Origin of the sequence: Ochrobactrum sp. XJ1 (assembly GCF_024701725.1) — a bacterium.
Classification (GTDB): domain Bacteria; phylum Pseudomonadota; class Alphaproteobacteria; order Rhizobiales; family Rhizobiaceae; genus Brucella; species Brucella anthropi.
Window position 1 is genome coordinate 287,659 of the sequence record NZ_VDGD01000008.1, and the last position, 52,343, is coordinate 340,001.

Below are 52,343 nucleotides of genomic sequence, written 5' to 3' on the forward strand. Positions count from 1 at the left end.
GCGCGGGCCAGTGCCACGCGCTGCTGCTGGCCACCGGACATCTGATAGGGATAACGATCCGCCAGATGATCGAGACGGATGAGGCCGAGCATCTCCTGCACGGTGGCGTCGATTTCCGCCTTCGGCTTTCCGGCAACGCGCAGGCCGAACGAAACATTCTGCGCCACCGTCATATTCGGAAAGAGCGCATAGGCCTGAAACACCATGCCGATATTGCGCTGGTTGGGCTTGAGATCGACTACATCCTTGCCGTCGATTTCGATGGCACCGTTATCGGGCGCTTCGAAACCGGCGATCATGCGAAGAACGGTTGTCTTGCCGCAGCCCGATGGACCGAGGAAAGAAACGAATTCGCCCTTTTTCACGGCGAGGTTGAAATCGTGGACGACGGTATTGGCGCCGAAGCTCTTTTTCAGGTTTTTGATGTTGAGAAAAGCCATGAATGTTACCCGGCGGTTGTCTTGAATTTATTGAGGCGCGAGACGAGCTGCAGCATGATGATGCTGAGCCACGTGATGCCGAACGAAATGATCGCCAGCGCTGACGGTTCGTAGGCGCGGTTTGCGCCGACCAGCTGCAGGTAGGGACCGAAGGCCGGACGGTTCAGAAGCGAAGCCAGCGTGAATTCACCGATGACGATGGCGAATGTGATGAAAGCACCGCTCATCACGCCGGAGATGACGTTCGGGAAAATCACCTTGAACATGATGCGGCCCCAGCCCGCGCCGAGGCTTTGGGCTGCTTCGGTCAGCGTGCGAACATCAATCGTGCGCATCGCTGTGTCGACAGCGCGATACATATAGGGCAGCGACAGCGTCATATAGCCGAACATCAGGAGCAGGTCGGTCGCGCGGGTGGATGCAGTGAACGGCAGCCACGACGACGAGTTGTAGATGCGCAAGTAACCGAACACGATGACGATGGCCGGAATGACCAATGGCATCAGCGTGATGAATTCCATCACCGGGCGCAGTTGCGGCAGGCGCAGGCGCACCCAATAGGCCGTAGGCACCACCAGCAGAACACCGAAAACGATGGTGAGCAAGCCAAGCAGAATCGAATAGCCAAAGGTTGCTTGGAAGTTCGGATCGGAGAACACGACCCGATAGGCATCGAAGGAATATTCGCCGCGCCGCATACGCAGCGAGAATTCGAACGTGCCAATCAGTGGGACGAGGAAGTAGATTGCGCCGATCAGGAAGGCGATCCAGGCCCCAATCTTCTGGGCATTAATGCCTTTCTTTTTCATCGCTGCCACCTCTCGGCGCGAATGCGCAGCCAGATATAGATGAGGTTCGAAACACCCGTAATGACGATCATGCCAAGTGCCAGCGCGTAGCCGAGGTTCTGGTTATGCAGAACGTCGCCGCGGATCTGGGCATAGAGCAGGATCGGCACGATGTTGAGCGAGGAGCCCGTCAGAGCGTAGGCCGTCGCAATCGCCCCGAAGGCATTGGCGAACAGCAAAAGCGTCGTGCCGAGCAGGCTCGGCCACAGGATCGGGAAGGCCACCATGCGCCAGTATTGCGCGGTGGTTGCACCCAGAATGGATGAGGCCTCCCGCCATTCCTTTTTCAGGCCGTCGAGCGCGGGTGTCAGGATCAGCACCATCAGCGGTATCTGGAAGAACAGATAGGTCAGCGTCAGGCCGAAGAAGGAGAGCAGGTTGAAACCTGTCGAATAGAGATTGAAACCGAACCACTCCCTGAGCAGGATCGTCACAAAGCCGGTTCGCCCCAGTGTCGCCAGAAAGGCGAAGGCAAGCGGCACGCCTGCAAAGTTCGATGCTACGCCTGAAAAGGTTAGTACCGTCGGACGCAGCCACGAAGGCAGGTTGCCGAGAACGACTGCCCAGGCCAGAAAGAAGCCGATGATCGCGCCGCCAATGGCCGATGCGAGACTGACCTTGATCGATACCCAGTAGGCGCTCATGATTTGCGGCTGGAACAGATCGTGGATGTTCTGGAGCGTGAAGTTTCCGGCCGGGTCCTGAAATGCACCGATGATGAGATACATCGTCGGCCAGATCAGGAACAAAATGGCGAAGATGAAAAACGGTGTCACGCCAAGCCATGACAACGGAAGTCGGCGCTTGCGCACTCCGCTGGGGGCTGATGTTTCGGCTATTGAACTCATACGTTCTTTCTTTAGACCGGTTCCCGCCAGAACGGAACTGACAGAACCGTTCCGACTTTTGTTTTTATTTTTTGCGATCGGCAGGCTGTCATTCGCCCTGCCGGAAATAGCTAGCATTCTTTTTGAACTGCGCATCCTGTTTGCCAAGGAGCGTGACGCTGTTTGGAAAAGAGGACCGGCGGCTCAGATGAAAGCCGCTTTGATATCGCGCCGACCGTTGAGATACGCCGATCTGAATAAACCAGATCAATGTATCTCAACTTTTGTTCTGCACCGCGCATCTTTTCCGAAAACCGTTTCACACTTTTCGGGATGCGCTCTAAGGCCGACGCGATATGTGTTCGATGCGACAAGTGTGTACTTGGCGCTTACAGGTCCTTACTGGACGTTTGCGCCCACGACGCTGTCCCATTCCTTGGTGATCGTGGTCTGTGCGGCCTCAATCTGTTCCAGGGTCGGGAAGATAGCCTTTTCATAGGCTTCTGCCGGTGGCAGCTTGTCGAGCAGTTCCTGCGGGATCTTGCCAGCCTTCGCCATTGCATTGAAGCGGATCGGGTGGCAGTAGCCCTTCAGATAGCCGAGCTGGCCTTCATCCGAATAGATGTGTTCCATCCACAGCTTCGCAGCGTTCGGATGCGGTGCGTAGGCGCTGATTGCCTGAACATACACGCCAGCGATGACGCCCGACTTCGGAATGACGGTTTCGATTTCCGGGTTGCCCTTGAGCGTGTCGCGATCGGCGAGAGCGTTATAGTCCCAACGGACGACGATCGGGGTGGAACCCTGTGCCAGCGAGGCAGCCTTGCCGATGACCGGAACGAAGTTGCCGTTGGCATTCAGTTCCTTGTAGAATTCAAGGCCCTTCTTGCCTGCGGCTTCGCCCGGTTCACCGCCACGGGCGATACCGGCGGCATGAACGCCGAGGATGGCCTGTGCGGAAACGCGCGGATCGCCTGCAAGCGCAACGGAGTTGGCATAGTCGCTCTTGAGAAGGTCTTCCCAATCCTGCGGGATGTCCTTGACGATGTCCTTGTTCACTTCGAAGGCCAGAACGCCGTAATAATCGCCGTACCAGTAGCCTTCAGCATCCTTGGCGCTGTCCGGAATTTCGTCCCATGTTGCAACCTTGTAAGGCTGGATGAGGCCGTCCTTCTTGGCCGATGCGCCGAAGGCGAAGCCGACGTCGATGACGTCAGGAGCCTGCGGGCCCTTGTTGTCCTTGTTGGCCTTGATGGCTTCGATTTCATCGCCCGAACCGGCGTCCGGGTTCAGTTCGTTGACCTTGAGGCCGTACTTGTCCTTGAAGCTCTTGATGATTTCGCCATAGCCGCACCAGTCATGCGGGAGTGCGATGGTGGTCAGTTCGCCTTCTGCCTTGGCAGCGGCGATCAGTTCGGCTGACGGTTCAGCAGCGGCGATGGAAACCCCGGCAACGGCGATTGCCGTCGAAAGCGACAGCAGACGCGCTGTGTAAGCAAGCATTGTTTGACTCCCCTGTTTAAGGTCCGGCGAACGCCCCCGGTCGATTCCGGTGCTCGCGCATTCCCGATACCCGCCCTACATGACGGTTGGATGACAGTTTATGGATTGTCACAAACTGTCAGCGGTGGAAAGTGAAACACGTTTTCAGGGACTTAGCAATTCATCCGTTAGCGGGAGCAGCATTTTTATGACAGGAAATGTGACAGCAAATTCACCGCTGTCACAATTCTGCGAGAGGCTTTTCCCTGCGCGACAAGGGTTTGTCCCAGCGCGGCATCAATGTCGGATATCGGGGATAAACGAAAACTTCCGAAAGTTGAATGAACCTTTGCGGGTTTCGTATGAAGTTGTGAGGTGGAAGGTTTAATGCCCTCCACCACCACCGGCGACCTGCTTCGGTTTGCGCAGCATAACGGCGCAGACAGCAAGCGAGCAGAACATCATCGTGAGAATGAAGAACACATCGATGAAGGAGAGCAGGGTAGCCTGCTGGCGCACAATGCCGGAAAGCTTGGCAATGGCGATTGTTGCGCCGTCCATGCCAGCCGCATTGTATTTGGCTGTCAGACTGGCGATCATTTTCTCCGCTTCGGCATTGCCCCAGCGAACATGCTCCGCCAGACGCTCATAGTGCATGTCACCGCGACGGGTCAGAATCGTGTTGATCACGGCAAGGCCAACAGCGCCACCCAGATTACGGGTCAGGTTGAAAAGACCCGACGCATTTTTCAGCAGGGCAGGCGGGAGCGTGCCCAGCGCCAGATTGTTGATCGGCACCATGCAAAGCATCAGTGAACAACCGCGCAGGATCTGCGGTAGCAGCAGTTCGTAGAAATCCCAGTCTGCAGTGAGGCCGGTCACCATCCATGTGCCTGCCGCAAAGCCGAGGAAGCCGATCATCATCATCAGACGCGGGTCCATGCGGTTTGACAGGAAGCCTGCCAATGGCGCGGTGAAGAACATGGCAAGGCCGCTGACGAACAGCGCTTCCCCAATCATCAGGGCATCGTAGCCGCGTATGCTGCTGAGATAGAGTGGATAAAGATAGGTAAGACCATAGAGGCCGACGCCCATCACGAACGAAAACAGTGAGCCAAAGGCAAAGTTGACGTTCTTGAAGGCGCGCAAGTCCACAATGGGTTCTTCAGCCGTGAAGGCCCGGAAGAAGAAGAGAATACCACCGATGATCATGACGCCGGTCAGAATGAAGATGGCTTCATCCTGCAGCCAGTCGTTACGCGGGCCTTCTTCAAGCACATATTCCATCGAGCCGAGGAAAGCTGCCATGCCGGCTAGGCCCCACCAGTCGAACTTGCTGAGGAGCGAACTGTCGCCTTCGTCGAAGTCGATGAGGTTCCATGCGGCGATGGTGACCAGAATGCCGGGACCGACATTGACCAGAAACAGCCAGTGCCAGGAGAAGGCGTGGCTCAGATAGCCGCCTACCGTCGGGCCGATGGTGGGCGCAAGCGTTGCCACAAGGCCAATCATCGGCGAGACGATCGAGCGCTTGGAAGGCGGGAAGATGGTGAAGGCAGCCGCGAACACGCTGGGGATCATGCCGCCGCCGATGAAGCCCTGAATGGCGCGGTAGACGATCATCTGCTCGATGTTCGTCGCTGTCGCACAGAGCATACTTGCGAGGGTAAAGCCTGCCGCTGAAAGGGTGAAGAGAACGCGCGTCGACATCAGGCGTCCGAGGAAGCCCGACAGCGGAATCATGATGACTTCGGCAATCAGGTAGGATGTCTGAACCCAGGATATTTCGTCGGAACTGGCACTCAGACCCGCCTGAATTTCAGCAAGCGATGCCGAGACGATCTGGATGTCCAGGATCGCCATGAACATGCCGAACACCATGGCCAGAAAGGCGACGGCCTTCTTCGGGTCGATGCGGTCATCCGCCGGGGCTACTGGCCCCATTGTCGTATCTGCGGCCATGACGGCGCACTCCGGAATGGAAGAGAAAGGCGGCGCGAAATCCGTTTCGCCGCGCCGCCATGTGTTACTTCAATAGGATCTGCCGATTTCGATCAGTCGGCTTTTTCGTCGGGTGCCGTGCGCGTATCGATATCAACCACGACACTCAGGCCCGCGCGAATCTTGCCGGATTCCAACGCTTCCTTCGGGATCATGATGCGAACAGGAACGCGCTGCACGATCTTGGTGAAGTTACCGGTCGCATTTTCCGGCGGCAGCAGCGAGAACACTGCACCCGAAGCCGGGGCGATGGACGCGACCTTGCCGTCGAATTTCGTGCCGTCGATTGCATCGACATAGATATGCGCGGTTTCACCGGTCCTGATCTTTGCGAGCTGCGTTTCCTTGAAGTTCGCGTCGATATAAAGCTCATTGACCGGAACAAGTGCTGCAATTTTCTGGCCCGGCGAAACGAGATCACCCTTCTTGCCAGCAAGATTACCGATCACACCGTCGAACGGCGCGCGCAGTGACGTGAAGGAAAGATCACGCGCGGCTTTATCGCGGGCGAGTTCCAGCGATTTCATCGTGCTGTCGGCTTCGCTATATTGAGCGTTGAGCACTTCGATATTGGCCTTGGCGGAAGCGATCTGCGCATCGCCGCCAGCGACCTTGGCGCGTGCCTGGTCCAGCGAGGACTGGGCGGTATCGAGATCAGCCTGCGCGACGAAACGCGTTTCGTGCAGCTTCTGCACGCGCGCAATCGTGTTCTGAGCATTGGTCAGGACTGCTGTTGCGGCCTGCTTGTCGGCATTGGCCTGCAAAAGAACAGCCTGCGCGGCATCGGTCTCCGCCTTGATGCGGATGAGCGTCTGCTTCTGGGTCGCCAGCTTGGCTTCTGCTTCGTCAAGCGCGATCTGGTAATCACCAGCATCAAGCTGGAAGATGACGTCGCCAGCCTTGACCTGCTGGTTCGCGACCACCGGGATATTTTCGATATAACCCGTAACCTTCGGCGCGATGGACGCAATATCGCCCTGCACATAAGCGTCGTCGGTTGAAACCATGAAACGTCCAACTGTCCACCAGTCATAGGCAAACCAGAGGCCTCCGGCGACCGCGACCGTCAGAATGCCGGGAAGAAGGACACGTTTACCGAAGCCCTTTTTCTTTGCAGGTTCTTTGGCAGTTTCCTTAGGGGCGGCTTCCTGCGGGGTCGGTACGGTATGGGGCTGCGATCTCTCGTTCAGAGGCGCCTCACTTGTCGCTGGCTGGGTTGCCGAGGCGAAGTTCTTGGCGTTGGGGAACGGATGAATATCGGCCTTATCAACGGACTTCGGGGCGGACATAGGGGAAACTTTCTGCACATCCTTCGGATTGAACCGCTCGGTTCGATGTTGACATAGATCAATAAGATGCGCATATCAAGAGGATATCGAACCGCTTGGTTCGAAAAAAGTTAAGAGTCTCGAAGAATGAAGCCTGATCGCAACACCAAAGGAACACCGGATACGATGATGCATGACCGGAACCGGCATGATGAAAAAGGTGTCGGCCGACCCGGAAACAGCAAATCGTCCTGCTCCGAAACGGAATGCGGTCGCACACGGCTCGGCGCCGGCCAGGACCCTGCAAAACGCCGCCAAATCCTTGAAGGCGCTCAGGATGTGTTCCTGCGCATGGGGTTCGACGCAGCCAGCATGAACGACATCACGCGCGAGGCTGGTGTGTCGAAGGGAACGATCTACGTTTACTTCAACAGCAAGGAAGATCTGTTCGTCGCACTATGCGAGCATTACCGCGATACAATGTTTCGTGAACTGATCGAAAAACTCGACAAGGGTTTTAATTCGCGCCAGCAGTTGACCGACTTCGGCGTGGCGCTGGTCACGCTGATAACCTCACCGACGGCAGTGCGCGCGCAGCGCATTGTTCTGGGTGTCAGCGAGCGCAAGCCCGAGCTTGCAGCCCGCTTCTACGAGCGCGGACCGAAGCGCAGCCTCGTTCTCATGGCCGAGTATCTCGATGATATGATTAAGAATGGCGAACTGGAGCCTTTCGATCCCGAGAAAATGGCCTATCAGCTCTCTGATTTGTTCCTGTCTGGCCTCTATCGGCCTCGCCTGTTTGGCGTTTTGCCGGAACCGCCATCGGTGGAAACGATTCGTAAAAACGTTGAGCTCGCCATCGACTTTTTCTACCGTGCCTATGGCACGGAGCAGCGAAGTGTTCAAAAAGAGAACAGTTGATTTTTACAAATCGATTTAGAAAATTTTATTTTTGGCTCAATCTATAAATTTTGCTTGAGGGCCATAATTTACGCACTGTTCTTGTGTGTAAAGGATTGCAATCCATTAATTGCGGGTTGCCAGAGACTACATTTTTTATGTCACTTATAAACGATTGAAAAGTTCTAGGGACACGATTCGCTGATATTTCAGAGGCGGTAACAAAGTAACCCTCGGACTTGCGTACCAAGGATATTGTAAAAATGACACTCGATCTCATTCATTTTCCGAATTTCAAGAAGACCTTCTTTGGAACGGCCTTCCAAAGCGACACCCTTGCTCTCCTGACGCGAATTCGCGATGAGATCGGTTGCCGCCACATCATGCATACCTATCGTGGGCGCATGGGTGACTGCACGAAAACTACTTCTTCCGATCTGACAGTCGTGATGACCGTGCCGACCTCCTGGACTGCGCGTTATTCCACCAAGAATTATTTCGTCATCGATCCGATCTTTCAGGAAGACGCGCCCTATTTCCAGAATGATGCCAGCGGTATTGTTCGCGATCTTCAGGAAGATGCCAATGAGTGCCCGTCCATTGCTGAACTGCTGCAGGATGCGGAAAAGCACGGACTGGGCAACATCTTCGTCGCCGTGTCAGCCCGGAGCCAGAAAGGTGCTGTGGGATGCACCTTGTTCATGTTCGAGATGAGCCCCGACGAGGATCGCGAGCAATTTGTGGCCAAGCTTCGCCCGCGCCTGCTGAGCCTGTCCGGGATCATTCATTCAGCCCTGTGCGGCTGCAAGGATGTTGCGACGGTCGCAAGCCTTCTCACCCCGCGTGAAGTCGACTGCCTGCGTTGGGCCGCGAACGGCAAGACGGATGGAGAGATTGCGGAAATCCTGAGTATCGCGCGCTGGACCGTCGTTACCTATCTCCAGAATGCGAAGATCAAACTCAACTGTTCCAACCGCACGTCGGCTGTCGCGACGGCGCTGTCGCTCGGCATCATCGAAATGCCGGAAGTTCACCATCTGGTGTAGTTCAGCCGCAGTATAAAGACCTGATTATAACGACACCGGATGCTGAGACATCCGGTGTTTGTTTATTCTTCTCGCCACATCTGCCTCGCGCAAACCGCTCTGCACTTTTGCTGGAAATGCTTCAGGCTCTTTTTCTGAGCGGCAGACGGGCGGCGTCGAATGCGTTGGCAAGCCTCGCCGTATTTTTGGCCGGGTCTTCATCCGCATCTTCGAAGGCGATATGGTTCAGCTCTACTCCGGCAGTCTTGTCGGTCAGCGTCAGGCGGAAATAGGCATAGACGCCCTGATTGCGGAATTCCATGTCGAGCACGATGGCTGGAGCCGACTGCCAGTCGCAGAGATATTCGCCGCCATGGCCGAGTTCCAGCGTGCCGGGAAAGAAATAAAGCTCGGTAGCGGAACTGACGATATCGGCGATATTGGCAAAAAGCTCGCAGCGTATGAAAGCAATGTAATCCGCCGGATCGACCAGACGAAGATCGGTTGCGACCTCAACCAGGTTCTGGGCAATAATCGCCTCGCGCTCGTTCGAGAATTGCAGGCTCTTCATGGTTTCACCGCCGATCTGGGGGAACAGGCTGTCACTGTTCTGAAATATATAAAAATCATGGCTATTCATCAATGTATCGCGTGCCGTGCATTGATCACCCGGATAAGCTCGGCAACAGCCTTGTAGAATTCGGGCGCGATCATCTGGTCGACATTGACCTGTTTATAGAGCGCGCGCGCCAGCGGAACGTCCTCGAATATCGGGATGGAATGCTGCGCTGCAATCTCTCTTATTTTCAGTGCTATGAGATCCTGTCCCTTTGCTACAACGATCGGGGCTGCATCCTGATCGGGCTTGTAGCGCAGTGCTACGGAAAAATGAGTCGGATTTGCGACGATCAGCGTTGCCGTCGGAACGGTGTTGATCATGCGGCGGCGCGCACGGTCGCGGCCAAGCGAACGCAGGCGCGATTTGACCAGCGGGTCGCCTTCCGACTGCTTCAGTTCGTCTTTGACTTCCTGTCGCGTCATGCGCAGTTCCTGCCGCCAGTGAATGCGTGACCAGGCAAGGTCGAATGCCGCAATTGCGGTAATGGCCAGAACATTGGCGACGAGCAGGCGCACCATGTTCTCACGCAGAAATTCCGGCAAGGCGCTCGGGTCGGAAGCGACTGCGTCTGTGAAAAGACTGTTGCCGTTGAAGAAGACGACAAAGACGATGACACTTGCCGCCAGAAATTTCGCCAGCGATTTGAGGAATTCCACCTGACCGGCGCGCCCGAAAATCCGCTGCCAGCCTTTAAGCGGAGATATGCGGGATGCCTGCGGGCGGATGCGTTCGCCAACGAAGCGCGGCGCATTCTGGAATGCGGAGGCTGCAATACCGGCAAGCGGAATGATGATGAACACCGGCACCAGGGCTGCACCGACTGCCAGCGCCAGCACGCCGAACAGGCGGCTTGCATCTTCGGCGCTGTTGAGGAGCCAGTCCTCGGGGCGGTCGATTAGTTCGCGCAGGAAGACGGCGAGCTTCGTGGTGGCAGGCCCTGCGACAAAGACCGCGATAATCAGAAAGGAAGCGATACCGGCGAGGATCGGCGTTTCGCGGGAGAAGGGCATATTGCCCTTTTCCAAGGCGTCGCGGATCTTCTGCTCGGTGGCTTCTTCTGTTTTGCTTTCCTTGTCAGCATCATCTGCCATGGGTCACACAGGATCAGGACGAAGCTTCGCTTGCGTCGAGGGTGATGATACCGCGCTCGGAAAGATCGATGGCGATACGGGCTATCGTGCGGCGCGCATCGGCAATGTTCTGCGCGGTTATGTTGCCCTGCTCGGCGCCAAGCTCGGTTTCCACCATGCGGCGACCACGGGTCGAGAGCGACGAGAGAACGAGTTCCTGAAGCCTTGTGTCTGCTCCACGAAGTGCGGTTGCGATCTGTTCCGTCTGCACTTCATCGAAGAGCAGCAGGCGTGCGCGCTGCGACAGGCGCTCGATGTCTTCGAAGGTGAAGAGCTTGGCCTTGATGCGGTTGAGATCGTCGCGGTTGAGATCTTCCAGGCTCGCCATCAGTTCTTCCATCTCGCTTCTGTCGAGCTGGTTGAAGATGTTGGCGATCTGGCCGTGATGCGCTTTGACCGGACCGGAATCGCTGCGACCGAGAAGATCGCGCCGCAGCACGTCTTCGAGAAGTTCCGCAGCCGCCGGTGCCACATTGCCAATATGAAGCGAGCGCTGCACGACGGCATTGCGCAGCTGAGGCGGCAGGACGACGAACAGTCGGGCTGCGAGGTCGGATGGCAGCTTCGACACGATATAGGCGATGATCTGCGGATGCTGGTCGGTCAGATAGGCCTGCAGGTTATCAACCGGCAGGCGCCCAAGCTGCACCCAGACCGATTCCTGAACGAGCTGCGGCTGAACGCGGTCTTCCAGAACTGCATCGACTTCTTCCTGCGGCAGAGCTTCCCGCAAGAGACCTTCGAACCGTTGGGCGGCTTCTGAAACTGGCGCGCCTTCGGCAAAGGAATCCTCGAACTGCTTGACCAGCTGTTCGAAGTCGAGCGGAGAAATCGGTTCCAGCGTACGGGCATGACCGGCAAGCTTGCGCAGGTCCTCGGCATTGAAATGCTTCAGAAGACGTGAGGCAGCGGGGCGTCCGATGGCAACGAGGATCGCTGCCGCCTTTTGCGGGCCGGTCAGCGTATCGACGAGGCCGGTAGCGCCGCCTTCAAGGTCTTCCGCGAGGGCTTGCTGTTCATTGTCGGCCATGGTCACGTCCGTTACTTGCCGATGATTTCGGTGAGGCTGACACCGAAGCGCGAGGAATCGTCTTCAAGGACGATCACTTCGCCACGGGCGATGACGCGGCCATTGACCACGATATCGACCGGATCGCCGATCTGCTTGTCGAGGGTGATAACCGCACCGCGCCCAAGCTTCATCAGATTGGCAACTGGCATGGTCGTGCCGCCAAGAACAACCTGAACATCGACAGGGATGCCCATGATGAGTTCGAGATTGGGTTTGGATGCGCCCTTCTGCGTGCCGCGCGGCTTCTCCTCGCGCAGTTCCTCAATGGCTTCGTCCAGTTCCTGCTGCATGTTCTTGTCCTTGTTGTCAGCGCTCATGCCTGCCCCGCAAGTTCGACGGTAGCTTTACGAACCGCGCGACGCACGAAAACCGGCAGCGCGTTCTTTTCCTTCGGGAGCGATTGTTCGGTGGCAGTGGCGATCTTGTCTTCGGTGCGCGGCGAGCTGTCAGCGACGTTGCGCGCATGGTGGATGTCGCGGGTCAGGGCCTTGCGCAGCCTGTTCAGTTCTTCGATGGCTTCTTCCATTTCGCGGCGCACGCGCTGCGTTTCGGCAAGACGGGCTTCGAGCTTGTTGTTTTCGTCCGTCAGGTCGGTGCGTTCGCTCTGGATCGCCTTGACGGCGCGCTCCAAACCGTTGGAGGCGGCTGCAACGCGCAGCGCCAGCAGCTTGCCAAGCTTGATCGTCTCGTTGGCTTTGCGGCCAACCACGATGAGCGCAGCAAGCGAGGCAAGAGCCATCAATGTGGAAAGCACGTTAGCCAGCAACAAGCTCATCGATGAAATCCTCTTCCTGATTGACCGGGTCGCCGACCTTGACTGTGAAATGAATGCCCGATTTGCCGAGCGTGCACTTGAAAAGCTGCTGATCGCCGGCGCGCAGGCGCACTTGCTCCATGGCATCGACAGGCAGTTTGAGAACCTGACCGATTTCGAGCATCGACAAGGCGTCCAGCGTCATCGACCCCTGCTGGATGAAAGCTTCGAGTTCGATGCGGGCACGGCTGACTTCCTGCCGCATCTTCTTCGCCCAGCTCGGATCGGTCTGGTTCATCGGACGGCGCAAAAAGGCTGCCACGGCATCCTGCATCGGCTTGTGCGTGCTGCGCGGCAGCAGCAGATGAACCTGCCCGGTTTTGCCTGCGGCAGTAACATCGATGCGGCAGGCGAAAAGGCGCGAGCGCTCGAAATTCTCACGGTCGAATTCGGCTGTGTCGGTGCATTCACCGGCGGTAAAAAGCGCCTGTCCGTTTGCGGCAAAAACCTGATCGAGAGAACTGGCGAGATGACCGGCAAGAAGAGTGGAAATCTTCTGTTCCAGCATGCCGAAAGGCCGGCCCTCATCGACAGAGCCGACATGGCCCTGTGCGCCATACATGGCTTCGATCACGGAGAAAACGAGCGTCGCATCGGCGGTGAGATAAAGTGTGCTGCCCCAACGCTCGGCCTTCAAAGGTGCGATGATCGCAGCCTTGTCGAGAATATCGGCAAAGGCAGCATCGTCAGTGCTTTCCACCTGGCCTGCTTCAACGTCGAATGCGGCAGCGCAACCATGTTTCAGCCGGTCACAGAAATGGGTCGAGGCATCCTTGAACACATGGGCAAGCGATTTCAGGTCGTCGCCTGAAAGACCTGCGGCACGCAGCAGGTTCTCGGCCAGAACATCGCTTTTGCGGTTTTGCCCCAACGTAGTCATCTTACGCTGCCTGCTGGGTCGGCGCGCTCGCCATGGTTTCCTGCTCGACCACATCGATGGTCGGGCGATCATAGGCGGAGATGGTCTTGCGGCCATACTCCACGGCGATCTGCGGCAGTGAGCCGTTCATATAGGCGAGAAGCGTCTGCTTCACGACGATGTAGAGGCGATTGTTCTTTTCGCGGGTCGATTTGATCTTGGCTGCGATCGGGCCGACCACGCCGTAAGAGAAGAAGATGCCGGCAAAGGTGCCGACAAGGGCGGCACCGATCAGATGGCCCAGCACTTCCGGCGACTGGTCCAGCGCGCCCATGGCCTTGATCACGCCGAGAACAGCGGCAACGATGCCGAGTGCCGGAAGGGCTTCGGAAATGCTGACCATGGCGTGGTAGGGCTTGAGCTTGTCGCGGGCGATGGTGTGGATTTCCTCGTCCATCAGCGCCTCGATTTCATGCGAGCGCACATTGCCCACGATGATGAGGCGGCAATAGTCGCAGATGAAATGGGTGAGGTCTTCCTTCTTCAATACGCTCGGATAGGCCTGAAAAATCGACGATTCCTTCGGGTTGTCGATATGCACTTCCACTTCGTTGCGCGACTTGGCGCGCAGCTCGCGCATCAGGCTGTAGAGCACGCCCAGAACGTCGAGATAGTCGCGCTGCTTTGGAACGGCATTGCTGAATGCTTCCATGCAGGCGCGGCCCGTGTCTTTCACGAGTGAAAAAGGGTTGGCGATGAAGAAGGTCCCGAGCGCGGCACCCAGAATGATGACGAATTCCCAGGGCTGGATGAGCACGCTGACATGTCCGCCCATGGCGATAAAGCCGCCCAGCATACAGCCCAGTGTGATGACAAGACCGACAATAATGCCCAAAGCTCGAGACTCCCGCGTACAAGTTCGTTCATTGCACCTTATGGATCGCGGCTTGCGCGAAGCTTGCCAACTGGCGCGGGCGGAAGCCAGCTTCGGACAAGCTTGGTCTTTCATAAAGGATTGAAATACCGGAAGGGGGTCATGCGCATGGTCGATACGATGACAAGCTATCGCCTGATCGCGGCGGATATGGCGCGGTCGTTGCAGCGTGTTTCGAAGGAACCGATGGTGGAGCGGGAAACCGCCTACTACAAGGAAAATATCGGCAAGGTGAAATCCATCGATGATTTCATGGCCGATAGCCGCCTTTATAATTACGCGATGAAGGCGTTCGGTCTGGAAGACATGGCCTTCGCCAAGGCGTTTGTCCGCAAGATATTGACTGAGGGCGTCACGAGCGATGATGCCATGGCGAACAAGCTGACCGACAAGCGCTACAAGGAATTTGCGACCGTCTTCGATTTTGCAGGCAAGGGCGCGGAGGCCACGCAGAGCACGGCTGCCCAACAAGGTGTCGTGGATAAATATCTTCGCCAGACACTGGAAACGGAAGCCGGAAGCCAGAACGAAGGCGTGCGGCTGGCACTCTATTTCGCACGTAAGGCGCCGACGATCACCAATGCCTATGAAATCCTTGGCGACAGGGCGCTGGTGTCGATGATCCAGACGACCTTCGGCTGGCCATCCAGCATATCCAACGCTGATATCGACAAGCAGGCGAAGATGATCGAGGACAAGATCGACTTCACCAAGATGTCCGATCCCGATTACGTGTCGAAGCTCATTTCGCGCTTCACCGCCATGTATGAGATGAACAATCCAACGGCGAGCAGCCCGGCGTCGATTGCGTCCCTGCTTCTGGGCGGAACGTCTTCCGTCGGCATTTCGATGGATATTCTCAGCACCTTGCAGAACTTCAAGCCGGGCGGGCGTTAGGCGATGCAGAATAATTCGATTTATGTCGGGCTTTCGTCGCTCATCACGCTGGAACGGCGGATGGATGCCATTGCCCACAATGTCGCCAATGTCTCAACGGTCGGTTTCCGGGGCGAGGGCACCAAGTTCGATACCATCGTTTCGAACAAGGCCAGCGACGATGTGAGTTTCGCTACGGCGGGCAAGAGCTTCATCCGTACCGAAGCAGGCCCTATGATCAAGACCGACAATCCGCTGGACGTTGCAGTCAAGGGCGATGTCTGGATGTCGATCTCGACACCGCAGGGGCAGATTTATACGCGTGACGGGCGCATGAACATGCTGCCGACGGGCGATCTCGTTTCCATCACCGGCCATCCGGTTCTCGATGTCGGCGGTGCCCCCATCGTACTCAATCCCGGCGGCGGCGCACCGAAGATTTCAAGCGACGGCGCAATCTACCAGAACGGAGCACAGATCGGTGCTATCGGTCTTTACACCATTCCGGCGGATGCGGACCTGACCTATGCAGGCACATCCGGCGTGATCCCGAACAAGCCTGCCCAGCCGGTGGCCGACGACAACAGTGTGGGCGTCGTGCAGGGCATGATCGAAGGATCGAATGTTGATGCCATGACGGAGATGACGCGCCTCATCAGCGTCAGCCGTGCGTTTGAGCAGGTCAACAATCTGCTGTCGCAGCAGGAAAGTACTGTCTCTGAAGCCATTAAGACCCTGGGTTCCAGAAACGGATGACGCCTGATCTGCCGCTCTCCCGTCTGGCCGCTTTTGCCCGTCAGCAATCGGTGGCGCCAAAACCGCTCACCGGTATCGGCGGAACGGTGAGCGACGTGTCGCGCTCGGCGATTGCCGTGCGCGGGCTTTCGCGTGATGCGCATTTGGGCGATGCGGTGGCGATCCACGCGCAAGGCGGCCAGAGCCTTGCCGAAATCATCCGGGTGGCTGACACGCAGGTGCTGGTGAAGCCCTTCGATGACCGCATCATTCCCTCGCTTGGCGCTGCGGTTTTCGAGGAAGGGCCGATGCGCATCCGCCCGGCACCCGAATGGCGTGGACGTGTCATCAATGCGCTGGGCGAGGCGGTTGACGGGAAGGGTGCGTTGCAGCCCGGCACCCGGCCAATGGCATCAGAGAGCCTTGCACCGGCTGCCTTGCGCCGCGGGCGGGTGGATCGCGGCTTGCGTACAGGCGTCAATGTCATCGACATTTTCACGCCGCTTTGCTTCGGCCAGCGTATCGGCATCTTTGCAGGCTCTGGTGTCGGCAAGTCGACGCTGCTTGCGATGATGACGCGTGCGGCGGATTTCGACACGGTGGTGCTGGCTTTGACCGGCGAGCGCGGACGCGAAGTGCGCGAGATGCTGGAAGAGACCATGGCAGGTCACCTGGACAAAACGATAACCGTGGTTGCAACGGGCGATGAAAGCCCGATGATGCGTCGCCTCGCGCCCAATACGGCGACGGCCATCGCCGAATATTTTCGCGATCTCGGCCAGAATGTCTTGCTGATCGTCGACTCCGTCACGCGCTTTGCCCATGCAGCGCGTGAAGTGGCGATTGCCGCTGAGGAACCGCCGGTTTCGCGTGGCTATCCGCCAAGCGTCTTCAGCCAATTGCCACGTCTTCTGGAGCGCGCAGGGCCCGGTATCACGGAAGCGGGCGGCAGCATCACCGGCATCTATTCGGTACTGGTCGACGGCGACGATCACAATGATCCGGTTTCCGACACGATCCGCGGCACGCTGGACGGCCACATCGTGCTTGACCGGGCGATTGCAGCGCAGGGACGCTTTCCGGCGGTCGATATTCCGGGCTCGGTTTCGCGCCTTGCAAAGCACAATTGGACACCGGAACAACGCAAGCTGGTCAGCCAATTGCGGGGCATGGTTGCCCGTTTTGAGGAAACGCGTGACCTGCGTGCCATCGGGGCGTACCAGAAAGGCCATGACGGCCTTCTGGACCAGGCGGTCGATCTTGTGCCGCGCATTTACGACGCCTTGCAGCAATCGCCGGAAACCGGCCTATCGGACGATCCCTATAACGACCTTGCCGCAGCACTGCGCGGCGACAGACAGGCGCAACACGCATGATGACGGGCTTTCGCAAGACAAAGGAAGAGAAACTCCTTGCAGATCTGACGGCGGAGGTCGAGGCCGCTGCACGACAGGAAGGCATGAAGAAGCCGCAGAGCAAGGTGGATCGCTACCTCAAGATCGCGGCCATCACGCTCGCCGCCGGAAGTGCGATGCTGCCTTTCGTCACCTATCTTCAGCGCGTCGATCTGGGTTCGCCCGAGAAGGCCGAGCGCAAGATCATCGATCCGCTAGACCGTTCGGAACAGAAAACGGTGCGTCGTTTTCCGTCCTTCCGACCATCCGAGCAGGTTGCGCCGAATGCCGATGTGGACAACACGATGACAGGCTCGGTCATGTCGAACGGCAAGGGGCTTCCGGGCACCGGCATGGGCAATGGCGGCGATGGAAGCGGGGATGGGCAGGCGTTCCCGAAGCCGGTTTTTGCACTGCGCGAAGTCGTTGGCGGCATGGCGATGATCGAGGATACGTCAGGCTACTGGTTCGTCGAAAAAGGCTCGTTGCTGCCCGATGGCAGTCACCTCGTTTCAATCGGTCGCGGTGCAGGCACCTGGCAGCTCACAACATCGTCGGGCGATGTGATTGAGATGCGGAGGTGAGGGGGAAGGCAATAAGGCCCTCCTGCCCTATCCTCCCGCAAGCTTGACGCAAGTTCCGGCCTTTAAGTTAATCAACTGTAAAGGCGGGAAACTCCATGAGCTCCATTCATCTTTTCGATCTGGCTGCAAGGCAGGCGCAGTGGTTGTCGGTGAGACAAGCCACTGTTGCGGGCAATGTCGCTAATGCGAACACGCCGGATTTCCGGGCGCGGGACGTGCAGCCTTTCGCGGATGTGCTGGACAAGACTCAGCTTACCATGGCTGCCACCAGCCCTCTGCATCTGGAATCCGGGGCCGACGGGATCGCCGGTGCGCGCCTGCGGCCGGACGACATCACCGAGCAGACCCACTCCGGCAATACGGTCGATGTCGAACAGGAAATGATGAAGGCCGGTGAGATCGCCCGCGAATATTCGCTCAACACAAGCATCGTCAAAGCGTTCCATCGCATGATGCTTTCGGTCGCGAAGGGGTAGTTATGTCTTCCGATGCCTTGCAAAGCACATTGAAGATCGCAGCGTCGGGCCTTTCGGCCCAATCGACGCGTCTGCGCGTCGTTTCCGAAAACATCGCCAATGCGCAGTCCACCGCCGAGACTGCCGACGCCGATCCCTATCGCCGCAAGACGGTGTCCTTCCGTACCGAGCTGGAACAGGGCACAGGAGCCGCCGAAGTTCGCATTGCCGAAGTCGGCAAGGACACATCGCCCTTTATCGAGCAATACGAGCCGAGCCATCCCGCAGCGGATGAGCGCGGCTATGTCCGTTACCCCAATGTCAACATGGTCGTCGAAATGGCGGACATGCGCGAAGCCAATCGTTCCTATGAAGCCAATTTGCAGGTCGTGAAACAAGCCCGTGAGCTGATCTCCATGACCATCGATCTCTTGAGGAGCACATAATGTACGACTCGATCATGAGCATTTCGGCGCGCAATGCCCTGTCGCGCCTCTCGGAAACCGTAGCCGAAAAGGGCGTGGGTTCCACTTCCGCGCCGCAGGCTGTTCCGGCAGCTCCGGGTGCCTCGTTCGGCGAAGTCCTGTCGCAGATGACGGATTCCGTCGGCCAGAAGCTGCAGACGGCTGAAGCAACGTCCATTCAGGGCATCAAGGGCGATGCGCCGGTGCGTGATGTGGTCAGCTCCGTCATGGAAGCCGAACAGTCGCTTCAGACGGCCATCGCGATCCGCGACAAGATCGTGCAGGCCTATCTCGAAATCAGCCGTATGCCCATCTGATTTGCGGTAGCCAAGGATAAATAAGCCATGAAAGCCCTGACGATCGCCGCCACCGGCATGAACGCCCAGCAGCTCAATCTGGAAGTGATTGCCAACAACATCGCCAATATCAACACAACGGGCTTCAAGCGCGCGCGTGCGGAATTTTCCGATCTTCTTTATCAGTCCGAGCGCACGGCAGGCGTGCCCAATCAGGCTAACCAGTCCATCGTGCCGGAAGGCGCTCTGGTTGGCCTTGGCGTGCAGACGGCAGCGGTGCGCAATCTCCATATGCAGGGCAGTTTCAACCAGACCGGCAATCCATTCGATCTGGCTTTGACCGGCAAGGGCTGGTTTCAGATTCAGAGCCCGACCGGCGAGACGCTTTATGCGCGCGCTGGCGCGTTCAACAAGAATGCCGATGGCCAGCTTGTGACGCTCGATGGCAATCCTGTCGAACCGGCGATCACCATTCCGCCAGACGCCGTTGAAGTGACGATCACCGATACGGGACAGGTTTTCGCCAAGCTGCAGGATCAGGTCAATCAGGTCGATCTCGGCCAGCTGACCCTCGCCAACTTCACCAATGAAGCGGGTCTGGAGCCGCTCGGCGGCAATCTCTATCGCGAGACGGAAGCATCCGGCGGTCCGCTGGTCGGCGTGCCAGGCGATCCGGGCTACGGCTCGATCAAGCAGGGCTATCTCGAAGCGTCGAATGTCGATCCGGTGAAGGAAATCACCGATCTCATCACGGCGCAGCGTGCCTATGAAATGAACTCCAAGGTTATTCAGGCTGCCGACGAAATGGCGGCAACCGTATCGAAGAACTTGCGCTGACGGTGATGGCGATGGGCTGTGTGAAGGCGATCTTTCAAAAGAAAAGGCTGGTTCTTGCCGGTGGCTTCCTGCTTGCCGCAATGGCTGGCGCAAGTGCGGCAGACCGCATCGCCTTTGTGGTGCCTTCGGCCACCGTCTATCCCGGCCAGATCGTAAGCGATACGGCATTGCTGGAGAAGCAGTTCTTCATCAACGCGCCGGCGGCGACCCAATATGTGCTGTCCCCGGATCAGGCGGCAGGCAAGGTGGCGCGCAAGACGCTGCTCCCCGGCAAGCCGATCCTCGTTTCCGCATTGGGGGAGCCGTCTCTGGTTACACGCGGTGTTCCGGCACCGCTGGTCTTTACCGCCGGTACGCTGACCATAACCGCCATGGGCACACCGCTCGAATCCGGTGCGGCTGGCGATTTCATCAAGGTTCGTAACGTCGACAGCGGCATCATCGTGTCCGGCACTGTGCTGGCCAATGGGCGCATTCAGGTGGGGATGCAGTGAGAAAGACTTGCGCCGCCCAGATTGCTACTTTGTTCGCCGTCCTGGCGCTCGTTTTCCAGCCTGTTGCAGGATTTGCGGACGAGTCGTCGAAGAATGCGCGGGAATTTGGTTCCGCAGTGGATGCCGATGCCGATTGGCTTGGCTCGGGTGGCGATCCGTCGAAAATGGCCTATGCCGAACTTGGCCGGGGAAGCGCGGTTGCGCGCCTGAAGGATATCGCCACCATTCAGGGCGTGCGTGAAAACCAGCTTGTGGGCTATGGTCTTGTCATCGGCCTCAAGGGCACCGGGGACAGCCTGCGCAATTCGCCGTTCACCGAACAGTCCATGCGCGCCATGCTGGATAATCTCGGCATCAGCGCGCCGCGCAACTCCACCCGCTCGAAAAACACGGCTGCGGTCATCGTGACAGCGAACCTGCCCGCCTTTGCCGGGGCCGGTTCGCGCATCGATGTGACGGTATCGTCGCTCGGCGATGCGACGTCGCTGCAGGGCGGCACACTGGTCATGACCCAGCTCATGGGTGCCGACAATCAGATTTATGCCGTTGCACAGGGCAACATGATCGTGTCCGGCTTTGCGGCGGAAGGTGAAGCCGCAAGCGTGACGCAGGGTGTGCCGACTTCCGGTCGCATCCCCAATGGCGCGCTGGTCGAACGCGAAGTGGCGGGTAATTTCGGCAAGGAAACCGAAATGATCGTCGAGCTGCGCGATCCTGATTTCACCACTGCCGTGCGCGCTGCCGACACGATCAATGTCTTCGCCAAGCGCCGTTACGGTCGCGGTGTCGCTATTGCGCGTGATGCCAAGACGATCCGCCTGTCGCGTCCGAAGAACGTGCCTGCCGCGCGCTTTCTTGCGGAACTTGAAGGCCTGCCGATCACGACTGACGAAGTGGCGCGTGTGGTGGTTGACGAACGGACTGGAACTGTCGTCATCGGCGAGAAGGTGCGTATCTCCAAAGTAGCGATCAGCCATGGCAGCTTGACGGTTCGTGTAACAGAAACCCCGATGGTCGTTCAGCCAGAGCCGTTCAGCGATGGTGTAACGGCTGTCGAACCGAACACTGATATCGCCGTCAACCAGCAGAACGCCAAGATTGGCATTCTGACCGGCGCAAATCTTGAAAATCTGGTGAAGGGCCTGAACCAGATCGGCGTGAAGCCGACCGGCATCATCGCAATATTGCAAGCTATCAAGACATCCGGCGCGCTTCATGCGGAACTGGTGGTGCAATGACCATGGCTCATAAAATGATCCGGTATGGTTCGGCAGTAGCGCTGCTTCTGGCTGCCTCTGCTCCGGCATTGGCGCAGCAGGCGGCGACGCCCGCTCCAGTACCGGTAGAGGCATCGGCGGCACAGCAGCTTGCTTCTTCGCCGCCGCTTGGCAACCTCGATGAAATCCGCAAGTTCTGCGGCAATATCGACGATCAGGCGGCGGACGCCCGCTATGCGCTGCAGGCCAAGCAATTGACCGAGCTGAAGGCCGATGTCGAGGAACGGATGCGTGCGCTTGAGGAAAAGCGCCGGGAATATGAAATGTGGCTGAAGCGCCGCGACGAGTTTGTCAGCAAGGCGCAGGATTCGCTGGTCGACATCATCTCGAAAATGAAGCCCGATGCAGCGGCGGCGCAGATGGCGCTGATTGGCGACGAAGCGGCGGCAGCCCTGATCCTCAAGCTCAACCCGCGCGTATCCAGTATCATCCTCAATGAAATGCCGCCGGAAAAGGCGGCCAAGCTGGCCCGCGTCATCGTCGGTTCGCAGCGCACGACGACTGCACCGCAGGCTGTGAAGGATCAGTCGGGCAGGGATCAGCGCGCTGCGGCGCAGTCCGGGAATACGGTTCAATGAAAAACAGCATGAACAAAGCAACCCTTGCAGCAGCAGTACTGGTTCTTCTGGCCGGTTGTGCCACCAAGCCGGAGGAAATCGGTCGGGCACCCGATCTGTCCCCGGTTGCGGCCCATCTTGGTATGCAGAACAATCCGCAGTTCAACGGCTATCCGGCGCGTCCGAGCAAGGCGACCTATTCGCTCTGGGACCAGCGTTCGACCAATTTCTTCAAGGATCCGCGTGCGGCGACGCCGGGTGATGTCCTGACCGTCATCATTTCAATCAACGACCGCGCCAATCTCGATAACAAGACGGATCGCGAGCGTGTATCGAAGGGCATTTACGGTGCCGGTGGTTCGTTTGCCACGAGCAGCAGCACGGGTGCCGGTGCCGGCGGCGACATGGATGCTTCTCTCAACACCCATTCCGACAGCAAGTCGAAGGGTAAGGGCACCATCGAGCGCAGTGAAGATATCCGCCTGCAGGTTGCGGCCATCGTCACCGATACGCTGCCCAATGGAAACATGATCATCCGCGGGTCGCAGGAAGTGCGCGTTAACAATGAGCTGCGCGTGCTGAATGTCGCCGGTGTCGTGCGTCCGCGCGATATTTCCGGCAATAACACGATTTCCTATGACAAGATTGCCGAGGCCCGCATTTCCTATGGTGGCCGCGGACGTCTGAGCGAGATTCAGCAGCCGCCTTACGGCCAGCAGATTCTCGATCAGGTTTCTCCGTTCTAGGGCGCTGAGCATGAGTGACACGACGGCAACGGAAAAAGACGGTAAGGCGAAAGGCTCCCTGACGGGGCTGCTGGCGGCCGTCGCGGTTCTGACCGTCATCGCGGGCGGTGGCGGCTGGTATCTGGGCGGCATGATTTCCGCCGATCAGCTGGCATCGGCCAAACCTTCCGGCAAGGAAGACAAGCCGAAGCAGGGCGACTTCGAATCGCGTTCCATCGGCACCGTCGTGCCCCTGCAGCCGATCATCACCAATCTCGGCATTCCGCAGAACACCTGGGTGCGTCTCGAAGCCTCGCTGGTGGCAAAACCGGGCCATGAAATTCCGGCGGCGGTGGCGGCAAGCGTCGGCGATGATTTCCTGAGCTTCCTGCGCAGCGTCAACCTCATGCAATTGCAGGGCGCGGCCGGGCTTGCCTATTTGCGCTCCGATTTGGAAGAACGCGCGCGCCTGCGTTCGGAAGGCGCTGTCGAACGCGTTTTCATTTCGGCACTGGTCGTAGAATGAAAAAACTTCTTGGTCTTGGCGTTCTCCTGACGCTCGCTCTCACCGTTTCCGCGCAGGCGCAGCAGCCGCTGACGCTCGACAATCTGCTGCCTGCGGGCAGTGGTGCTGCGAGCGGCCAGATCGTGCAGTTGTTCGGACTGCTGACGGTGCTTTCCATTGCGCCTGGCCTGCTCATCATGGTGACGAGCTTCACGCGTTTTGCCATCGCTTTTTCGCTTTTGCGTTCGGGGCTTGGTCTCCAGACCGCGCCTGCCAGCATGGTGATGATCTCGCTTGCCCTGTTCATGACCTTCTATGTCATGGCGCCCGCCTTCGACCGGGCCTGGAACAATGGCGTGCAGCCCCTGATGCGCAATGAAATCACACAGGAAGCTGCATTCGGTGAAATATCGCAGCCTTTCCGTGAATTCATGATGGGGCAGGTGCGCGACAAGGATCTGCGGCTCTTTGAAGATCTCGCCGATCCGTCTTTCCGCACCGGCGATGATGGCATCGTTGATTTCCGCGTGCTGGTTCCAGCCTTCATGATCTCGGAACTGCGGCGCGGTTTTGAAATCGGCTTCCTGATCGTGCTGCCATTTCTGGTGATCGACCTCGTCGTGGCGACGCTCACCATGTCGATGGGTATGATGATGCTGCCGCCGACGGTGATCTCGCTGCCGTTCAAGATTCTGTTCTTCGTGCTGATCGATGGCTGGAATATTCTGGTCGGAAGCCTCATACGCTCCTTCTCCTGACCCATTTTGGTACGCTTCGAACCGTGCCAGTCAAGTTTCTGCATCGGAATCCGCGAATCCGTTAAATTTCGACTGAATAAATTAGCCTTTATTTAATGTTTGGGTTCTAACTGTCGGCTCATGGTGGGTTTCCGCGCGTTACGCGGCAACAGGCATGATGCCGCTCCACCATGCCGGTAATCCAAAACCCGGCCTGTCCCTCAGATTGTTTTTCCCAAGGGGCAAAAAACTATGGCTAGCATTCTTACAAATTCGTCGGCTCTGACCGCTCTCCAGACGCTTTCCTCGACCAACAAGGCACTGGAATCGACCCAGAACCGTATCTCGACCGGCCTCCGCATTTCGGAAGCTTCGGACAATGCTTCGTACTGGTCCATCGCGACGTCGATGAAGTCCGACAACAAGGCCAACTCGGCTGTTCAGGACGCTCTCGGCCTCGGCGCAGGCAAGGTCGATACCGCTTATTCCGCGATCAACAAGATCCGTGAATCGGTTGACGACATCAAGACCAAGCTTGTTTCGGCTCTGGGTGCGAGCACGGAAGACAAGACCAAGATCGAAACTGAAATCAAGTCGATCGTTTCCAACATCAACTCTGCTCTCAGCAATGCCAATTACGCTGGTTCCAACCTGCTGAACGGCCCGACCGCCGATCTCGACGTTGTTGCTTCGTACAATCGTTCTGGTGCTACCGTCACGGTTGACAAGATCACCGTTGCCGCTGCCGACACCGATGCGAAGACCATGGTCGCTACGATCGTGGGTACGGGTTTCTTCACTTCCGGCTCGGACGACGCTGCTATCGGCACGGCTCTGAACACGGTTGAAACCGCTCTTGCTTCGCTGGCTACCGGCGCAGCGACCCTCGGTGCAGCCAAGTCGCAGATCGACAGCCAGAAGAGCTTCCTGTCGGGTCTTCAGGACTCCATCGAAAAGGGCGTTGGCACGCTCGTTGACGCTGACATGAACAAGGAATCGGCACGTCTGTCGGCTCTGCAGGTTCAGCAGCAGCTCGGCGTTCAGGCTCTGTCGATTGCCAACTCGTCGAACCAGTCGATCCTGTCGCTGTTCCGCGGCTAATCATAACTGAGTAGACAGCAAGGGCGCCGGGTTGCCGGCGCTCGCGAGTTCTCAGGTAAATCAGGGGTTCGCATCCGAACCGACCTGATCGGATCGGATGTCTTTGGGCGGAAAACGGGGCGCGGGATTTATTCCGCGCCCCAATTCTTTGCGCTCATTTCTGTATTAAAGCGTGTCGCGTTTTATCGTACTCTTACGACCCGCTTTAAACTTTTGTTTTTATGCATGTCTTTATCCCATCGTAGCGGGACCAGAAATCAGTCCAGTGGACTGAGTCCCCCGCGAAGGCGGTTCCCACTTTTGGGAGACATGCATTAGAAAGCGCTTGCTTCATCAGCCGCCACTTTCGCGCAAGCTTCGCGGGCTAGTTTGCATCCATCATTATGGCGGTGGTGTGGATGCAGCAGAATTTCCAGCAATTGATCGAACAGCTCAAGGGTACGCTCGGCAAGCTCGGCGCGCGAAAACTCATCGCGCTCGGACTGGTGGGCGCGGCACTCATGGGCGCGATCCTCTATACGAGCATCTATCTGAGCCGCCCATCCTACGAGACGCTCTATGTCGGCCTTTCGCGTGACGACGTGAACCGCATGGGTCTTGCGCTCGGTGAAGCAGGCATTCCTTTCGACGTGAAGGCTGACGGCTCGTCCATCCTCGTGCCCATCGGCAAGGCTGAAAATGCCCGCATGTATCTGGCTGAAAAGGGCCTGCCGACCTCGAACAATGCCGGTTACGAGCTGTTCGACAATATGGGTTCGCTCGGCCTCACCTCGTTTATGCAGGAAATCACCCGCGTGCGTGCGCTTGAAGGCGAAATCGCCCGCACCATCCAGGCCATTCGTGGTGTGAAAGCCGCGCGCGTTCACATAGTCATGGCAGAAAAAGGCTCGTTCCGTCGTGGCGACCAGAAGCCGTCCGCCTCGGTCGTCATCCGCGCCGAAGGCGGCTTTGCTGCCGAATCCGCACAGTCCATCCGCCAGCTGGTCGCTGCCGCCGTCCCGTCGCTCGATGCTTCCGCCGTCACTGTTCTCGACACCAACGGGCGTCTGCTGGCATCGGCTGGCGAAGCTGCCAATGGCGCAGCCCTCATGACCGCCTCGCTGGAACAGCAGGTTGCAGGCAATGTGGATGACAGCATCCGCAAGGCGCTGGCGCCTTATCTTGGCATCGGCCATTTCCAGACAAGCGTTCAGGCCGTACTCGATACGGACCGCCGCCAGATCAACGAGACGACTTACGATCCTGAATCCCGCGTCGAGCGTTCCGTACGTGTTGTCCGTGAAAGCGGCGATTCCCGCAACAATCGTAACGACAATGCAACCGGTGTGGAACAGAACATTCCGCAGGAAGAAATCCAGAACCGCAACGGCGAAAGCTCGACGGAAAAGACCGACCGCCGCGAGGAGCTGACCAATTACGAAATGAACAGCAAGACAGTCTCCACCGTCAGCGACGGCTATGCCGTCAAGCGGCTGTCCATTGCCGTGGTCATCGATCAGGCGCGCCTTCTGGAAACTGCGGGTACCACGCCGCCGCCTGCCAATTTCGTCGATCAGCAGATCACCAAGATCCGCGACCTCGTTGCAACGGCTGCCGGTCTCAATGCGGATCGCGGTGATGTCATCAATGTGACGGCGGTAAACTTCCTCGACCCTGCCGGTGCCGATATGGAGCCGGTCTCCACGCCGTGGACTGATACTGTGCTTCGCCAGAGCGGCTCCTATGTCAATGCGCTTGCAATCCTTGCCGCCGTTGGTCTCCTGATCTGGTTCGGTCTGCGTCCGCTGCTGCGTGACCAGAATGCCAAGCCAACCGGCACGGAAGTGGCAGTCCGCGAGACGAGTGAAGTGGCAATGCCGAATTTCGTCGGCGGTCAGGCGGCTGGTGAAGGCGTGCAGGCTGTCATCGGTGGGCCGGAGGCCTATGCCGATCAGATGAAGACCAGCCTCAGCGATCTTCGCCAGCGCATGCGCATGCCTGCCAAGCTACGTCTGGAGCAGATGATCGACATGGATGAGGAGCGCGTCGCCTCCATTCTCAAGCAGTGGATTCACGAAACCGCCGCCAGCCGCGAAGCCCAACCATTGAGGGAATCGGCCGTAAAGGCTTCGGCCATGCCGGAGCTTGAGGCGGCCTGACGATGAGCGCGCTTTCCCTCAGCCGTTATCTTCCCGACTTTTCGACCCATCATATCGAGGATGAGGCGATCGAGATCATTGCTGCGCCTGCGCCGCAGATGCCGCTGAAAGACACACCCCCGCCGCAGGCAGGCGGCGATGGAGCGAAGCGTCCCGTTTCGGCTGAGAAAGCCGCCGCTGCCGAGCAGGCCGAAGTCGCCGCCATCATCGCCATCGAGGAAGAAAAGCGCCTGGCATTCGAAGCAGGGCGTGAGGACGGCCACCGGGAAGCCCAGGCGCTTTACGAAGCTGAAAAGACGCGGCTTTTGCGCGAGCATGAGGCCGAGATCGAGACATTGCGCGCTGCATTTTCGCGTGAGCAGGCCTTGCTCTTGGCGGGTAGTCTGACCGAAGCGCTGACCGCGCTTGAACGAAACTTTTCCGGTCAGATCGCCGAAATCCTGATGCCTTTGCTGGCGGAAAAGATGGAGCGTGAGGCGGTCGCGGAATTTGCGCGGCGCATTGCGGCGCTGGCGCTCGATGGCGAAGCACCGGAAATCTCCGGTCCGGCGCGACTGATTGCGCCGCTTCGCGATCATGCGGCCCTGTTGCCGCATGGTTGCCGGTTTTCAGAAACCGGGGCGGAAGAACTTTCCTTTTCCTTTGGCGACCGGAAGCTTGAAACGCGCATCGCGCCGCTTCTTGAAGAATTGAAGGCTGCGGTTCAATGAGCATCGATCCCGAAACCAAACGTGAGATCATCATTGTTCGCCGGGGCGGGCACGACGATCATGACAGCCATCATGGTGGCGTATGGAAGATCGCCTATGCCGACTTCATGACTGCAATGATGGCCTTCTTCCTCGTCATGTGGCTCATCAATGCCGCCAATGAGGAAACCAAGGCAGCGGTTGCCAGCTATTTCAACCCCGTCAAGCTGATGGACCGGCATTCAAGCTCCAAGGGCGTGCAGGACGTCGAGGAAAAAGACGGCAAGGTTCGCTATGAGAGCGACCAGAAGATCGAAAACAGCACGAAGGTCATCAACGATACGACGGTTGCGCCGCCAAGCGACCAGGAAGAGCGCCAGCTTTTCCGCGAACCCTATGCGGTCCTCTCGGAACTGGCTCATGAAACCGGTGTTCTGCAGAACCAGTCGGCCAAGGGCGATGGCGGTACCTCGCAATCCGGTCCGGCAACGGGTGCCGAAGGCGGTGAAGCCTATCGCGATCCGTTCAGCCCGGATTACTGGTCGAGCAAGGCTGTCGATGACCTGACCCCGCCCGATGCTGCGCCTGCCGCACCACCCAAGTCGGAAACAGCACAGCCGAAGCCGGAGGAAGCTGCAAAGCCTGCAGAAACGCAGGAGCAGCTCATTGCCGACCTGAAGAAGGCAGCTGAGGGCGAAGCCGCGAAAGACGGGGTTGAGGCGAAGAAGGCCGAGCCAATGCCGGATGTGACGGTCGTTCCGGTCGATGGCGGTGTGATGATCCAGCTCACCGACAAGATCGATTATGGCATGTTCACCATCGGCTCGGCCAAGCCGGATGCGCGGGTGGTGCAGATGCTGGAGCGTATAGCGCAGGTGATTTCCCGCCAGCCGGGTGAAGTCATCATCAGTGGGCATACGGATGCGCGCCCGTTCAAGAGCGCGACCTATGATAACTGGCGTCTGTCTTCGGCGCGGGCGCAGATGGCTTATTACATGCTGGTTCGCGGCGGGCTCGATGAAAAGCGTGTGCTGCGCGTTGAAGGCTATGCTGACCGTCAGCCCAAGAACGCCAGCGATCCGAATGCGGCTGAAAACCGCCGCATCGATATTTTCCTGAAATCCGCTCCATGATGCAGCTCGCCATGCGCTCTTTGCTGGCATGTGTTGCAGGCTTCTCCCTGATGGGAGCGGCCTATCCAGTCTTTGCGCAAACGCAGGCACCGGCTGAGACCCGCGCGCTGCCGGTGCTGGAGCCTTACAAGCTCGTGCGTTCGCTGCGCATGCTGCAGGATCAGGTCGTCGCCGGAAAACCGGAAGCAGTGGTGATGCTGAACAAGCTTCTGGGCTTTGTCAGCGCGGATATGGGCCGAGCGTCGAATGACGTCTGGAGCAATCCGGAAAATGTCTACGCGGCGATCATCTATCTCTTCAACGGCGGCAATCCGGAAGCGGTGCGCAAGGTTCTTGCCGACCTCAAGACCGATGCCGTGCCGCCGGAGCTGGTCAAGGGCGCATTGGCCTATGCTTCCGGCCAGACGATCGAAGTCGTGAAGCTTTTCTCGGTGCCGCTTTCGCCTGATGTTCCGGCGGAACTGCAGGCATCCATCGTGCTTGTCACCGCGAGCCAGATGACCGCCTTCGACCCAGCGACGGCCTTGATGCGGCTTGATCAGGTGCGGCTCGATGCGCCGGGCACCTTGTTTGAGGAAGCGGCAATCCGCCGTTCGATGCCGATTGCGGCCAAGCTCGGCGATGCCGACAAGATCAGGCTCCTGTCGCGCAACTATCTCCAGCGCTTTCCGCGTTCGCCCTATATGCGCGATTTCATGGCGCAATTTGTTGATGCTGCGGTGAAACTCAACGACCGTATCGGCAATGCGGAGCTGGCAAAACTGATCGGCTCTGCTGATCCGGTGATGCAATATTCGCTTTATCTGCAAATCGCGCGCGGTGCGCTCGTTGATGGCCAGACGGAACGGGCGCGTTTCATGTCGGCAGAGGCGAAGAAACTTGCTGACAGGCTGAAGGCCGACCCTACCCGCGCCAATCTTTATGCGGCGGCAAGCGATGTGGCTTCGGATTCGGCGGGCAGTGCGCTGCGTGAACTGTCGCAGATTTCACCCGACAAATTGCAGGAGCGTGACCGGAAATTGTTGAAGGCCGCTGAAGCGGTCGGCACGGTGGTTACACGCACTCCAGATGCTTTGCCGCCTGCAAAACCCGCTCTCACCGAACGGGATGTGCCGCCAATGGCAGTGGCGGATTCGCAGGAGCATGAGGCCGTAAAACCTGAGCCGACCCCGGCGGCGGTTAGCATGAAGCCGGTCAAGAACCAGCCGGAAGACGATTTGCAGAAAACGATGGAAGATGCGCGGCGCAAGCTCGCCGAGATCGATGCCTTGCTAGGAAAGACCGTTCAATGAGCATTGATATTTTGCTGAATTCCACCAGCCGACTTGCTTCGCTCGCCCGAAATTCGGGTCCTTCCCAGGCAAAAGCCGAGGGCGAGGCACAGGATAATGCTGACCCGGTAAAATTGTTCAGTTCGCTTCTCGAAAAGCCTCAGGGCAAGGTCGAAAAGAAGAGCGACAGCGAAGCCAATGCGGGTTCGGACGAGACAGAGGCGAAGGATGAGGAAGGTTCAAAGCCGGTCGCTCTGTTTGCCCTGCCACAAAATCTCCTTTCTTTGGACGCTTCTTCGCCTGAATTGAAAGGGGCAAATCACAGTTTTTCCACGCCGAATACTGCAAAAAACGACACAAATGCCCCCGATCCGCTTTCTGCCTTAATTAAAGACATCGATCCGAAACAGGTCGAGGGGCAGGGGCGCGAGCTGCAGGCCGATCTGAAGAAGCGTACGCCTGAAACAGTGCCTTCGAAGGCTGCAGCAATCCCGACGGCCAGCACCAAACCGGATCAGGCAATCAATCAGGACGCACTGAAGGCTACTGGCGACAATCAGGCCGAAAACACTTCGGACGATCTCGCCAGTCTTCTGAAAACTGATAAGGGGTCGGCACAGCAGCAGTCGGGTCAAATGCCTGACAGAACCGATATCCAGCAGCAGCCACCCGCAAAGGGTAACGCGCCTGCAGACATCAAGGCAGCCACCACGCCATCGCAGGCAGCAGCCCGGATAGCCGACATTCAGGTGGTTTCCGAGCGCAGCTTCGGAACGGTCAAGACCTTGCAGATCAGGCTCGATCCGGTTGAGCTTGGAGCGGTGACGGCGCGTATCCGTGTGGCGTCGGAAGGTATCGAGGTGCATCTCGTCGCTGAAAAGACCCATGCGGCGGAAGCGCTCGCCGCTGACCGCTCGATGATTGAGAAAGCACTGAAAGCGGCGGGCATTGCAGACGATGCGAAAATTTCGGTGACAGTCGCTGACCGCAACGCGGCAGGTGCCGTCCAGCAGGCACAGGCATCGCAGAATGCGAGCCAGCAACAGGCGAGTGGCCAGCAACCGGGCCAGCAGCAAGCTTTCAACATGCAGCAGGGCTTCGACGGGCGAAACGGCGCTGAGGCACAGGCGGGTTTTATGGGCGGCGAGGGCAGGCAGAATGGCGAATCCGGTCAGGCAGGACGCGAGCGTTCGGACATGCAAACCGCTCAGGACAGCGGGAGCGGCATTTCTCGCAATGATGGCCGCGGCCTGGTTGTCTGATAGCAGCCCGGCCCGCGCCGAAAATATCTGCGAGCGTGAAATGCACCGGGCATCCGCCCGCTACGATGTGCCGCTTGGCATACTCTACGCGGTCGGCCTCACGGAAACCGGTCGCAAGAACTCGCTGCAACCTTATGCGATGAATATTGAAGGCCGTGCCGAATTTATGCCATCGCAAATGGCGGCGGTAAGACGCTTCGAGGAAGTGCGGGCCGAAGGTGCGAAGCTGGTCGACCTCGGTTGCATGCAGATCAACTATTATTATCACGGCAAGGAATTTCCGTCGGTCGCCGCGATGCTGATGCCGAGCCTCAATGTTGATTATGCGGCGCGTTTTCTGCGGCAGCTTCGACAGCGCGAGGGCAACTGGACGATGGCGGTTGCGCGCTATCACGCAGGCCCGAACAACGACCCCGCCCAGAAGCGTTATGTCTGTCGCGTGATGACGAATATGGTCGCCACCGGCTTCGGAAACTGGACGCCACAGGCGCGAAGCTTCTGCTTCGGCTGAACAGGGATCCCTTGGAATTTTACAGGTTGTAACAGAACGTCAGATACATCCGGCTTGCCTATATTCAACCTATGATTGCCGAGCCCGGTGGGCGCTAAATTAGCACGTGGATTTTTAAGCCCTTGTAAAGAATCGTAAAAGTTCGTGAGCCGTTAACATCTGGTTAAGGTTCTTACGGCTAAAGAGGTAGGCGCATTGCAATCAGTGCGATTCCCATTAAATTAGAATATACTAAATTACCTCCCAATATATTGCGGGCAATTAATTGCCATTGTTGCTGATTCCTCCTGCCAGTTATTCCTATCGTGCTTGGGCTAACATATTGATTCGGAAGGCGGGCCGATGATTGTTGTCGTAGACGACAGAGACATAGTGACTGAAGGATACTCTTCCTGGTTCGGTCGCGAAGGCATCACGACAACAGGTTTTACCCCTACCGATTTCGACGAATGGGTCGAGAGCGTTCCACAACAGGATATTATGGCTGTCGAAGCTTTTCTGATCGGCGAATGTGCAGATCAGCATCGCCTTCCAGCCCGGATTCGTGAACGCTGCAAGGCGCCCGTCATCGCCGTCAACGATCGCCCCTCGCTTGAACATACACTTGAGCTGTTTCAATCCGGGGTTGACGATGTTGTTCGCAAACCGGTGCATGTGCGTGAAATCCTTGCGCGCATCAATGCGATCCGCCGCCGTGCAGGTGCATCAGCTGCTTCCAATGACAGCGGCACGGAGCTCGGTCCGATCCGTGTTTTCTCCGATGGTCGTGATCCGCAGATCAATGGCATCGATTTTCCACTGCCGCGTCGCGAGCGCCGCATCCTGGAATATTTGATCGCCAATCGCGGTCGCCGCCTCAACAAGGCGCAGATTTTCAGCGCGATCTACGGCATCTTCGACAGTGAAGTCGAAGAGAACGTCGTTGAAAGCCATATCAGTAAGTTGCGGAAAAAGCTGCGTGAGCAGATGGGTTTCGATCCGATCGATTCCAAGCGCTTCCTCGGCTACTGCATCAATATCGAGTGATATTGCTGCATCTTCATAATCCCAGTATCGCGATTTCGAGCACATTTCCGGATTTCTGAAATCGCGCCTGTCTCCTCAGTAAAAGCGTAGAAAATCCCGAGGCTACAGTTTCACGCAAGCGTGGTCCATTAGCTTTACTGCGGATGATTGGGTCGGTGTGCCGATTCAGTCGCTCGGTTTTACGAATTCCAGCCCGATGGTTTCGGACTTTGAGCTGGTTGCTACAACTAATCAGGAGCTGCCAATGAGCCTCTACGGTATGATGCGGACCGGTGTTTCGGGAATGAACGCGCAGGCGAACCGCCTGTCGGCGGTCGCTGACAACATCGCGAATGCGAGCACCGTCGGTTACAAGCGTGCGGAAACCCAGTTTTCGTCGCTCGTTCTGCCCAGCACTGGCGGACAGTATAATTCCGGCAGCGTTCTGACTGATGTTCGTTACGGCATTTCCGACCAGGGCGGCATCCGCTCCACATCGTCCACGACAGACCTTGCCATCGACGGCAACGGCTATTTTGTGGTGCAGGGAGCGGACGGCTCGACCTTCCTGACCCGTGCTGGCTCCTTCGTTCCCGACAAGAACGGCAATCTGGTCAACTCAGCCGGCTATTATCTGTTGGGCGCGGGCCCGAACGACCCGGCTGGCGCCCTGACGGTTCCCGGTTTGAACATCATCAATGTCAACAGCGCCGCACTTCCTGCCGAGGCCAGCACGTCGGGCAACTTCACCGTTAATTTGCCGTCTACCGATCAGGTCCCGGCAGCTGGCGAGTTCAATCACAAGACGTCGCTGATCTCCTATAATGATAAGGGCGAGAAGATCACGCTCGACGTCTATTTCACCAAGACCGGCGCGGATGAATGGAGCGTCACGGTCAAGAATGCTGCTGACAATGTGGTGGTTGGCGGCCCGACAGCGCTGACATTCGATCCGACCACCGGCGACATGACGTCTGCAGGTGGCATTGCGGTCGATCTTGGGCCTTATGGCGGCCAGAACCTCAACCTTAATCTGGGAGCATCGACGCAGCGCGCGGGTGACTACACCATTTCGCAGGCGCAGATTAACGGTCAGGCACCATCTGCGGTCAAGGGCGTGGATGTGGCCAATGACGGTTCGGTCGTCGCCATCTACGAAAACGGCACGCAGAAGGTTCTGGCGCGCATTCCGCTGGCCAATGTGGCAAGCCCTGATCGCATGACGGTTGTGAGCGGCAACGTGTTCCTGCCGAGCGCGGAATCGGGCGAGGTCAATCTCGGCTATCCCCAGAGTAAAGGTCTGGGCAAGATCATGTCGGGCACATTGGAGGAATCCAACGCCGATATCGCGCAGGAGCTGACCGACATGATCGAGGCGCAGCGCAGCTACACAGCCAATTCGAAAGTCTTCCAGACCGGCTCCGAACTGATGGACGTGCTGGTCAATCTGAAGAGATAAATCGAGACGATTCCGGGGATGGCAAAGAAGCCTTCCCCGGAACTAGTGGTCTTTGCGATTCCGACATTTGCTCGGCGCCTGTATCAGAGGGACGCAAATGTCGGAATCAGACCACTAGCGCATTGAGAATCCGGACCGTTCAGGCAACAGGCACGGTCCACGCACGCTGGGGCAGTTCCGATATAAGCGGAATTATCAGGGGCTTTCCAAGTGTTTGTTTTAGCCGCATTTCCGGACGCGAGACCGCTTCGCGCTTTTCGGGGATGCACTTGTAGGATGGGGTAAGATGTCGCTTAGTTCTGCTCTTCTGACGGCCAAAAGTTCGCTTGCGGCAACGTCCAAGCAGACCTCCGTTGTCTCTCGCAATATTGCGGGCGCCAACGATCCGGATTATTCCCGGCGCACGGCTTCTCTCGTATCGGGGCCCTACGGTTCTCTTTACGTGGGCATCAGCCGGTCGGCGGATGAAGCCTTGTTCAACAAGTTCATCCAGTCCAACAGTACGGCTTCTTCCTCTTCCATTCTCGCAGGCGGGCTTGACCGCCTTTCGTCGCTTTATTCGGCAGATAATTATTCCGGTTCGCCATCGGCGCTGATCGGCGATTTGCGCGATGCACTCCAGACCTTTGCCGCTTCTCCGTCCAACAGCGCGCTTGGCGACAGTGTTGTTTCCACGGCGCAATCGCTTGCCAATGCGCTCAATGCCGGAACCAAGCAGGTTCAGTCGCTGCGCAATGATGCGGACCGTGAAATCGCGGATTCCGTCGCCAACATCAATGATCTTCTCGCCAAGTTCGAAAAGATCAATCAGGAGATCGTCGGCGGTACGCGCGCCAATCGCGATGTCTCCGACTACATGGATCAGCGCGACTCGATCCTGAAGCAGCTTTCCGGCGAGATCGGCATCACCACCATGATGCGCGGCGATAATGACATGGTCATTTTTGCCGAAAACGGCGTGACACTCTTCGAGACCACGGCGCGCAAGGTGAGCTTCGAGCAATCGACTGTGCTGGCGCCGGGTATTGCCGGCAAGGCAGTGCTGGTGGATGGCGTTCCGCTCAACCACGAGACGTTCGACCAGCCTTATGGAACGGGCCGCCTGAGCGGATTGCTGCAGTTGCGTGACCAGATCGCCCCGCAATACCAGATGCAGCTTGACGAAATTGCACGCAATCTGGTGACGATGTTCGCTGAAAGCGACCAGACCGGTGTTGGCGCGGACAAGACGGGCCTGTTCAGCTGGGGCGGATCGCCGGATGTTCCTGGTGCAGGCCTTTCGGCAGGTATTGCAGGCACCATCAAGGTGTCTTCGGCTTTCGTTACGTCTGAAGGCGGCAGCTCACTTCTTCTGCGCGACGGTGGGGCCAACGGGCCTGACTACAAATACAATACTGAAGGTGGGGCAGGTTTCAGTGATCGCCTGCGTGCGCTCAACGAAGCATTCTCGGAGCCGATGACCTTTAATTCGGTGGCGGGTCTGGCGACAAACTCCAGCCTGACGGACTACAGCTCATCGTCGATCAGCTGGCTTGAAGGCAAGCGCCAGAAGGCCAACAGCGAATTCTCCTATAATGCGACGGTTGCCGGTCAGGCAGACACAGCCCTCTCCAACGCCAACGGTGTCGATATGGATACCGAAATGGCGCTGCTTCTCGATCTTGAACATTCCTATCAGGCATCGAGCCGGGTGCTGACCACGATCAGCGCGATGCTCGACGATCTTCTCAACGCGGTGTGAGGCCAATGAAAGCGCAATCGATTTCCACCTATGGCGCAACGTCAGCCCTGCGAGCCCTTGTGGCGAAGAACAAGGCCGAGATGTTGAAGGCGCAGCAGGAAGCGACCACGGGAACCGTGTTCGATGTCGGCCTGTCGCTTGGCTCCAAGTCTGGCCAGACCGTATCGTTGCGCAAGGAATATGACCGTCTGACCGTGCTGACAGACATGAACAAGCTGGTGCAGCAGCGCATGAATGCGACGCAGACCGCTGCCGGGACGATCATCGAGAACACGCAGAATTTTCTGGGTGATCTGACTGGCGCCAACAATACCGTTGAAAGCGCTGCCACGATTGCAAAGTCGGCAAAGTCCATTCTCAACTCTGTCACCGGTCTGCTCAACACCAGCTATAACGGCGAATATATCTTCGCCGGTGTGAACACCGATGTGAAGCCGGTTGCCGACTATACCGAAGGCAGCGCTGCGCAAACAGCAGTGCGACAGGCGTTTCAGACGCATTTCGGCTTTGCCATCGACGATCCGCAGGTGGCGAACATTACCGGCGATGAAATGAAGGCCTTTCTGGAGGGTGATTTCGCCGACGAGTTCAACGATGCCAACTGGGCCGCAAACTGGTCGGATGCATCGGACACGGTGATCAAGAGCCGTATTTCGCCGACAGAAACGGCGGATACATCGATCTCGGCCAATGCCGACGGTTTCCGCAAGACCATCATGTCGGCGGTTATGGTGGCTGAATTTGCAACCATCGGCCTCAACAATTCCGCTTTCAATGCCCTGACTGAAAAGGCGATGCAGACCACGACGACTGCAATCACCGAAACGACGTCGCAACAGACGACGCTTGGTCTCGCCCAGTCGCGCACCGAAGCTGCAACCACGCGCATTGTGGCGCAGCAAAAGATCCTGAACCAGTCCGTTCTCAATCTCGAAGAAGTCGATCCTTATGAAGCGGCGACACGCGTCAACGCTCTGAAGACACAGATCGAAACGTCCTATTCGCTGACGGTTCAGCTGCAGAATATGAGCCTGCTCAACTATCTCAGATAGTTGAGATGAAATGAGGACGGACGCAGCATGATGCGAGCCCGTCCGAACTGATAGACGGAGAAACCATGTATCAGATGCGCTACGAAGATGTCATGAATGACGATATGGCGAGCGCCAAGGAACGGGAACGGGCATTGTTCGACCGTTCCATCGCAATGCTCGAGGCGGCGAAGGCAAATGGCAGCGGCTCGCGTGAGGCAATCGACGCGACCTATTTCACGACAAAGCTCTGGACCACGATCATCGATGATCTGGGGTCCGAGGAAAATGTGCTGCCGAAGGAACTGAAGGCCGCGATCATTTCCGTCGGTATTTTCGTGCTGAAGGAAATCGAGCGCATCCGTCAGGGCGAAAGCAACGATTACGCCACGCTGATCGAGATCACACAATCGATCCGGGACGGGCTTTGAGATGACCCCAAACGGAAAACCGGCCATTCGCCTTTCGCTGCGCGCGGGCGAACGAATCTTCATCAACGGTGCCGTACTGAGAGCCGACCGCAAGGTCTCGCTCGAACTCCTGAACGATGCGACCTTCCTTCTGGAAAACCATGTTCTCCAGCCGGAAGACACGACCACGCCGCTGCGCCAGCTCTATTTCGCCGCGCAGATGATGCTGATCGAACCGGCCATGCGCGAACAGGCCCACTCCACTTTCGCACAGATGCTGAAAGGCATGTTCTCGACGTTCAAGGATGCGGAAATCCTGAATGCGCTGAAGCTGGTCGACGAGCTGGTGCATAACGGGCGCATTTTCGAGGCGCTCAAGACAATTCGCGCGCAATATCCACACGAGGCCGAACTGATGGGCCTTGAGAGCCCTGTTTTGCCCGTGGCTGCGACCCGGAAATCTGCGGAGGCAAACCCATGACCACGACACCGCCGATTGGCACGAATACGACGAATAACAACACGACGAACAACAGTAATTCCGCGGCCAACAAGGCGAGCGTCGATTATAATTCCTTCCTGAAGCTTCTGGTGACCCAGATGCAAAATCAGGATCCGACGCAGCCCATGGACGCGACGCAATATGTTTCGCAGCTTGCGACCTTCTCCAATGTCGAGCAGGCCGTGCAGATGAACAGCAAGCTTGAAACGTTGATCGCCAATACGTCTCTGACACAGGCCGAAGGCTGGATCGGTCGCACGCTGACCAATGCCGATGGCAGCATATCGGGCGTCGTAAAATCCGTTACCATCCAGTCCAACGGCATGCTGGCCGAACTGGAAGACGGCAAGACGCTGATGATCGGCGCAGGCGTCAAGATCAGCTAGGACCGATGCGGTGAACGAAGCCGACGCGCTTGATATCGTCAATTCTGCGATCTGGACCGTGCTTATGGCAAGCGGTCCGGCGGTGCTTGCCGCCATGCTTGCAGGCATCGGCATCGCACTTTTCCAGGCGCTGACGCAGATTCAGGAAATGACGCTGACCTTCGTGCCGAAGATCATCGTCATTTTCGTCGTGCTGGCCCTGACCGCGCCGTTCGTCGGTGCGCAGATCAACTCCTTCACGCTGCTGGCCTATTCTCGTATCGAGAAGGGGTTCTAGCACGTAGCCTTCGCGCAAGCTTCGCGAGCTAAGGTCCGTCCCGAAACAGGAGACGGATGTGCAGCAGGCAGCGGCTAAACCCTTGATGAAAAGCGGACTTCTGACCGGCAGCGATATGGGGCTGGCGGTTGGCATCATCATCATCCTGACCGTGCTTTTCCTGCCTGTTCCGGCTGTCGTGCTGGATATTGGTCTGGCGTTTTCGATCGCCTTCTCGGTCCTGATTCTGATGGTTGCGCTCTGGATTCAGCGCCCGCTAGACTTTTCCGCCTTTCCAACGGTGCTGCTGATCGCCACCATGATGCGATTGTCGCTGAATATCGCGACGACACGCGTGATTCTCACCCACGGCAATGAAGGCTATCTTGCCGCCGGTCATGTGATCCACGGCTTCTCGCAATTCGTGATGGGCGGCGACTTCGTTATCGGTCTGGTCGTTTTCTGCATTCTCATCATCGTCAACTTCCTCGTCATCACCAAGGGCGCGACGCGTATCGCGGAAGTGGGCGCGCGCTTCACCCTCGACGCCATTCCCGGCAAGCAGATGGCCATCGATGCCGACCTGTCGTCCGGCCTGATCGATGAAAAGGAAGCGCAGCGCCGCCGTCGCGAGCTGGAAGAGGAAAGCTCCTTCTTCGGCTCCATGGACGGTGCATCCAAATTCGTGCGCGGCGATGCGATTGCAGGTCTCATCATCACCGCCGTCAATATTTTCGGCGGTATCATCATCGGCGCTACGCGCCACGATATGGATATTGCGCACGCAGCCGATGTCTTCACCAAGCTGTCGGTCGGCGATGGTCTGGTCACACAGATTCCGGCCCTGATCGTCTCGCTTGCCGCCGGTCTTCTGGTGTCGAAGGGCGGCACACGCGGCTCCGCCGATCAGGCGATCTTCGGTCAGCTGGGTGCCTATCCGAAGGCGCTTCTGGTCGCGGCGATGCTGCTCTTCGTCCTCGGCATCATGCCGGGCCTGCCAGCCTTCCCGTTCTTTATGCTCGGTGGCGCAATGGCCTTCATCGGTATTGCCGTACCCCGTCGACAAGCGCGCCAGCGCGAGGCGGAAGCCAACGAGGCCGGCAAGAAGCAGCGCGAAGCGGAAGAGCAGGAGCGCAATTCCGTCAAGGCGTCACTCGAAACCAACCAGATCGAACTTTGCCTCGGCAAGCAGCTTTCCGCCCGCCTGATCGCATCGCAGCAGGAGCTGGCGCATCGCGTCAACAAGATGCGCCGCAAGTTCGCGCAGGAATACGGTTTCGTCATCCCTGAAATCAAGGTCACGGACGATATCGCGCTTCCGCCGAAAAGCTATCGCATCAAGATACACGGCACGGCAGTCGCCAGCCACGAGCTGCGCGTCGGTGAAACGCTTGTCGTGCTTGGCGACCGCCCGATCCCATCCATTCCGGGTGAGGAAGTGCGCGAACCGGCCTTCGGTATGCGCGCCTATTCCGTGCCGGAAACCTTTGCGTCCGATCTCCGCCGCGATGGCTATATGACCGTGGATAATCTCTCAGTCCTGCTGACACATTTGAGCGAAATCGTCCGCAACAATCTGGCCCAGCTTCTTTCCTACAAGGATATGCGCATTCTGCTGGACCGTCTCGGCTCTGAATATCGCAAGCTTCTGGAAGATATCTGCCCGACGCATATTTCCTATTCGGGCCTGCAGGCGGTGCTGAAGCTGCTGCTCGCCGAACGCATTTCCATCCGCAACCTGCATCTGATCCTTGAAGCCATTGCGGAGATCGCACCGCTTGTTCGCCGCCCGGAAATGATTGTGGAACATGTCCGCATGCGCATGGCGCAGCAGATTTGCGGCGATCTTTCCGACAATGGCGTGCTGAATGTTTTGCGTCTGGGCAATCGCTGGGATCTGGTATTCCACCAGAGCCTCAAGCGTGACGCCAAAGGTGAAATCGTCGAATTCGACATCGATCCGCGCCTGCTGGAACAGTTTGGCACCGAGGCCTCCACCGTCATTCGCAAGCATTTCGACAATGGCGAACGTTTCGTGCTGGTTTCCTCGCCAGAAGCGCGGCCATACATTCGCATGATTATCGAGCGTCTGTTCGCCACCCTGCCTGTCTTGTCCCATGTCGAAATCGCACGTGGCGTGGAGGTGAAGTCACTCGGCGCGATTTCGTAAGAGGACGGCGTTCTTCGATCCTGCGGCCCTCATCCTGAGGAGCCAAGCCGAGCTTGCCGAGGCTTGGCGTATCGAAGGGCGAGGGGGATTAGTTATTGCTTCATACGATGAAAGGGCCTCGAGTGCCTGTCGCGCAACTGCCGCTCAACGAAATCATTCTGGCCGCCGTTCTGGCGTTCTGCCGGGTCGGTGCGTGCCTGATGCTGATGCCGGGGCTTTCGAGTGCGCGCATTCCGTTGCAGGTCAGGCTCTATGTTGCGCTGGCCTGTTCATTCGCAGTCCTGCCGCTGGTGCTGCAGCGTATCGTTACCGTCGTCGATGCCGGGCAGCCGTGGACTCTATTCCGCCTGATGGCGAGCGAGATGTTCGTCGGCGCGGTTCTCGGTATTCTGGCACATATCTATTTCTGGGCGTTGCAATTCATGGCAAACACGATGGCGGTTTCAGTCGGATATTCCGGCTCGCCTGCCGATGCCATCACGGAAAGTGAACCGCAGGCGACACTTGCCACCATCGTCACCTTCAGCGCACTGTTCCTGTTCTTCATTACCGATATGCATCTGGAAATCCTCCGGGCGCTGCTCAATTCCTATGTGGCCATTCCGGTTGACGGGCAGTTCCGCCCCGATGCGGCGATGATCGATTTCACCGATGCGCTTTCGGCGGCTTTTCTGGCGACACTGCGTATTGCAGCGCCGTTCATCGTTTTTGCGATTCTCGTCAATTTTGCCATCGGTCTGGTGAACAAGCTGACGCCGACCATACCGGTTTACTTCGTATCGATGCCATTCGTGCTGGGGGGAGGGCTGCTGGTGGTCTATTTCATCCTGCCGGAACTCCTGCGCTTCTTCACCAACGAAACTGCGACGCAGCTTCGCGAGTTGTTTTAGGGGTGGCCATGACGAATCCACGCAATCTGAAAAAGCTGATTGAACTGCAAAAGCTCGGAAGCGCCCGGCTGGAACAGGCTCTTGCCGCAGCCAATGCACGCAAGGACGCGCTGGATGAGGAGCGGGAGGCGCTTATCGCCATGCAGGATCGCCGCTATGATGGCGATACGCTCGATATCGATCCATCGCTGCTCATCAAGCGTCTTGGAACCAATGCCGCCGAATCGCAGCAGCTCGGGCAGCGTCTCGAATCACAGCGCAAAGCACTTCTGCAGGAACAAAGACGTGTCGGGTTGCTGGAAGAGCGGCTGACGGATGCTGAAAATGATCGCGAACGGCGGGAACTTTCCAGCCTGATCGAGGAATTTATTAGCCGGAAAACGACAAATCGCTCGCAAAACCCTGATTGAGCGCAAAATCGAGGCTGAACGCACGCACAAGTTTCAGTCAAGTTTGACCCATTATGGTGCAAGTAACAAAGCGCATCCCAAAAAGTGCGAAGCGATTTTTGGACAAGATGCGCGCAAGGACGATCAGAACGCGTCCCAAAAAGTGCGAAGCGGTTTTTGGATAGGATGCGCGGCAGAATTAGCCCTTAGAGCGCCGATCTGATGCAATCAGATCGAAACGCGCTCTAAAAGAAGGAAGAGATGCATGGCGATCAACCCGCCGTCAGATCTGGTGATGGACGTGGCGCGTGCAGCCGATCCGCAAGCCTATCGCATGGCGGCGGAACGGCTGAGAGCGCCGTCCGCATCCGGGACCATGGTGGCATCCACTGGGGCAGCCGCAATGGCGGCACCCGCCGCCGGTGGTGGACTGACGCGGGATAATTTCGCCAGCTTTTCCGACAGCCTTGCGGCTGGGGTCAGCGTACGACCGGATGCGCAGAATGCGGCCAGTCCGGCTTATCGCAAGTTCGAGGCCTTCATGCTGCAATCCTTCGTGCAGTCGATGTTCACCAGTGACACGACGGCGACCTTCGGGAAGGGGATTGCCGGTGAATACTGGAAGTCCATGATGGCGGAAGCCATGGCAAACAAGATGGCGGATGGCGGCGGTGTCGGCATTGCCAAGTTGCTTGAGGAACAGGCGGCGCGCAACGGGCGGGCAGACGCGCCGACGACGATAGCGTTAGGAGACGTGATCAATAATCTGGGAGAAAGTGTGGGCCAGAACGGCGTATCGAAGGACATCGTGCATGGCTTCGAACGCAAGCTCATTCAAAAGCAACTCGACAACAACAGCGATACGGACAGCGCGCGCGGCTGATTGGCCCGCAACCATAGCGTCCGCCATGCTTCATAATTGAGGACCCCTAAATGACCGAGACAAGCTCTGAAAACAGCCTGCCGCCAGAGGATTCGCAAATCGTCACTGTCACGAGCGAACCGGGTCAGGCGCTGGCAGAGGAACCGGCCGAGAACCCCACATTGAAGCCGGTCGTGCGGGCAATCCAACGTCTGGAAGATGTCATCGATACTGAAACGCGCCTTCTTCTGGAGGGCGGCAATCCGGATCTGGCGGAAATCAACTCCCGCAAGAGCCGTGGGCTTTACGATTTCAACAAGGCGATCAAGAAAGCGGCCAGTGCTGCCGAACCGGCGACGATGAAGCGGCTTCAGCCGCTGCTCGACAGCCTGAAGCAGAAGCTCGAGAAGAACTGCGAAGCGCTGCAGCTGCATCTGCGGGCCGTCGGTGAGTTGGCTGATCTCATTCGCGGTGCGCTGGAAACGCAGGAAGCCGACGGCACCTACAGCATGCAGAGTGTGAGGCTCGGTCACGCACGATGATCCGCATCATTGCCATCGGTCTGTGGATTTGTGCCGTCGCTTTCGGCTCGCTTTTCCTGGCGGTTCGCCAGAACGTCTCATCTTCGGGTGAGGCGCAGGCGGCGACCAGTGGATTTGGCGGCGTGGATTACGTCAAGACAGATGTGATGAGCGTGCCGATCATCTCGAATGGCGGCGTCGCCGGTTATGTGGTGACGCAGCTTGTCTATACGGTCGATTCGAACATTCGCAAGAAGCTGACCGTGCCGCTCGAATTCTTCATCAACGATGAGATATTCCGTAAATTCTATGGCAGCTATTCGGATACGAAAGAGGTCGAGAAGGTGAGTTTCGAGGACGTTCGTGCCTCGATCATCACCGATCTCAATGCGCGGTTCCCCGAGCCGGTCATCAAGGACCTTCTGGTCGAGCAGTTCAACTATATTTCAGCGGAAGAAATCCGTGCCATGAACATGCGCGGCACGCCGACACCGACGGCACCGGCCAAGCAGTCAGAGAAGCAGGCCAACGCAGAGCCTGTCGGTCACAGCGAATAGTATTTTCCTGCAAGCTGGGCGAGGCGCTCGTCATCGAGCGGTGCGACCGCCGGGTCGGATACAAGCTCCACACCCATTTCACGACCATCCCGCCAGGCCACGCGGGCCAGAAGCGCGCGTCCGTAATAATCGTCAAACAGCCAGAAGCGTTCGGGCAGGGTCGGGACTTCGACAGTTCTCAGCTTGGCGCCATGGGGCGCGATATCGCTGAACTGGCATTCGATGATGAAACGCCCATCGAGCCCCACGATCTTTCCGGAGCGCAGCCTTGTACGCTGTCTCTCTTCCCTACGACGTTCGTGGGATGGCTTAACCCGTGCCATATCAAAATCTTACCTGCTATTCCCCTGAGACTAATCTAGCAGGTTTCGATTGCCGATGCGTTACTTTTTAAACCGGGATTTTGCGGACATGGTTACCTTGAACAGGTTCCTGTTTGTCAGTGCTCGCCACAGGCTTCGCAGAGGCCGCGCAGCTCCAGTGTCGTCTTGCGCGACTTGAAACCGTTCTGAAGGCTCCAGGCGCTGACAAGGTTCTCGATCGCCGCGTCGGAGAATTCCGTCACCTGACCGCATTTCTCGCAAATCGCGAAAGCCACCAGACCCTGCTGATGGCATTGCGGGTGCGCGCAGGCAACGAAGGCGTTGAGGCTTTCAAGGCGATGAATCATCCCGTAATCGAGCAGCTTTTCCAGTGCGCGATAGACCTGCAGCGGCGCGCGGAAACCGTCGTCACGCAGCTGGTCGAGGATCGTATAGGCGCTGAGTGGGCCTTCCGCCTTGGACAAAACGTCGAAAACCAGTGTCTGATTGCGGGTGAGGTCCTGCGGGGCGTGATGATGGTGATGCGTGCTCATTGTCCAGCGATCCGTTTCGGTGATGCCTTTTCCCTCTTATGTAGGGGTAGCAGGCTCAAAATGAAAATGGCAAGCGCCGCGACCACAATGGAAGGGCCGGATGGCGTGTCGAAATGAATGGAACCATAAAGTCCGCCGATAACCCCCGCAGCACCGATCAGTGAGGCCAGAATGGCCATCTGTTCGGGTGTGGAGGAAAAGCGGCGTGCCGTTGCTGCCGGAATGATCAGCAGCGAGGTGATCAATAGAATTCCGACGATCTTCATCGCAATGGCGATGACGATGGCCAGAAGCAGCATGAAAACAATGCGCGACAGGGCAGGGTTCATGCCTTCGGCGCGGGCAATATCCTCGCTGACGGTGGCAGCAAGGAAAGGGCGCCACAGCCAGGCCAGAACCGCCAGCACAAACACTCCGCCGCCATAGATGAAGGCGATATCCATTCGCGAGACAGCCAGAATATCGCCGAACAGGAACGACAGCAGGTCGACGCGCACCCATGTCATGAAGGCAACGAGGACGAGGCCAAGCGACAGCGTGGCATGGGACAGGATGCCGAGCAGCGAATCCGCCGACAATGTGTGTCGGCGCTGCAAGAGCAGCAGAATGGCTGAAATCGCCACGGCAACGGCGAACACGCCGATCATCATATTGATGTCGAAAATGAGCGCCAGCGCCACGCCGAGCAGAGCGGAATGCGCCATGGTATCGCCGAAATAGGCCATGCGCCGCCAGACTATGAAGCAGCCGAGCGGTCCGGTCGTGAGCGCAAGCCCGACACCGGCGATGATGGCGCGGGTGAAGAAATCGTCAAGCACGCGGCGCGCTCCCTTCGTGATGATGATGTTCGTGATCATGCCCGTGTTCATGGTCATGATGATGGCCGTCATCAGCGTGGCAGTGATCCGTCACCGAACCGTCGGCATGAAGCACGCGCCCGTCCGGCAGATGCGTGTGATCGTGATGATGCTCATAAACGGCAAGCGGTCCGACGGCCCGGCTGCCAAACAGCCGCATATATTCAGGGCTCGCCGTCACATCGCGCGGCGTCCCGCTGCAGCATACATGACCGTTGAGGCAGATGACGCGGTCGGTCGCCGCCATGACCAGATGCAGGTCGTGCGAAATCAGCAGCACGCCGCAGCCTGTGTCGTCGCGCAGTTTCGCAATCAGTTCGTACAATGCAGCTTCGCCGGAAAAGTCGACGCCCTGCACCGGTTCGTCCAGCACCATGAGGTCCGGTTTGCGTGCAAGTGCGCGCGCCATCAGAGCCCGCTGGAACTCGCCGCCCGACAGGTTGGCGATCTCGGCTTTGGCAAGATGTGGAATGCCCACCACTTCCAAGGCCGTCTCGGTATCCTTGCGCGAGAGAGGCCCCGTCAGGGTCATCAGGCGCTCGACCGAAAGCGGCAACGTGCGGTCGATATTGATCTTTTGCGGCACATAACCGATGCGCAGGCCCGGCGCGTGGATCACGCTGCCTTCGTCGGGCTTCAGGATACGCAGCGCCATCTTGGCGGCGGTGCTCTTGCCCGCGCCATTCGGGCCGATCAGGGTGACGATCTCCCCGCGCTCAACACTCAGGTCGACATTGCGCACGAGCCAGCGCCCGTCGCGATAGACGCCGGCATCCTTCAGTTCAATCAATGTTTCCCGCGCTTTTTCGGCGGGGAGGGCGGTCTTCCTGCTCATCTATTCTGGGCTTTCAATGCCTGTATGTTCGTGTCCCAAGCACGGATCATCCGCCGATTCGAAATTTTTCCCAGCGTCTTTTTCCGTTGCCGCTCTATTGCGCAACCGCCGCTGTGATTTTTCCAAAATGGGGGTTGCCTCACCTTATGACAGACGTTATAGCATAACGCAACTAACGTAATAAAATAACATATCACAAGAATGTGGTGCCCCTCCCCAATCGTACAAGAGAGAGACTATGAAACATCTCCGCTCCCTCCTCCTAGCCTCGGCATTTCTGGCTGGTACGGCAAATGTCTCACTTGCCGCAGAACGCGACGGCGTCGTGGTCTCGATCAAACCGCTCCATTCCATTGTTTCCGCAGTCATGCAGGGGGTGGGCGAGCCGAAACTGATCGTTCAGGGTGCGGGTTCCGAGCATGTCTACAGCCTGAAACCCTCCGATGCCGAAGCAATCGAGCACGCCAAGGTGATTTTCTGGGCCGGGCCGTCGATGGAAACCTTCCTCGATAAGCCCATCGATACACTTGGCGAAGGCGCAAAGGTTGTCGCTCTTGGTGAAGCGGACGGCCTGACCAAGCTGAAGTTCCGTGAAGGTGGTCCGTTCGAAGCGCATGACCATGGCCATGAAGGTCACAACCATGGTGTCGAAGGTCATGACCATGCTCACGATGACAAGAAGGATGCCGCCGATGCCGACAAGGGGCACAATCATGCCGCCGAAGCATCGGAAAGCGGGCATGACCATCACCATGGTCACGGTGAATATGATCTGCATTTCTGGCTCGACCCGCAAAACGGAAAGGTTCTGGCGACGGATATCGCCAAGACGCTCGGCGAAAGCGACCCCGAACACGCTGCGCAATATGAAAAGAACGCCAAGGACTATGGCGAGAAGATTGACGCGCTGACCAAGGAAGTCGCCAGCGAACTGGAGCCGGTAAAGGACAAGCCGTTTATCGTCTTCCATGATGCCTACCAGTATTTCGAAAATCGTTTCGGTGTGAAGGCGGCTGGATCAATCACGGTCAGCCCGGAAAAGGCACCGGGTGCCGCGCGCATCAAGGAAATTCACGAGAAGATCAAATCGCTTGGCGCAACCTGCGTGTTCTCCGAACCGCAGTTCGAACCGAAGCTGGTGAATACTGTTATCGAAGGAACGGATGCCAGGACAGGCGTTCTCGATCCGCTGGGGGCAGAGCTGAAGGGTGGTCCGGATCTCTATCCGCAGCTCATTCGCAATCTGGCGGATTCGTTGAAGGACTGTCTGTCGAAATAGGGCCAACAGCTGCGACCGCGCCCTCGCCAGGTGCACGCCCATAACTTGGTAGCGGTCGCAACGGTGCCGGGCTGGACCCTGCTTTAACTTACGGGCAGCCCGGCACTAGAGCATTTCCTGTTTTAATTGAATCATTGGAAATGCTCTATCTGTTTGTTTTTCAGCATGTCTTTATCCCGAAACCGGTTCCCACTTTCGGGAGACATGCTCTAATGAGTGCGCCTCGACCTGATTGAAGCGGATCGAAACTTGCATTTCGACACTCAAAGGCGGCTCAGGCCGCCTATTTTCACCACTAAATCTGTTATGATATAACATTAAGGAGAAGAGAATGCGTAGCTTTGTGAAGGCGCTTCAGGCTGGTGCCGTTTTGACTTTTCTTGCTCCCGCAATCGCGGGTGCTCATGGAATCTGGATTGCAGAACGTCACGGAACGCAGGCGGTTGTTTACGGTCACGGCGCAAGCGACGAGGCCTATGACCCGCAGAAGCTCAAGACGGTTACGGCCAAGAATGGAGAGGGCAAGGATGTCGCCGTCGAGATCAAACGACAGGAAGATCATGCCCTGCTGAGCGTGCCCAAGGATGCAGTCGTGGTCAGCGGCACATTCGACAATGGCTTCTGGGCCGAGGGTCCGGACGGCAAGTGGGTCAACAAGCCGAAATCGGAAGTGCCGGGCGCAAAACAGTCCAGTCAGAGTCAGAAATTTGCTGTCGCCATTCTGGATCATCTGCGCAAAAAGCCAGAAGCCCAAGGTTTGCCTTTCGAAATCGTTCCGTTGATGGACCCGACAATATTGGAGGCGGGCAACGAGCTTCCCGTGCAGGTTCTGTTTGACGGAAAGCCGGTGGAAGGCGTCGAGGTCACGGCGGATTATGTCAATGACAGTCACGCAGCGCCGGTGAAAACCGACGCGGAAGGCATCGCCAGGATCAATATCCGCAACGCGGGTCTCAATGTCGTTGGGGCGGGTTATTCCAGGCCGCTGTCTGATTCAAAGGAAGCTGACAAGCTCAGCTATTTCACCACGCTGACCTTCAACCTCGATCACCACCATCACGATTGATCCTACCCAGTTTGATGAGGAACGGAGTCATGAGAAAGAGACTGCCCGTTACGGTCTTGTCCGGTTTTCTCGGGGCCGGAAAGACGACACTGCTCAATCACGTGCTCAATAATCGCGAGAACCGCCGCGTCGCGGTGATCGTCAATGATATGAGTGAAGTGAATATAGATGCCGCCCTCGTTCGTGAGGGCGGCGCCAATCTCTCCCGCACGGATGAACAGCTGGTCGAAATGACCAATGGCTGCATCTGCTGCACATTGCGCGATGATCTCCTGAAGGAGGTTTCACAACTGGCAGCTCAGGGACGCTTCGATTATCTGCTGATCGAATCGACCGGCATAGCCGAGCCACTGCCGGTTGCCGCCACGTTCGAGTTTCGCGACGAGAAGGGCAACAGTCTTTCGGACGTTGCCCGGCTCGATACGATGGTGACAGTTGTTGATGCCGCCAATCTGCTGAAGGATTATGCATCGAGCGATTTTCTGCGCGATCGCGGCGAATCCCTTGGTGAAGATGACGAGCGCACGCTTGTCGATCTTCTGGTTGAACAGATCGAGTTCGCCGATGTCGTCGTGCTGAACAAGATATCGACCGCTTCAAAAGAGGAGCGTGATCTGGCGCACAAGGTTATCCGCTCGCTCAATCCCGATGCCCGCATCGAGGAGGTCGATTTCGGTGAAGTGTCGCTCGACGCCATACTGGACACGAAGCTTTTCGACTTCAACAAGGCGCATGAGCATCCGCTCTGGTACAAGGAGTTGCACGGCTTTGCCTCGCATACGCCCGAGACCGAGGAATATGGCGTTCGCTCCTTTGTCTATCGTGCGCGACGTCCCTTCGATCCCGAACGGTTTCAATCGTTCATCGACAAGGGCTGGCCGGGTGTCGTGCGGGCGAAAGGCTTCTTCTGGCTTGCCACCCGTCCGGATTTTGTCGGTGAAATCAGTCAGGCGGGCGCGTTGGTCCGCACCGGGAAAAGGGGGCGCTGGTGGTCTTCGGTGCCGAAGCAATACTGGCCGGCGGAACCCGAATGGCAGCGCGCCATGGAACCGTACTTCCATACAATATGGGGTGATCGGCGTCAGGAGATTGTGTTCATCGGTGTCGATCCGATGCAGGAAGATGCGCTCATCGATGAACTGGATCAATGTCTTCTTGAGGAAGAAGACTTCGTGCCGGAGCGCTGGTCGGGGCTGAACGATCCGTTCCCGAACTGGTCGGCCGCCGCGGCTTGAGGCCTATTCTGACAGTGAGGCTATATCCAGGGCCTTGCTGTCGGCTAGCGTCCGATGATCCAGAACGCTGGCGATGGCTTCGCGCACATCGAGCATCATATGGCGCACCTCGCATTCGTCCTCATCGCAATCGTCACATGGGCGATAGTCTGTCTTGCTGGCGCAGGCGATGGGGGCAAGCGCGCCGTCGAGCGCGCGGATGATATTGCCGATGGCAATCTCGTGGGCCGGGCGGGCCAGACAGAAGCCACCGCCCTTGCCCTTGCGACTAAGAACGAAGCCGGCATTGCGAAGTTCGGTAAAAATATTGTCGAGAAACTTGCGCGGTATATGGTGCTTCTCGGCGATTTCGCTGGCCGAAACCAGTTGTCCATCTGTAACGCCCGCCAGATGCACCATGGCTTTCAGGCCATATTTGCCCTTTTTAGTCAGCATGCCACCCCTGTGGAGCATTTCCTCTGGGAACGGAAACCGGTTTCCGTCCGGAAATGCATGAAAAGAATACGCCACACACGCCGCCAGCGTGAGCTGGCACCGTTTCGCAAGATCAGGCCGGATATCTGTGAGTGCCTGTATATAAGAAGTTAGGGGGTAAACCCCGCCGCGACAAGTCTTTTTGCCGCTACAGCATCGGCCCGAAAATCGGTATCGATTTTTGGAATGCACGATGCGTGACTTCTATAGTGTGGAACATCCGCGATGGCGCATGGCGTTCTGGCGACTAATCTCGTCCATTGGCCAGCAAGGCGAGCGATAATGCTCCCTGCAACGCATCGCCAAGCGCGGGCCGAAAGCGTTCCCGATGCGGTAGAAATGGTAGTGCTGCATAGGATGAGGCGAGGCCTCCCGTCAGGCTGAACCGGCCAAGCGTTTCTATACCGAGCCGATCCAGACCGCGGGCAATATAAGAGCAGGCGCGTTGCAGGATCGAAAGGCCGAGCGCATCGCCCTTATGCGCATAGTCAAAAACGATAGGAGCGAAGGCGGCGTAGTCTGCGGCCGTCGCCGTGCGCGAAAAGGTTATGATCTGGCGCATGTCACCGTTGAACCGTGCCAGCACGGCATCGGCAAGTTCCGTGTGCTCCGTCATGCCGTCCAGAGCAAGCAGCGTTTCTTCAAGAAGTTCACGACCAAGCCGCGCGCCGCCCGCATGATCGCTCAACATGAAGCCGCGCCCGCCGATAATCTCGAAGGCGTCTTCTTCTCTTCTGACGAACACCGAGCCGGTGCCGAGAATAACGATGGCGCCGTCTTTCTGACCGAGCGCACCTTGCAGGGCGGTAACAGCGTCGGAAACGATCTTCACCTTGCCGAAGGGCAGGCTCTGTTCCACGCGATCCTTGTCCGGGAGCGAGTTTGCGCCTGCGAGCCCGAACACGGCGCAGGTCTCATTCAATATAGAGACATCCAGTCCTGCATCGTGCACGGCCAGTGTCGCTGCGCGCATGATATTATCCAGAGCCGTCGCCGGATCTGCGCCAATATTGGCAGGGCCACTCGTGCCCCGGCCTATGGGGTCACCATTGCGGTCGGCAAGCAGCGCCCGGCATCCGGTGCCGCCGCCATCGACGGCCAGAATATAAGGCATAGGCTTCATGCTCATTCATCCAATTGTCACGGTAACTGTCATGGAATCGTCGCAACCGTTCGAATCGCCAGTTTTTCCCAGTTGAAATTTGGTTAAAAAGGACCATATTGGCTGTGGAAAGAAAATTCCTTCTTTTTTACGAAACTGCGTTGACAGTTTGGAATGATGGGGTCTATATGGCGCCACAA

General features: G+C 57.7%; 59 protein-coding genes (1 of these 59 running past the window's edge). 40 read left to right on the forward strand and 19 right to left on the reverse strand.

Annotation, left to right across the window (positions count from 1 at the left end; all coding sequences use genetic code 11):
• The 6 genes from FG152_RS16525 to FG152_RS16550 all read right to left on the reverse strand — a co-directional run.
• A protein-coding gene (locus FG152_RS16525) for an ABC transporter ATP-binding protein (RefSeq protein WP_010660707.1) crosses the window boundary here: on the reverse strand, window positions 1-440 show its start. Its footprint begins 622 nt before the window's first position; the window shows 440 of its 1,062 coding nt (coding positions 1-440); it begins with the start codon at window positions 438-440; its stop codon lies beyond the left edge, outside the window.
• 5 nt (window positions 441-445) lie between these two features.
• A complete protein-coding gene (locus FG152_RS16530; protein ID WP_010660708.1) occupies window positions 446-1,249 on the reverse strand; it encodes an ABC transporter permease in 804 nt (267 codons plus the stop codon).
• On the reverse strand, window positions 1,246-2,136 hold the full coding sequence (locus tag FG152_RS16535) for an ABC transporter permease (RefSeq protein ID WP_010660709.1): 891 nt from the start codon (window positions 2,134-2,136) through the stop codon (window positions 1,246-1,248). Before FG152_RS16535 ends, FG152_RS16530 begins: the two co-directional genes overlap by 4 nt.
• Window positions 2,137-2,514: 378 nt before the next feature.
• Window positions 2,515-3,618: an ABC transporter substrate-binding protein gene (locus FG152_RS16540; protein WP_010660711.1), complete on the reverse strand. Its 1,104-nt coding sequence runs from the start codon at window positions 3,616-3,618 to the stop codon at window positions 2,515-2,517.
• A gap of 363 nt (window positions 3,619-3,981) precedes the next feature.
• On the reverse strand, window positions 3,982-5,559 hold the full coding sequence (locus FG152_RS16545; RefSeq protein ID WP_010660712.1) for a DHA2 family efflux MFS transporter permease subunit: 1,578 nt from the start codon (window positions 5,557-5,559) through the stop codon (window positions 3,982-3,984).
• A gap of 92 nt (window positions 5,560-5,651) precedes the next feature.
• Window positions 5,652-6,887 carry an HlyD family secretion protein gene (locus FG152_RS16550; RefSeq protein WP_010660713.1) on the reverse strand — a complete coding sequence of 412 codons (1,236 nt, stop codon included), beginning with the start codon at window positions 6,885-6,887 and terminating at the stop codon, window positions 5,652-5,654.
• A 126-nt stretch (window positions 6,888-7,013) separates the two neighbouring features.
• On the opposite strand from FG152_RS16550, the gene FG152_RS16555 reads away from it, so the two are divergent.
• Both FG152_RS16555 and FG152_RS16560 read left to right on the forward strand, forming a co-directional pair.
• On the forward strand, window positions 7,014-7,787 hold the full coding sequence (locus FG152_RS16555) for a TetR/AcrR family transcriptional regulator (protein ID WP_010660714.1): 774 nt from the start codon (window positions 7,014-7,016) through the stop codon (window positions 7,785-7,787).
• 242 nt (window positions 7,788-8,029) lie between these two features.
• Window positions 8,030-8,812: a helix-turn-helix transcriptional regulator gene (locus tag FG152_RS16560; protein ID WP_010660715.1), complete on the forward strand. Its 783-nt coding sequence runs from the start codon at window positions 8,030-8,032 to the stop codon at window positions 8,810-8,812.
• A gap of 121 nt (window positions 8,813-8,933) precedes the next feature.
• On the opposite strand, the gene FG152_RS16565 is transcribed toward FG152_RS16560, so the two are convergent.
• The 7 genes from FG152_RS16565 to motA all read right to left on the reverse strand — a co-directional run bounded on the left by FG152_RS16565 (window position 8,934) and on the right by motA (window position 14,180).
• Entirely contained in the window at window positions 8,934-9,362 is a 429-nt protein-coding gene (locus FG152_RS16565) for a BspJ family T4SS effector nucleomodulin (RefSeq protein WP_012093524.1), read from the reverse strand.
• Between the two features lie 68 nt (window positions 9,363-9,430).
• The gene (gene flhB, locus FG152_RS16570) at window positions 9,431-10,501 is read right to left on the reverse strand and encodes a flagellar biosynthesis protein FlhB (protein WP_010660717.1); all 1,071 of its coding nucleotides are present in this window, start codon (window positions 10,499-10,501) and stop codon (window positions 9,431-9,433) included.
• 13 nt (window positions 10,502-10,514) lie between these two features.
• The gene (locus tag FG152_RS16575) at window positions 10,515-11,570 is read right to left on the reverse strand and encodes a flagellar motor switch protein FliG (RefSeq protein WP_010660718.1); all 1,056 of its coding nucleotides are present in this window, start codon (window positions 11,568-11,570) and stop codon (window positions 10,515-10,517) included.
• A gap of 11 nt (window positions 11,571-11,581) precedes the next feature.
• A complete protein-coding gene (fliN, locus tag FG152_RS16580; protein WP_012093523.1) occupies window positions 11,582-11,929 on the reverse strand; it encodes a flagellar motor switch protein FliN in 348 nt (115 codons plus the stop codon).
• Entirely contained in the window at window positions 11,926-12,387 is a 462-nt protein-coding gene (locus tag FG152_RS16585) for a BAB2_0123 family type IV secretion system effector (RefSeq protein WP_010660720.1), read from the reverse strand. Before FG152_RS16585 ends, fliN begins: the two co-directional genes overlap by 4 nt.
• Window positions 12,368-13,306, reverse strand: coding sequence for a FliM/FliN family flagellar motor switch protein (locus tag FG152_RS16590; protein ID WP_029376181.1), 939 nt, complete (start codon window positions 13,304-13,306; stop codon window positions 12,368-12,370). The genes FG152_RS16585 and FG152_RS16590 overlap by 20 nt, the downstream gene beginning before the upstream one ends.
• Window position 13,307: 1 nt before the next feature.
• On the reverse strand, window positions 13,308-14,180 hold the full coding sequence (gene motA / locus FG152_RS16595) for a flagellar motor stator protein MotA (protein WP_010660722.1): 873 nt from the start codon (window positions 14,178-14,180) through the stop codon (window positions 13,308-13,310).
• Window positions 14,181-14,327: 147 nt separating this feature from the next.
• Between motA and FG152_RS16600 the strand changes: the two genes are divergently transcribed.
• The 35 genes from FG152_RS16600 (at window position 14,328) to FG152_RS16770 (ending at window position 44,439) form a co-directional block, all read left to right on the forward strand.
• Complete coding sequence (locus FG152_RS16600) at window positions 14,328-15,116, forward strand: DUF1217 domain-containing protein (protein ID WP_010660723.1); 789 nt, start codon at window positions 14,328-14,330, stop codon at window positions 15,114-15,116.
• Window positions 15,117-15,119: 3 nt separating this feature from the next.
• Window positions 15,120-15,851 carry a flagellar basal-body rod protein FlgF gene (gene flgF / locus FG152_RS16605; protein ID WP_010660724.1) on the forward strand — a complete coding sequence of 244 codons (732 nt, stop codon included), beginning with the start codon at window positions 15,120-15,122 and terminating at the stop codon, window positions 15,849-15,851.
• On the forward strand, window positions 15,848-17,206 hold the full coding sequence (fliI, locus tag FG152_RS16610; RefSeq protein ID WP_010660725.1) for a flagellar protein export ATPase FliI: 1,359 nt from the start codon (window positions 15,848-15,850) through the stop codon (window positions 17,204-17,206). The genes flgF and fliI overlap by 4 nt, the downstream gene beginning before the upstream one ends.
• The gene (locus FG152_RS16615) at window positions 17,203-17,808 is read left to right on the forward strand and encodes a hypothetical protein (protein WP_012093517.1); all 606 of its coding nucleotides are present in this window, start codon (window positions 17,203-17,205) and stop codon (window positions 17,806-17,808) included. Before fliI ends, FG152_RS16615 begins: the two co-directional genes overlap by 4 nt.
• Window positions 17,809-17,903: 95 nt before the next feature.
• Window positions 17,904-18,284 carry a flagellar basal body rod protein FlgB gene (gene flgB, locus FG152_RS16620; protein ID WP_010660727.1) on the forward strand — a complete coding sequence of 127 codons (381 nt, stop codon included), beginning with the start codon at window positions 17,904-17,906 and terminating at the stop codon, window positions 18,282-18,284.
• Between the two features lie 2 nt (window positions 18,285-18,286).
• On the forward strand, window positions 18,287-18,709 hold the full coding sequence (gene flgC, locus FG152_RS16625; protein ID WP_010660728.1) for a flagellar basal body rod protein FlgC: 423 nt from the start codon (window positions 18,287-18,289) through the stop codon (window positions 18,707-18,709).
• On the forward strand, window positions 18,709-19,044 hold the full coding sequence (gene fliE / locus FG152_RS16630; RefSeq protein WP_010660729.1) for a flagellar hook-basal body complex protein FliE: 336 nt from the start codon (window positions 18,709-18,711) through the stop codon (window positions 19,042-19,044). Before flgC ends, fliE begins: the two co-directional genes overlap by 1 nt.
• Before the next feature lie 27 nt (window positions 19,045-19,071).
• On the forward strand, window positions 19,072-19,860 hold the full coding sequence (gene flgG / locus FG152_RS16635) for a flagellar basal-body rod protein FlgG (protein ID WP_010660730.1): 789 nt from the start codon (window positions 19,072-19,074) through the stop codon (window positions 19,858-19,860).
• Between the two features lie 11 nt (window positions 19,861-19,871).
• Window positions 19,872-20,354, forward strand: a complete 483-nt coding sequence (gene flgA, locus FG152_RS16640) for a flagellar basal body P-ring formation chaperone FlgA (protein ID WP_010660731.1) — start codon at window positions 19,872-19,874, stop codon at window positions 20,352-20,354.
• Window positions 20,351-21,592: a flagellar basal body P-ring protein FlgI gene (locus FG152_RS16645; RefSeq protein ID WP_012093512.1), complete on the forward strand. Its 1,242-nt coding sequence runs from the start codon at window positions 20,351-20,353 to the stop codon at window positions 21,590-21,592. Before flgA ends, FG152_RS16645 begins: the two co-directional genes overlap by 4 nt.
• A complete protein-coding gene (locus FG152_RS16650) occupies window positions 21,589-22,209 on the forward strand; it encodes a MotE family protein (protein ID WP_010660733.1) in 621 nt (206 codons plus the stop codon). Before FG152_RS16645 ends, FG152_RS16650 begins: the two co-directional genes overlap by 4 nt.
• Window positions 22,206-22,934 (forward strand): flagellar basal body L-ring protein FlgH, encoded by a 729-nt coding sequence (flgH, locus tag FG152_RS16655; protein ID WP_029376182.1) that lies wholly within the window; start codon window positions 22,206-22,208, stop codon window positions 22,932-22,934. Before FG152_RS16650 ends, flgH begins: the two co-directional genes overlap by 4 nt.
• Window positions 22,935-22,944: 10 nt before the next feature.
• Entirely contained in the window at window positions 22,945-23,439 is a 495-nt protein-coding gene (locus tag FG152_RS16660) for a flagellar basal body-associated FliL family protein (protein WP_010660735.1), read from the forward strand.
• Entirely contained in the window at window positions 23,436-24,176 is a 741-nt protein-coding gene (gene fliP / locus FG152_RS16665) for a flagellar type III secretion system pore protein FliP (RefSeq protein WP_010660736.1), read from the forward strand. The genes FG152_RS16660 and fliP overlap by 4 nt, the downstream gene beginning before the upstream one ends.
• Window positions 24,177-24,407: 231 nt before the next feature.
• Window positions 24,408-25,256, forward strand: coding sequence for a flagellin N-terminal helical domain-containing protein (locus FG152_RS16670; RefSeq protein WP_010660737.1), 849 nt, complete (start codon window positions 24,408-24,410; stop codon window positions 25,254-25,256).
• Between the two features lie 383 nt (window positions 25,257-25,639).
• A complete protein-coding gene (gene fliF, locus FG152_RS16675) occupies window positions 25,640-27,394 on the forward strand; it encodes a flagellar basal-body MS-ring/collar protein FliF (protein WP_010660738.1) in 1,755 nt (584 codons plus the stop codon).
• A gap of 2 nt (window positions 27,395-27,396) precedes the next feature.
• A complete protein-coding gene (locus FG152_RS16680; RefSeq protein WP_010660739.1) occupies window positions 27,397-28,104 on the forward strand; it encodes a hypothetical protein in 708 nt (235 codons plus the stop codon).
• Window positions 28,101-29,216, forward strand: a complete 1,116-nt coding sequence (locus FG152_RS16685; RefSeq protein ID WP_010660740.1) for a flagellar motor protein MotB — start codon at window positions 28,101-28,103, stop codon at window positions 29,214-29,216. The genes FG152_RS16680 and FG152_RS16685 overlap by 4 nt, the downstream gene beginning before the upstream one ends.
• Before the next feature lie 50 nt (window positions 29,217-29,266).
• Window positions 29,267-30,508 (forward strand): chemotaxis protein, encoded by a 1,242-nt coding sequence (locus FG152_RS16690; RefSeq protein ID WP_376787382.1) that lies wholly within the window; start codon window positions 29,267-29,269, stop codon window positions 30,506-30,508.
• On the forward strand, window positions 30,505-31,749 hold the full coding sequence (fliK, locus tag FG152_RS16695) for a flagellar hook-length control protein FliK (protein ID WP_010660742.1): 1,245 nt from the start codon (window positions 30,505-30,507) through the stop codon (window positions 31,747-31,749). Before FG152_RS16690 ends, fliK begins: the two co-directional genes overlap by 4 nt.
• Window positions 31,724-32,260 (forward strand): transglycosylase SLT domain-containing protein, encoded by a 537-nt coding sequence (locus FG152_RS16700; RefSeq protein WP_010660743.1) that lies wholly within the window; start codon window positions 31,724-31,726, stop codon window positions 32,258-32,260. The genes fliK and FG152_RS16700 overlap by 26 nt, the downstream gene beginning before the upstream one ends.
• A gap of 342 nt (window positions 32,261-32,602) precedes the next feature.
• Window positions 32,603-33,286: a flagellar transcriptional regulator FtcR gene (gene ftcR / locus FG152_RS16705; RefSeq protein ID WP_010660744.1), complete on the forward strand. Its 684-nt coding sequence runs from the start codon at window positions 32,603-32,605 to the stop codon at window positions 33,284-33,286.
• A 244-nt stretch (window positions 33,287-33,530) separates the two neighbouring features.
• Window positions 33,531-34,724, forward strand: a complete 1,194-nt coding sequence (locus tag FG152_RS16710; RefSeq protein ID WP_010660745.1) for a flagellar hook protein FlgE — start codon at window positions 33,531-33,533, stop codon at window positions 34,722-34,724.
• Window positions 34,725-35,010: 286 nt separating this feature from the next.
• On the forward strand, window positions 35,011-36,465 hold the full coding sequence (flgK, locus tag FG152_RS16715) for a flagellar hook-associated protein FlgK (protein ID WP_010660746.1): 1,455 nt from the start codon (window positions 35,011-35,013) through the stop codon (window positions 36,463-36,465).
• A gap of 5 nt (window positions 36,466-36,470) precedes the next feature.
• The gene (locus FG152_RS16720) at window positions 36,471-37,517 is read left to right on the forward strand and encodes a flagellar hook-associated family protein (RefSeq protein ID WP_010660747.1); all 1,047 of its coding nucleotides are present in this window, start codon (window positions 36,471-36,473) and stop codon (window positions 37,515-37,517) included.
• A gap of 65 nt (window positions 37,518-37,582) precedes the next feature.
• Window positions 37,583-37,927, forward strand: coding sequence for a flagellar biosynthesis regulator FlaF (gene flaF / locus FG152_RS16725; protein ID WP_010660748.1), 345 nt, complete (start codon window positions 37,583-37,585; stop codon window positions 37,925-37,927).
• 1 nt (window position 37,928) lies between these two features.
• Window positions 37,929-38,387, forward strand: a complete 459-nt coding sequence (gene flbT, locus FG152_RS16730; RefSeq protein ID WP_010660749.1) for a flagellar biosynthesis repressor FlbT — start codon at window positions 37,929-37,931, stop codon at window positions 38,385-38,387.
• Entirely contained in the window at window positions 38,384-38,794 is a 411-nt protein-coding gene (gene flgD / locus FG152_RS16735; RefSeq protein WP_010660750.1) for a flagellar hook assembly protein FlgD, read from the forward strand. The genes flbT and flgD overlap by 4 nt, the downstream gene beginning before the upstream one ends.
• 10 nt (window positions 38,795-38,804) lie before the next feature.
• The gene (fliQ, locus tag FG152_RS16740; RefSeq protein ID WP_006469393.1) at window positions 38,805-39,071 is read left to right on the forward strand and encodes a flagellar biosynthesis protein FliQ; all 267 of its coding nucleotides are present in this window, start codon (window positions 38,805-38,807) and stop codon (window positions 39,069-39,071) included.
• A gap of 85 nt (window positions 39,072-39,156) precedes the next feature.
• Window positions 39,157-41,220, forward strand: coding sequence for a flagellar biosynthesis protein FlhA (gene flhA / locus FG152_RS16745; protein ID WP_010660751.1), 2,064 nt, complete (start codon window positions 39,157-39,159; stop codon window positions 41,218-41,220).
• 122 nt (window positions 41,221-41,342) lie between these two features.
• Window positions 41,343-42,110, forward strand: coding sequence for a flagellar biosynthetic protein FliR (fliR, locus tag FG152_RS16750; protein ID WP_010660752.1), 768 nt, complete (start codon window positions 41,343-41,345; stop codon window positions 42,108-42,110).
• Window positions 42,111-42,118: 8 nt separating this feature from the next.
• Window positions 42,119-42,520, forward strand: coding sequence for a hypothetical protein (locus tag FG152_RS16755; protein WP_010660753.1), 402 nt, complete (start codon window positions 42,119-42,121; stop codon window positions 42,518-42,520).
• Between the two features lie 244 nt (window positions 42,521-42,764).
• Window positions 42,765-43,382, forward strand: a complete 618-nt coding sequence (locus tag FG152_RS16760) for a rod-binding protein (protein WP_010660754.1) — start codon at window positions 42,765-42,767, stop codon at window positions 43,380-43,382.
• A gap of 50 nt (window positions 43,383-43,432) precedes the next feature.
• Entirely contained in the window at window positions 43,433-43,903 is a 471-nt protein-coding gene (locus FG152_RS16765) for a hypothetical protein (protein ID WP_010660755.1), read from the forward strand.
• The gene (locus FG152_RS16770) at window positions 43,900-44,439 is read left to right on the forward strand and encodes a hypothetical protein (protein ID WP_498987198.1); all 540 of its coding nucleotides are present in this window, start codon (window positions 43,900-43,902) and stop codon (window positions 44,437-44,439) included. Before FG152_RS16765 ends, FG152_RS16770 begins: the two co-directional genes overlap by 4 nt.
• On the opposite strand, the gene FG152_RS16775 is transcribed toward FG152_RS16770, so the two are convergent.
• The 4 genes from FG152_RS16775 to FG152_RS16790 all read right to left on the reverse strand — a co-directional run bounded on the left by FG152_RS16775 (window position 44,427) and on the right by FG152_RS16790 (window position 46,987).
• The gene (locus FG152_RS16775; RefSeq protein WP_010660757.1) at window positions 44,427-44,762 is read right to left on the reverse strand and encodes a PilZ domain-containing protein; all 336 of its coding nucleotides are present in this window, start codon (window positions 44,760-44,762) and stop codon (window positions 44,427-44,429) included. The genes FG152_RS16770 and FG152_RS16775 overlap by 13 nt on opposite strands.
• 116 nt (window positions 44,763-44,878) lie before the next feature.
• Window positions 44,879-45,295, reverse strand: a complete 417-nt coding sequence (locus tag FG152_RS16780; protein ID WP_010660758.1) for a Fur family transcriptional regulator — start codon at window positions 45,293-45,295, stop codon at window positions 44,879-44,881.
• Window positions 45,292-46,152 (reverse strand): zinc ABC transporter permease subunit ZnuB, encoded by an 861-nt coding sequence (znuB, locus tag FG152_RS16785; RefSeq protein WP_010660759.1) that lies wholly within the window; start codon window positions 46,150-46,152, stop codon window positions 45,292-45,294. Before znuB ends, FG152_RS16780 begins: the two co-directional genes overlap by 4 nt.
• Window positions 46,106-46,987, reverse strand: coding sequence for an ATP-binding cassette domain-containing protein (locus tag FG152_RS16790; protein ID WP_010660760.1), 882 nt, complete (start codon window positions 46,985-46,987; stop codon window positions 46,106-46,108). The genes znuB and FG152_RS16790 overlap by 47 nt, the downstream gene beginning before the upstream one ends.
• A 238-nt stretch (window positions 46,988-47,225) precedes the next feature.
• Between FG152_RS16790 and znuA the strand changes: the two genes are divergently transcribed.
• From znuA to zigA, 3 genes are all read left to right on the forward strand, one after another.
• Window positions 47,226-48,266, forward strand: coding sequence for a zinc ABC transporter substrate-binding protein ZnuA (gene znuA, locus FG152_RS16795; RefSeq protein WP_498987203.1), 1,041 nt, complete (start codon window positions 47,226-47,228; stop codon window positions 48,264-48,266).
• A gap of 331 nt (window positions 48,267-48,597) precedes the next feature.
• The gene (locus tag FG152_RS16800) at window positions 48,598-49,332 is read left to right on the forward strand and encodes a DUF4198 domain-containing protein (protein WP_010660762.1); all 735 of its coding nucleotides are present in this window, start codon (window positions 48,598-48,600) and stop codon (window positions 49,330-49,332) included.
• Window positions 49,333-49,361: 29 nt separating this feature from the next.
• Window positions 49,362-50,567 carry a zinc metallochaperone GTPase ZigA gene (gene zigA, locus FG152_RS16805; protein WP_010660763.1) on the forward strand — a complete coding sequence of 402 codons (1,206 nt, stop codon included), beginning with the start codon at window positions 49,362-49,364 and terminating at the stop codon, window positions 50,565-50,567.
• 3 nt (window positions 50,568-50,570) lie between these two features.
• On the opposite strand, the gene FG152_RS16810 is transcribed toward zigA, so the two are convergent.
• Both FG152_RS16810 and FG152_RS16815 read right to left on the reverse strand, forming a co-directional pair.
• Complete coding sequence (locus FG152_RS16810; RefSeq protein ID WP_010660764.1) at window positions 50,571-51,002, reverse strand: RrF2 family transcriptional regulator; 432 nt, start codon at window positions 51,000-51,002, stop codon at window positions 50,571-50,573.
• A gap of 286 nt (window positions 51,003-51,288) precedes the next feature.
• On the reverse strand, window positions 51,289-52,170 hold the full coding sequence (locus FG152_RS16815) for a glucosamine kinase nucleotide-binding domain-containing protein (RefSeq protein WP_029376186.1): 882 nt from the start codon (window positions 52,168-52,170) through the stop codon (window positions 51,289-51,291).
• Between the last annotated feature and the right edge of the window lie 173 nt (window positions 52,171-52,343).

Bases quoted from the DNA above. Each gene is read 5' to 3' on its own strand.
- FG152_RS16560 (WP_010660715.1), top strand. From the start codon at position 8,030: ATGACACTCGATCTCATTCATTTTCCGAATTTCAAGAAGACCTTCTTT.
- FG152_RS16550 (WP_010660713.1), bottom strand. From the start codon at position 6,887: ATGTCCGCCCCGAAGTCCGTTGATAAGGCCGATATTCATCCGTTCCCC.
- fliF (WP_010660738.1), top strand. From the start codon at position 25,640: ATGGCGGTGGTGTGGATGCAGCAGAATTTCCAGCAATTGATCGAACAG.
- zigA (WP_010660763.1), top strand. From the start codon at position 49,362: ATGAGAAAGAGACTGCCCGTTACGGTCTTGTCCGGTTTTCTCGGGGCC.
- flbT (WP_010660749.1), top strand. From the start codon at position 37,929: ATGACCCCAAACGGAAAACCGGCCATTCGCCTTTCGCTGCGCGCGGGC.
- ftcR (WP_010660744.1), top strand. From the start codon at position 32,603: ATGATTGTTGTCGTAGACGACAGAGACATAGTGACTGAAGGATACTCT.
- znuB (WP_010660759.1), bottom strand. From the start codon at position 46,152: ATGATCACGAACATCATCATCACGAAGGGAGCGCGCCGCGTGCTTGAC.
- flgB (WP_010660727.1), top strand. From the start codon at position 17,904: ATGAGCTCCATTCATCTTTTCGATCTGGCTGCAAGGCAGGCGCAGTGG.
- FG152_RS16685 (WP_010660740.1), top strand. From the start codon at position 28,101: ATGAGCATCGATCCCGAAACCAAACGTGAGATCATCATTGTTCGCCGG.
- FG152_RS16780 (WP_010660758.1), bottom strand. From the start codon at position 45,295: ATGAGCACGCATCACCATCATCACGCCCCGCAGGACCTCACCCGCAAT.
- flgK (WP_010660746.1), top strand. From the start codon at position 35,011: ATGTCGCTTAGTTCTGCTCTTCTGACGGCCAAAAGTTCGCTTGCGGCA.
- fliI (WP_010660725.1), top strand. From the start codon at position 15,848: ATGACGCCTGATCTGCCGCTCTCCCGTCTGGCCGCTTTTGCCCGTCAG.
- FG152_RS16800 (WP_010660762.1), top strand. From the start codon at position 48,598: ATGCGTAGCTTTGTGAAGGCGCTTCAGGCTGGTGCCGTTTTGACTTTT.
- fliP (WP_010660736.1), top strand. From the start codon at position 23,436: ATGAAAAAACTTCTTGGTCTTGGCGTTCTCCTGACGCTCGCTCTCACC.
- FG152_RS16690 (WP_376787382.1), top strand. From the start codon at position 29,267: ATGGGAGCGGCCTATCCAGTCTTTGCGCAAACGCAGGCACCGGCTGAG.
- FG152_RS16615 (WP_012093517.1), top strand. From the start codon at position 17,203: ATGATGACGGGCTTTCGCAAGACAAAGGAAGAGAAACTCCTTGCAGAT.
- flgF (WP_010660724.1), top strand. From the start codon at position 15,120: ATGCAGAATAATTCGATTTATGTCGGGCTTTCGTCGCTCATCACGCTG.
- FG152_RS16670 (WP_010660737.1), top strand. From the start codon at position 24,408: ATGGCTAGCATTCTTACAAATTCGTCGGCTCTGACCGCTCTCCAGACG.
- FG152_RS16565 (WP_012093524.1), bottom strand. From the start codon at position 9,362: ATGAAGAGCCTGCAATTCTCGAACGAGCGCGAGGCGATTATTGCCCAG.
- flaF (WP_010660748.1), top strand. From the start codon at position 37,583: ATGTATCAGATGCGCTACGAAGATGTCATGAATGACGATATGGCGAGC.
- FG152_RS16720 (WP_010660747.1), top strand. From the start codon at position 36,471: ATGAAAGCGCAATCGATTTCCACCTATGGCGCAACGTCAGCCCTGCGA.
- FG152_RS16790 (WP_010660760.1), bottom strand. From the start codon at position 46,987: ATGAGCAGGAAGACCGCCCTCCCCGCCGAAAAAGCGCGGGAAACATTG.
- fliN (WP_012093523.1), bottom strand. From the start codon at position 11,929: ATGAGCGCTGACAACAAGGACAAGAACATGCAGCAGGAACTGGACGAA.
- flhB (WP_010660717.1), bottom strand. From the start codon at position 10,501: ATGGCAGATGATGCTGACAAGGAAAGCAAAACAGAAGAAGCCACCGAG.
- FG152_RS16660 (WP_010660735.1), top strand. From the start codon at position 22,945: ATGAGTGACACGACGGCAACGGAAAAAGACGGTAAGGCGAAAGGCTCC.
- fliK (WP_010660742.1), top strand. From the start codon at position 30,505: ATGAGCATTGATATTTTGCTGAATTCCACCAGCCGACTTGCTTCGCTC.
- FG152_RS16575 (WP_010660718.1), bottom strand. From the start codon at position 11,570: ATGGCCGACAATGAACAGCAAGCCCTCGCGGAAGACCTTGAAGGCGGC.
- FG152_RS16555 (WP_010660714.1), top strand. From the start codon at position 7,014: ATGAAGCCTGATCGCAACACCAAAGGAACACCGGATACGATGATGCAT.
- flgG (WP_010660730.1), top strand. From the start codon at position 19,072: ATGAAAGCCCTGACGATCGCCGCCACCGGCATGAACGCCCAGCAGCTC.
- FG152_RS16590 (WP_029376181.1), bottom strand. From the start codon at position 13,306: ATGACTACGTTGGGGCAAAACCGCAAAAGCGATGTTCTGGCCGAGAAC.
- flhA (WP_010660751.1), top strand. From the start codon at position 39,157: ATGAAAAGCGGACTTCTGACCGGCAGCGATATGGGGCTGGCGGTTGGC.
- FG152_RS16585 (WP_010660720.1), bottom strand. From the start codon at position 12,387: ATGAGCTTGTTGCTGGCTAACGTGCTTTCCACATTGATGGCTCTTGCC.
- FG152_RS16810 (WP_010660764.1), bottom strand. From the start codon at position 51,002: ATGCTGACTAAAAAGGGCAAATATGGCCTGAAAGCCATGGTGCATCTG.
- flgH (WP_029376182.1), top strand. From the start codon at position 22,206: ATGAAAAACAGCATGAACAAAGCAACCCTTGCAGCAGCAGTACTGGTT.
- FG152_RS16815 (WP_029376186.1), bottom strand. From the start codon at position 52,170: ATGAGCATGAAGCCTATGCCTTATATTCTGGCCGTCGATGGCGGCGGC.
- FG152_RS16770 (WP_498987198.1), top strand. From the start codon at position 43,900: ATGATCCGCATCATTGCCATCGGTCTGTGGATTTGTGCCGTCGCTTTC.
- FG152_RS16650 (WP_010660733.1), top strand. From the start codon at position 21,589: ATGACCATGGCTCATAAAATGATCCGGTATGGTTCGGCAGTAGCGCTG.
- FG152_RS16755 (WP_010660753.1), top strand. From the start codon at position 42,119: ATGACGAATCCACGCAATCTGAAAAAGCTGATTGAACTGCAAAAGCTC.
- FG152_RS16700 (WP_010660743.1), top strand. From the start codon at position 31,724: ATGATGGCCGCGGCCTGGTTGTCTGATAGCAGCCCGGCCCGCGCCGAA.
- znuA (WP_498987203.1), top strand. From the start codon at position 47,226: ATGAAACATCTCCGCTCCCTCCTCCTAGCCTCGGCATTTCTGGCTGGT.
- FG152_RS16530 (WP_010660708.1), bottom strand. From the start codon at position 1,249: ATGAAAAAGAAAGGCATTAATGCCCAGAAGATTGGGGCCTGGATCGCC.
- FG152_RS16765 (WP_010660755.1), top strand. From the start codon at position 43,433: ATGACCGAGACAAGCTCTGAAAACAGCCTGCCGCCAGAGGATTCGCAA.
- flgC (WP_010660728.1), top strand. From the start codon at position 18,287: ATGTCTTCCGATGCCTTGCAAAGCACATTGAAGATCGCAGCGTCGGGC.
- FG152_RS16600 (WP_010660723.1), top strand. From the start codon at position 14,328: ATGGTCGATACGATGACAAGCTATCGCCTGATCGCGGCGGATATGGCG.
- FG152_RS16710 (WP_010660745.1), top strand. From the start codon at position 33,531: ATGAGCCTCTACGGTATGATGCGGACCGGTGTTTCGGGAATGAACGCG.
- FG152_RS16535 (WP_010660709.1), bottom strand. From the start codon at position 2,136: ATGAGTTCAATAGCCGAAACATCAGCCCCCAGCGGAGTGCGCAAGCGC.
- flgD (WP_010660750.1), top strand. From the start codon at position 38,384: ATGACCACGACACCGCCGATTGGCACGAATACGACGAATAACAACACG.
- FG152_RS16540 (WP_010660711.1), bottom strand. From the start codon at position 3,618: ATGCTTGCTTACACAGCGCGTCTGCTGTCGCTTTCGACGGCAATCGCC.
- FG152_RS16545 (WP_010660712.1), bottom strand. From the start codon at position 5,559: ATGGCCGCAGATACGACAATGGGGCCAGTAGCCCCGGCGGATGACCGC.
- FG152_RS16680 (WP_010660739.1), top strand. From the start codon at position 27,397: ATGAGCGCGCTTTCCCTCAGCCGTTATCTTCCCGACTTTTCGACCCAT.
- FG152_RS16775 (WP_010660757.1), bottom strand. From the start codon at position 44,762: ATGGCACGGGTTAAGCCATCCCACGAACGTCGTAGGGAAGAGAGACAG.
- flgA (WP_010660731.1), top strand. From the start codon at position 19,872: ATGGGCTGTGTGAAGGCGATCTTTCAAAAGAAAAGGCTGGTTCTTGCC.
- FG152_RS16760 (WP_010660754.1), top strand. From the start codon at position 42,765: ATGGCGATCAACCCGCCGTCAGATCTGGTGATGGACGTGGCGCGTGCA.
- fliE (WP_010660729.1), top strand. From the start codon at position 18,709: ATGTACGACTCGATCATGAGCATTTCGGCGCGCAATGCCCTGTCGCGC.